We start from the raw sequence: 55,947 nt of genomic DNA, 5'->3' as shown, positions 1-55,947 counted from the left end.
GAGGCCTCCGAAGGCCCCGCCACGGCCAAGCGCGCCTCGCTCGTCACCATCCCCGACACCCCCTACGACAACACCCTGTGGACGGATTCGGACGACGAGGGTCTCGGCGCCCGCGACCGCCACGCCCCCTGACCCGACCCCCGACCGGAGTCCCGAGTTGGCCACAGGTACGGAACCCCCCGACACAGAACCCCATCCGCTCCGCGGCGGCGTACGGTCTCCGGCGCGCGCCGCGATCGACGCCCCGCACCTGCGGACCGACCGCTGGTGGCTGGCGCCGGCGGTGACCGCCGCCGGCCTGCTGGCCTTCGTCGTGTACTCGACGTGGCGGGCCTTCGCGAACGCGGACTACTACGCGGCGCCGTACGTCTCGCCGTTCTACTCCCCGTGCCTGGCGGAGAACTGCAGGACGATGCACGCGGGCCCGAACGCCGACCTCTTCGGCAGCTGGTGGGCCATCTCCCCCGCGATCATCATCCTGATCTTCCCGCTCGGCTTCCGTCTGACCTGCTACTACTACCGCAAGGCCTATTACCGGGGCTTCTGGGCGTCCCCGCCGGCCTGCGCGGTCGCCGAGCCGCACAAGAAGTACACGGGTGAGACCCGCTTCCCGCTGATCCTGCAGAACGTCCACCGGTACTTCTTCTACACGGCGATCCTCGTCGCGGGCGTGCTGACCTACGACACCGTGCTGTCCTTCCGCGACGAGCACTACCGCTGGGGCCACATGGGCCTCGGCACGGTCGTCTTCCTGGTCAACATCGTGCTGATCTGGGCATACACGATCTCCTGCCACTCCTGCCGACACATCGTCGGCGGCAAGCTCAAGCACTTCTCTAAGCACCCCGTGCGCTACCGGATGTGGCAGTTCGTCGGGAGGCTGAACGCCCGCCACACGCTGCTGGCCTGGGCGTCGCTGGTGAGCGTGGCGCTCGCCGACTTCTACGTCTACCTGGTCGCCTCCGGCGCCTTCGACGATCCGCGTTTCTTCTGATGAGTGGGGCCTTCTGATGTCCGTGGTCGACCGGCAGGAGTGGGACGTCGTCGTGGTCGGTGCGGGCGGCGCCGGACTGCGGGCCGCGATCGAGGCACGCGAGCGCGGGGCGCGAACGGCGGTGATCTGCAAGTCGCTGTTCGGCAAGGCGCACACGGTGATGGCCGAGGGCGGCATTGCGGCGGCGATGGCCAACGTCAACGAGCACGACAACTGGCAGGTCCACTTCCGCGACACCATGCGCGGCGGCAAGTTCCTCAACCAGTGGCGGATGGCCGAGCTGCACGCCCAGGAGGCGCCGGAGCGGGTGTGGGAGCTGGAGACCTGGGGCGCGCTGTTCGACCGTACCAAGGACGGCAAGATCTCCCAGCGCAACTTCGGCGGCCACGAGTACCCGCGCCTGGCGCACGTCGGCGACCGTACGGGCCTGGAGCTGATCCGGACGCTGCAGCAGAAGATCGTCGCGCTCCAGCAGGAGGACCACCGGGAGACCGGGGACTACGAGTCCCGGCTGAAGGTCTTCCAGGAGTGCACGGTCACCCGGATCCTCAAGGACGGGGACCGGGTCTCCGGCGTCTTCGCCTATGAGCGTGAGTCCGGCCGCTTCTTCGTCCTCAAGGCCCCCGCCGTGGTGATCGCGACCGGCGGCATCGGCAAGTCGTTCAAGGTGACGTCGAACTCGTGGGAGTACACGGGCGACGGGCACGCGCTCGCCCTGCTCGCGGGGGCGCCGCTGCTGAACATGGAGTTCGTGCAGTTCCATCCGACCGGTATGGTCTGGCCGCCGTCGGTGAAGGGCATCCTCGTCACCGAGTCGGTCCGCGGCGACGGCGGGGTGCTGCGCAACTCCGACGGCAAGCGGTTCATGTTCGACTACATCCCCGACGTCTTCAAGGAGAAGTACGCCGAGACGGAGGAGGAGGCGGACCGCTGGTACGACGACCCGGACAACAACCGGCGCCCGCCGGAGCTGCTCCCGCGTGACGAGGTGGCGCGGGCCATCAACTCCGAGGTCAAGGAGGGCCGCGGTTCCCCGCACGGCGGGGTCTTCCTCGACGTGTCGACGCGGATGCCCGCCGAGGTCATCCGGCGCCGGCTGCCGTCGATGTACCACCAGTTCAAGGAGCTGGCCGACGTCGACATCACGGCGGAGGCGATGGAGGTCGGACCGACCTGCCACTACGTGATGGGCGGCATCGCGGTCGACTCCGACACGGCGGCCGCACGCGGGGTGCCGGGGCTGTACGCGGCCGGGGAGGTCGCGGGCGGCATGCACGGCTCCAACCGACTCGGCGGCAACTCGCTGTCCGACCTGCTGGTGTTCGGGCGCCGGGCGGGCTGGCACGCGGCCGAGTACGCGACGGGGCCGGCCCGGCGCCCCGAGGTGGACGACGCCCAGGTCGACACGGCGGCGGCGGAGGCCCTGCGCCCGTTCTCGGCGGAGGGCGAGGAGCCGGCCGACGGGCCGCCGGAGAACCCGTACACCCTCCACCAGGAACTCCAGCTGACCATGAACGACCTGGTCGGCATCATCCGCCGCGAGGCGGAGATGGAGCAGGCGCTCAGGAAGCTCGCGAAGCTGCGGGTACGGGCGCGCCGGGCCGGGGTCGAGGGCCACCGCCAGTTCAACCCCGGCTGGCACCTCGCCCTGGATCTGCGGAACATGCTGCTGGTCAGCGAGTGCGTGGCGCGGGCCGCGCTGGAGCGCACGGAGTCGCGCGGCGGCCACACCCGAGAGGACTTCCCGGCGATGGACCGCACCTGGCGCCGGATCAACCTGCTGTGCCGGCTGACCGACCCCACGGGCGGCCTGGCGGCGACGGACCCGGTCCGCGGACAGATCACGCTCTCCCGGGAGACCACCGAACCCATCCGCCCCGACCTGCTCGCCCTCTTCGAGAAGGAGGAGCTGGTCAAGTACCTCGCCGAAGAGGAGCTGTACGAGTGAGCAGCTACGAGGCCCGCTTCAAGGTGTGGCGGGGCGATGCCGAGGGCGGCGGCCTGGAGGACTTCAAGGTCGAGGTCAACGACGGCGAGGTGGTGCTGGACATCATCCACCGCCTCCAGGCCACCCAGACGCCGGACCTGGCGGTGCGCTGGAACTGCAAGGCGGGCAAGTGCGGTTCGTGCTCCGCCGAGATCAACGGGCAGCCCCGGCTGATGTGCATGACACGCATGTCGGTCTTCGACCGCGACGAGACGATCACCGTCGCGCCCCTGCGCGCGTTCCCGGTGATCCGCGATCTGGTGACGGACGTCGGCTTCAACTACCAGAAGGCGAGGGAGGTCCCGTCCTTCGTCCCGCCCGCCGGCCTGGGCCCCGGCGAGTACCGCATGTTCCAGGAGGACGTGGACCGGTCGCAGGAGTTCCGCAAGTGCATCGAGTGCTTCCTGTGCCAGGACACCTGCCACGTCGTCCGCGACCACGAGGAGAACAAGACGGCCTTCGCGGGCCCGCGCTTCCTGATGCGCATCGCCGAACTGGACATGCACCCCCTTGACGCGGCCGCCGAGACGGGCCTGGACCGCAAACGCGCGGCCCAGGACGAGCACGGCCTCGGCTACTGCAACATCACCAAGTGCTGCACGGAGGTCTGCCCCGAGGGCATCAAGATCACGGACAACGCGCTGATCCCCTTGAAGGAGCGGGCGGTGGACCGCAAGTACGACCCGCTGGTGTGGCTGGGGTCGAAGATCAGGAGGCGTTCTTCGTAGCGGCGGCGGTTCAGGGGGTACGGCGGCCTGGGCGCTGGGCCGGGAACGGGAGCACCAGTCCCGCCATGAACACGAACCAGCCCGTCCTGATCGCCGCGATGCCGGCCGCCGCGAGCAGGGTCACGGCCGGCACGGCCGCCCCCATCAAGAACCAGTGCATGACGATCACCGTCCGATGAGGTCAAGGGCCCGCACCAGGTTGTATTCCGCGATGGCCCGCATCACACCCGCGTCCGGGAAGTCACCGTCGAGCAGGCGCAGGGGGCCCGCGACCAGGCTGAGATGCATGGCCAGGGTGTAGAGGCGCAGGCGGGACTCGTCCAGGCCGGGGGCGCGGAGGGCGTCGTAGTGGCGGCCGAAGCGCAAGCGCAGAAACACGTGCTCCCACTCCGCGTCGAAGTACATCAGGCCCTCGATGTCGACGATGGCCGGGTCGCCGTCCGGGGTCAGCAGGACGTGGTCCGGGCCGAGTTCGCCGTGGACGAGGGGGTGACGGCTGCGGGAGCGGACCTCGGCGGCCAGGGAACCGACGGCTTCCCGCAGGACCTCGCGTGCCTGCGCGGCGCGCGGATCGCGGGCGGCGACCTCGTCGATGTCGCCGAGGGCCCGGTCGGTGACCAGCTGCTCGCACGAACCGCCGTGTGAGGTGCCGCCGTTGTCGACGAGCGCGACCTTGCCGAAGCCCGGCCCCTGGTGCGCGCCGAGCGCGCCGAGCGTCTCGGCCAGCCGCTCCAAGGCCGCCCGGGCCGTGTCCGGGTCCCGGTGCAGCGCATCTTCCAGACTGCCGCCCGCCACGTCCTCGACGACCGCCGCCTCCGCCGGGAGGTACGTGCGATCCGGGTCGGCGAGCAGGAGATGTGGGGTGCGGATGCCGAGGGCCGACAGCCGGTCGTGGGCCGCCGTGAACAGGCCGAGGCCCGAGGCGTGGGAGAAGGGGTCGCGGGGGTCGGCGTCGGGCTGGCTCCAGTAGTCCTCCCGCGGGGACCAGACGTATGCGATCGCCGTCGTGCCGTCATCGAAGGCGAGCCGGTAGACGCCCTTCTTGCTGCCGCCGGGCAGGCGCGCGACGGCGACGAGGGTGCGCTGCGGGCCGACGGCGGCGCGGGCCAGGGGCGCGAGGTCGGCGCGGGTGAGCGACGCTCGGGTGGGCGTCATGACGAGTGGACCCAGCCTTTCCGGTAAGCGGTCCAGTCATCCTCGGTCGCGGCGAAGTCCACGTACAGGGCAACGCCGAAGCGCGTGCGATCGGCGTCCGTGCGGGACAGGCCGAGGCGGACGCCGCGGACGGCCGCCGGGACCGTCTCGGCAGCGGCGCGGTGGCCGACGCGGTTCTCGTGGAAGAAGGGCAGGCCCATCAGCAGGTCGGTCGTCGGCGGGGTGACCTCCAGGGCGAGCGAGGTCTGCTGGGCGACGTAGCCGCCGTACAGGCTCTGCAGGGGCTGCATGGTGTCGTACGACATGACGGCGATCTGGTCGACGCGGCGGGCGACCTGCCCGAAGTACGCCTGCGACCACCACTTCGGATGCCCGGCGAGCGTGCCCCAGACGGAGTGGAACGCCGGGAGCGGGTCGATCTGGTGCGCGGCGACGGACAGGGGGACGCGGTGGGCGCGGGTGACGCCACGCAGGGCGTCGAGCAGGGCGAGGTAGTTGCGGTCGCCCGAGTGCAGCGGCTCCAGGTCGAAGTGGGCTCCGTCGAACCCGGTCGACAGGATCTCGCGGGTGGAGCGGACCACGGCCGCCCGGGTCGCCGCCCGCTCCAGCCGCAGCCCGTCCGGGCTCTCGGTGGCCAGCTTGTCGCCGAGCCAGGCCTGCACGCGGACGCCGGGCAGCGCCCGGTGCACGGCCGCGATCAGCCAACGCGCGTTCTGGTAGGCCGACTTGGGCAGCGTGCCGTCGTGCTCCAGCGGGCCCGCGTGCACGTACAGGTCCCGTATCCCGGTTCCCCGCAACCGCCGGGCCAGCGCGGCGACATCGGCGTCCCCCTTCCGCCCGTCCACCCAGGCGTGCCCCAGCCAGATCGCGTCCCGGCCCCTGGTGTACGTGCCCGCGGCCGGGTCGCCCGTGTAGTTCACCAGGAGGGCGGTCTCGGCGGCGAGGAGGGGCAGGAGCAGCACCAGGACGAGCCCGAGAGCAACGCGCCGGACCCAACGGAAACGTCGGCCGCGCGGCGGGGTTCCGTCCTTCTTGCCGGAGCCGGCCTGCCCCTCCGGGCCGGCGTCGACCCTCTCCTCCTGCCCAGCGTCGGCCTTCTCCTGCTCGTCGGCGTCGGTCTTCCCCTGCTCGTCGGCGTCGGTCTTCTCCCGCTCGTCGTCGGTCTTCCCCTCCGGTTGCGGCTCCGCGTTCGGTCCTGTCTCCGTGGTGTGTTCCATCCCCGTGTCCCCTCGCGCATCGCCGTGTCCCGCCCGCTCCACCACCGACACCGCCCCGGTCGCGCGCCCACCCGGGCGGTCATACGCTCCCAAATGTGATGTCATCCCTGTTGCGGGCGGCCCGGCCGCGGTGCGCGACCTCGCACAGGTCCGTGCGGGTGGTGCACACCGTGCTGGGCGGCGCGGCCGGGATCATGTGGCTGGTGCTGCCGGGGATGACGATCAACAGCGACGCCACGGTTGCACATGCCCGGGCCGGCCCGGTCACGAGTACGGCCGCACCGCAGCAGGACGAGACGTCGACCACCGACCTCGTCCTGCCGCTCGTCGCGGTCGGCGCGGCCGGCGTGCTCGCCGGGTACGGGTTCGTACGGCGCACCCGGCGGGCGAGGACACGTACGACTCCGGGCGGCGGGCCGGCCGCACCGCCCGCGCCGCCGCCGTCCGACGAACTCGACGGGCGGGCAAGGGAGTTGCTCGTCCTGGCCGATGACTGCGTACGCACCAGCCGCGAAGAACTCGGCTTCGCCGAGGCCCGGTCCGGCGCGGCGGCCGTCGCGCCCTTCGCGCGGGCCGTGCGGGAGGCCGTGGAGGAGCTGGCGGTCGCCTTCCGGATGCGGCAGCGGTACGACGACGGCGTCCCGGGGGACGCGACGGCCCGGCGGCACGCGATCGCCGGGATCGTCGGGCGCTGTGAGGAGGCGGGGCGGCGACTGGACGCGGAGGCCGCCGGGTTCGACCGGCTGCGCGGTCTGGAGCGGGGGGTGGGCAAGGCGCTGGAGGTCGCGGAGGCGCGGTTCCGGGAGCTGACGGGGCGCACGGGGTCGGCGGAGTCGGCGCTCGCCGCGCTCGACAAGCGGTACGGGCCGTCGGCCCTCACGTCCGTCACGGGACACGTCGAACAGGCCAAGGACCGGTTGGTGTTCGCCACCTCCCACCTCAACCAGGCCCACCAGGCGTCCGACGTGGGCAACAGCCGCGCGGCCGCCTCCCGGCTGCGCGCCGCCGAGGGGGCCGTCGCCCAGGCCGCCGTGTTCGTGGGCGCCGTCGACCGGCTCGCGGCGGAGCTGACCCGGGCCGCGAGCCTGGTACCGGCCGCGCTCACCGAGGCCGAGGCCGCGCTTGCGGAGGTGCGGGAGCAGGTCGAGGGTGAGGCGGCTGCATCCGGTGGACTGCCACGCGTGGTCGGCTCCGCGGACGTGCCCGTCGGTGAGATGCGCGCCCGGATCGCCCATGCCGGCCTGGTCCTGGCCGCCGTGCGGGAAGAGTTGACCGCAGGGCCCTACGACCCGCTGGACGCCCTGCGTCGGATCATGCGGGCGACCGCGCCGGTCGGTTGGGGGCGGTCCGGTGTGCTGCCGGCCACCGCGGTGCTCGTCGGGCGCTCCGCCACCGCGGCCACGGCCGACTTCGTCACCACGCACCGGGGCGCGGTGGGCAGCACGGCCCGCACCCGGCTGGCGGAGGCGGAACGGCTCCTCGCGACCGACCCGACGGCCGCCGACACCCTGGCCCGGCAGGCCCGCGACCTCGCCGAGCAGGACGTACGGGTGCACGGGAACCCGTACACCGGTGCCGCCGACCCCGCCATCGGGGTCGCCGGAGCCGTCCTCGGCGGCATCCTGCTCGGTGAGGAGCCCGACGGCGGCCCGCCCGCGAGCTTCGGCGGACCGCTCACCCGGGCCCGGCGGCGCCTCACACCGTCGTAGCCACCGAAGGCCCGCCGTCAGAACAGGCTCAGGAGCGCCTCCGCCGGATCCGTGAGCCCGTTCTCCCCGTCCGGCAGCGGGAGTTCGAACCAGACCGTCTTGCCGCGCGGGGTCCGACGGGAGCCCCAGGCGGCCGACAGCAGCCCGACGAGCTGGAGTCCGCGGCCGCCCTCGTCGGTGTCACGGGCACGGCGGCGGCGCGGCTGGACGAGCCCGGAGTCCCACACCTCGCACACCAGCGTGCGGTCGAGCAGCAGCCGGAGTCTGATCTCGCCCTCGCCGTACCGCAGGGCGTTGGTGACCAGCTCGCTGACGAGGAGTTCCGTTGTGTCGACCAGCGGCTCCAGGTCCCAGCTGAGCAGCTGGGCGCGGGCGTACTCGCGGGCACGGCCGACGCTGCGCGGCTCGCGCGGCAGGGTCCAGTCGCCGACGGACTCGGCGGGCAGACCCTGGACGCGGGCCATCAGCAGCGCGATGTCGTCCTCGCCGTGGTGGGAGTCGAGGGTGTTGAGGACGTGGTCGCAGACGTCCTCCAGCGGGCGGCACGGATCGGTGAGCGCTCCCACGAAGGCCTGGAGGCCCTCGTCCAGCGGGTGGTCACGGGACTCGACCAGGCCGTCCGTGTAGAGCGCGAGGAGGGCGCCCTCCGGGAGTTCGACCTCCACCTCCTCGAACGGCTCCCCGCCGACGCCCAGCGGCATGCCCGGCGGCACGTCCAGCATCAGGGCGGCCTCGCCGGGCTCGACCAGGACGGGCGGCAGATGGCCCGCGTTGGCGAAGGTGCAGCGCCTGGTCACCGAGTCGTAGACGGCGTAGATGCAGGTTGCGAGGTACACCTCCGACAGGTCGGCCTCGCGGGGGCGGCGGGCCGCCCGGGTCGCCTGCTGGACGCCGCCGGGCGCGCCGAGGCCGCGGGCGATCTCGTCCAACTGGGAGAGCACCTCGGCCGGTTCCAGGTCGAGCAGGGCCAGAGTCCGTACCGCCGTGCGGAGTTCGCCCATCGCCACGGCGGCGCGCAAGCCGCGGCCCATGACGTCGCCGACGACCAACGCGGTACGGTGTCCGGGCAGTTCTATGACGTCGAACCAGTCGCCGCCGACCTCGCTGGGCCGGCCGGTGGCCGCGTTGCCGGGCAGGTAGCGGCAGGCGATGTCCAGGCCGGAGGCCTCCGGGTCGCCGGGCGGCAGCAGAGAACGCTGCAGTATCAGCGCTCTCTCGTGCTCGCGCCGGTACAGGCGGGCGTTGTCGATGCAGACGGCGGCGCGGGCGGCGAGCTCGACGGCGAGGTCGCGGTCGCGTTCGCCGAACGGCTCACTGCCCTTGGTGCGGGCGAACTGGGCGAGTCCCACGACCATGTCGTGGGCGACCATCGGGACGGCCAGCGTGGACTGCACGAGTCCGCCGTCCTCGCCGGGAACGGTCTGCGGGCGGGCGGTGCGCAGGGCGTCCGCGCAGGGCGAGTTGAACGGGTAGTGGTGCACGGCGCCGACCGCGACGGGCGCGCCGGTACCGGCGAAGGGCACGTCGGAGACGGCACTGGCGAAGGCGACGCGGCGCAGCTCGGCGCTGCCGTCGGCGAGGCCGGGCGGGGTCTCGTCGCCGACCAGCAGGCCCTGGTAGAGGTCGACCGTGGCGAGGTCGCAGAAGCCGGGGACGACGACGTCGAGGAGTTCGCGGGCGGTGGTCTCCAGGTCGAGGGAGTTGCCTATGCGGGCGCCGGCCTCGTTGAGAAGGGCGAGATTGCGCCGTGCGGCGGCGGCCTCGCGGGCGGCGGCGCGGCGGGCGGTGATGTCGGTTCCCAGCCAGGCGATGCCGATGGGGCGGCCGCTTCCGCTGTGCACGCGGTAGAGGTTGACGGACCAGTGGCGGCGCTCGTCCGAGCCCGGAACGAAGCCCGTGACGTGCATGTCCGTGATGGACTCGCCGCTCTCGAGGACCCGGCGCAGGGTGGCGGCGACCCGTTCGGCCTCACCCCGCAGCAGGTAGTCGTGCACGCCCTTGCCGCGGTGGTCGTCCGGCGTACCGCCGAAGACGGAGGCAAACCGCTGGTTGGCGCGGCGAACCCGCAGGTCGGTGTCGATGAGCAGGAAGCCGAACGGAGATTGACCGAAAATCGCCTGCGAGGCGGCGAGGTCGGTCTCGATGCTGCGCAGGGTGCGGACGTCGACGACGATGCAGACCGCGGCCTTGTCGCCCTCCGCGGTCCGCGTCGGCATCACATAGATCTCGGCGAGCCCCCGCTCGCCGCGCTCGCCGTCCTCCTTGTCCGGCGTCCGGAAGGGGACCACGCCGGTCCACTCCCGCCCGTCGAGGATTTCGGCCATCTTCCGCTGGCCCCGCTCGCGCAGGTCGGGGTCGACGAAGGCCTCGATGGGGTCCATGCCGACGGCGCGCTCGGCGGGGATGCCGAAGAGCTGCTCGGCGCGCAGGCTCCACTGGTCGACGTGGCCGTCGGGGCCGATGGAGAAGGAGGCGACCTTGATGTAGTCGTACATGGAGCCGGGAGGACTGCTCTGCCACATCGCGTCCGCGGGCGACGCCCCGTCGGCAGCGGAACCACCCGCGGCCTCAGCCCTCACGCCGTCCGACGGGTCCTCGGACTCCATGGCCTTCGCTGGTATCTCGCTCACGCGAACCGTCCCCTCCAGCTCACCGCGTCCGGCACCGGTCACCGGCGACGGCTGCCCGCAGTATCCAGCACTACGGCGCCGCGCAACACGGTGTTCACGATCACAGGACCATCCCGATGCTTTTCGGTCCGGCCTGCGACAACACAACAGTCTTCTAACCAGGCAACACCCCGTCGAATCACGCCCGCAGACAACCGCAACGGCGTGAACCAGCCGCTCGACAGGGCCTTCGAGCGTGTACAGCCCCGTTCAACCCGGTACCGCCAGTTCGAACCAGACGGTCTTTCCGGCGTCTCCCGGGCGGCTGCCCCAGCGACGGGAGGAGGAGGCCACGAGTTGCAGGCCGCGGCCGCTCTCGTCGTCGGGGCGGACGGAGCGTTCGCGGGGCGGGTCCGGGAGCGGGTCGGAGACCTCGACCAGCAGCACGTCCGGCAGGCCGGCGGGGCGCACCAGCCGGACGCCGATCGGACCCGTGGCGTGCCGCAGGGAGTTGGTGACCAGTTCGCTCACCAGCAGGGCCGCGGTGTCGCCGACGCTGTCGAGGTCCCAGGTGCGCAGCTGGCCGCGGACGGCGGCGCGAGCGGTACGCACGGCGCCCGGGTCCGCGGGAAAGGTCCACTCGGCGCAGTCGCCTTCGGTGTCGATCACGCCGATCACTTCCCAGGCCAGCAAGCCCACCCATGTCCGTTTTCGTGGGATTAATGGGCACATACCCGATATCCGGGGGCCCGTACCGCTCACGACGGCGCACTGTGGCACGAACGGCGTACGGGGCGCTCGGCCCTGGGTCTCACGCGCCCTGGACGCCCTGCGAGTCGGCCCCCTCGATGCGGGCGAGTGCCGTGCGGACCGCGGGCACGTCCTGATCCAGCCAGGGCACGTCCCAGACCTCGGGGGGGCTGAGCCAGCGCAGTTCGTCGTGGTCCTGGAGGGGTTCGGGGCCGGCTGAGCCGGGGCGCAGGCGTGCGGTCCACACCTGGAGTTCGTACGGGGGCTTCAGTGGCCAGCTGCCCGGGACGCGCTCGACGGCCTCGGCCTCGACGCCGAGTTCCTCGCGCAACTCCCGCACGAGGGCGGCCTCCGGCCGCTCGCCGGGCTCGACCTTGCCGCCGGGCAGCTCCCAACGTCCGGCCAGTTCCGGGGGCGCGCTGCGGCGCGCGGCGAGCAGGCGGCCGCCGTCGAGCAGGGCCGCACCCACCACCACGATCCGTTCGGTCATGCGCCGGAGCCTACGGGAGCGCGGCGAGGCCGGGCGAAGGGGTCAGTCGGCGGCACCGTCGCCGTTGCCGTTCTGCCCGATGCGCTCGACCCAGTACAGCTGCTTGTGGCCGCGACTGTCGAGGCTGTCCGCGATCTTCTGCGCCTCGGCGCGGGTGGCGTACCTGCCCACGCCGTAGCGATTGCCGTTGTCGTCCTGCCGGACGACGAGCCAGGGAAGAGTGATCGTGCCGTCGTTCATCGCGCCCCTCCGCATCCCGCTCCCGGCCCCCGCCGTGCCCCACCCGCTAAGGAAACCGCAATCCGCATATGCCCGAGCCTACGCCTAACCTTCACGGAGCGAATACGGCTTTTCACAAAGAGGTACGCAACCAGTCAGTAACCGGCCAGTACGGGGCTCCGGGTCCGGGTCCCGGCCGGGTCAGCGGGCATGGGCTCAGACCCAGGCCCCGGGGGCGCACGGAGACGAACGCGCCGTCGGTGGGCATGTGGTGCGTCCGGTCAGGGGCAGACAGCGGGCGCGGAGGCCACCTGCGAAAACGGCCAGAATCCAGCGCCCGCGAGGGGCGGTGTCCGGGACGGGTGCCCGGAGCGACCGCCGCGACCGCCCCAGGGGGCGCGCACTACCCCATCCGCCGCGCTACGCGCCCTGTCACTTCACCGGCAGGTGGTACGCCACCCGGTAGCGGTCGGCCGGGATCACGACGTCCGCCGTCTCGACGGGGCGGCCGGAGGCGTAGAAGGTGCGCTGGACGACCAGCACGACGTGCCCGGGGACGCCGCCCAGGGCACGGAGTTCCTCGGCGAGGCCGGGGCGGGCGCCGACCTCCTCGGTGACGTTGTCGACGATGACGTCGATGGCGCGCATGCGCTCGACGACGCCCATGCCGCCGAGCGGGCCCTCCTCAGGGAGCATGACCGGCGTCCGGCCGGTGACGGCGAGCGGCTCCCAGGAGGTGGAGAGCATCATCGCCTCGCCGGCGTCCCGGAAGACGTACTTGGTGCACATCACGCGGTCGCCGGGCTGGATGCCGAGCCGCTCGGCGATGGCACCGCTCGCCTCGGTCTGCGCGCTGCTGGACTCCCAGGTGCCGCGCGCCTCGGCATCCGCCTGCTCCTGCCGGAAGGGCGTGGCGCCGCCGACCGGGCGGAAGCCGGAGCGGGCGATCGGGCGCGGCGCGGGCCGCTCGCGCACGTAGGTCCCCGAGCCGGAGCGGCCCTCGACCAGGCCCTCGGCCATCAGCACCTTGCGCGCCTCGAGGGCGACCGTGTCCGAGACGCCGTACTCCTCGCGGATTCGGGCCTGGGAGGGCAGACGGGTGTGCGGTGGCAGCAGACCGTCGACGATCTTCTTGCGGAGATCACCCGCGACGCGCAGGTACGCCGGCTGCTCACCGAAAGTCACTGGCCGCTCCCATCAGGTTGTACAGACAGCAACAGCCTGGCAACCGTGGGTTGTACCACGCAAGCAAAGGCCAGAGAATCACTCGATGTGATGACTTGAGCCCCCCGAGGGCTTTACCCAGGCACTTTCTCCCCGCTATGGCCGCCGTCACACCTCTGTGCCGACGTGTCTCCCCCGCGGCTGCCGCGGCTGCCGCTGCCGCCGGACCCCCGAAGGGGGGCGTGGCCAGGCCCAGAGCCTTGCATGCGGTGACGGACCTGGGGGTGAGGGCGCGGACACTAGTACCGTGCTCCTGACTGTGGAACCGACGTACGACTGGCGCGCAGTAGGCGCAGTACTGGTGGGGGGCGGAATGCACGTGGCGGGGGCGCTGGTCCGGGCGGTGAACGGGCTGACCGCGCGATGGGCGGGGGCGGCGGAGGCGGGGGCGGCGGAGGGCGGCGGCACCGTCTTCTCGGCGGCCGGCGTATGGCCGCTGCTGGCGTTCCTGGCCGACGGCGCGACGGGCGCGGCGCGGGCGGAGCTCGCGGAGGCCGTGGGGATGCCGGCCGACCAGGCGGCCGCCGCCGCACGGGAGTTGCTCACCGCGATGGGCACCGTGCGCGGACTGGACTCGGCCCTCGGGCTGTGGACGAAGCGCACCCTGGAGCTCCGGGAGGAGTGGCGTGCCGGACTGCCGGCCGAGGCGCACGGCGTGCTCGACGACGACCCCGAGGTCACCCGGCAGGCGCTGGACGCCTGGGCGGCGCGGCGCACGGGCGGGCTGATCCGGCGCATGCCGGTCGCGTTGACGCCGGACGCCCAGATGGTCCTGGCGAGCGCGCTCACCCTGCGCACCGACTGGCTGCGCCCCTTCGACGAACGGATGCTGCACCCCGGCGCCGGTCCGTGGCAGGGGCGTACCCTGCCCGGACTGCACCGCAGGAGCGTCCGGCTGGACCGGATCGGCGTGGCGGACACGCCCTCGGGGTTCGTCACGCGGCTCGCGGTGCCCGGCGACAACGGCATCGACGTCCACCTGCTGCTCGGCGAGGAGCGGATGACACCGGGGCAGGTGCTGGGCGCCGGCGTCGGCATCCTGGACCGCGGATACCGGGTTGTGCCCGGTGCTCAACTCCCTTACGGGGACGCAGGGCCCGGCCTGCGCGTCGAGCAGGAGCCCTGCACCACTCCGCAGTCGCCGCTGCTCGACGTCACGACCGTGGCGTACGACGTGACGGCACACCACGACCTGCTCGCGCTGCACCGGCTGTTCGGGCTGAGCACGGCCAAGGACACCACGCGCGCGCACTTCCCCGGCATCAGCGGCTTCCCCTTGGCCGTCGGGTCGGCCCGGCAGTCCGTCGTCGCGCGGTTCGGCGCCGTCGGCTTCCGTGCCGCGGCAGTGACGGCCGTCGTCCCCGTTGCCGGGAGCGTTCCCCAGTACCGCCATACGACCACCGTCGTCCGGGCGACGTTCGACCGGCCCTTCGGCTTCCTCGCCGTTCACCGGGAGACCCGTCTCGCCCTCGTGGGCGGCTGGGTCACCGACCCGGAGCCGTGCGGGACGACCGCGAGGACCAGGACCGGTCCTCAGTGACCGTCAGGTGCCGTGCGTGGACGTCATCAACGCGCCGCACCCCAGCGATGACGCAACGTCAGCAAACGTCCCCTTTAACCTGCGCACATGACACCTCTGCCGGACCGTTACTGCCCCACCGACGGCATCCGCATCCCCAGCGACTCGCTCGCCTGGTGCTGTCCGTCCTGCCACGGCCCCCTCGACCTCGACTTCGCCCCTACCCCGGCACCCCTGAAGTCCCTCTCCGGCCGTGTGAACTCCCTGTGGCGGTTTGTCGAGACGCTGCCGCTGTCGGCGCCCTCGGTGTCCCTCGGCGAGGGCCGCACCCCGCTCGTCCCCCTCACGGACGTGGTCTCGGCGAAGCTGGACTTCCTGATGCCGACGCTGTCGTTCAAGGACCGGGGCGCGGTGCTGCTGGCCGAGCTGGCGCTGCGCGCCGAGCCGCGCCGGGTGGTCGCGGACAGCAGCGGCAACGCGGGCACGGCGATCGCCGCGTACTGCGCCCGGGCGCGGCTGCCCTGCACGGTGTACCTCCCCGTGGGCACCTCCGCGAAGAAGCTGGAGCAGATCGAGGCGCACGGCGCCCGGCTGGAGGTGGTCGACGGCGACCGTGAGGCGGCGGGCGCGGCCGCCCGGGAGGCAGCCGACGATCCGGACACCTTCTACGCCTCGCACGTCTACAACCCGTACTTCCTGCACGGCACCAAGACGTACGTCCACGAGCTGTGGGAGGACCTCGGGGGGCGGCTGCCGGAGGTCCTCGTCATGCCCGTGGGCAACGGCACGCTGCTGCTGGGCGCGGCGCTGGCGATCGCCGAACTGTACGCGGCGGGCCTGCTGGACCGGCGCCCGGCGCTGTGGGCGGTCCAGGCGGCGGCGGTCGCCCCGCTGGCCCGAGCGTGGGAGGAGGGCGCGGAGGCGCTGACCGAGGCGGTGCCCGTGGCCCCGACATACGCCGAGGGCATCGCCATTCCCCGTCCGCCCAGGGCCCGCCAGATCCTGCGCGCGGTACGGGACTCGGGGGGCACCTTCCTGACCGTCACCGAGGACCAGATCCGGCACGCACAGCTGGACCTGGCGTCCCGCGGGCTCTATGTGGAGTCGACGGGCGTGGTCTGCTGGGCGGCGGTGCGGGAGGGGGCGCTCGGGGGAAAGTCGGCGGTGGTGCCGTTGTGCGGGGCGGGGCTGAAGTCGGGGCTGGCGCGGCCGTAGCCGCGACGCCTCAGGGGAGTCCGCAGCGCCTCGGGGGGCGCCGTCGTGTCCCGTTCGATCCACCGCCGTACCTTCCTGACCACAGCCGCCGCCCTGGCCGTCGCCGCCACGGTCCCCGCCGCGCAGGCGGCCACGGCACCCCGCATCACCACCGCGTTCGCCCTCCCCGGCGACCGCGTCTACCCCGAGGGCATCGCCCTCGACCCGCGCACCGGCGACGCCTACGTCGGCTCGTACACCACTGGTGCCGTCTACCGGGCCGCACCGGGCCGCCGTACGGCCGAGGTGTTCCTCCCCGCGGGCGCCGACGGCCGGCTGACCGCCAACGGGCTGAAGGCCGACCGGGCCGGTCGGCTCTGGGTCATCGACTCGACCGTCGGCGTCGACGTCTACGACGTGCGCGGCCGGGCGCTGCTCGCCCGTTTCCGGGTGCCGGGCGACGCGCCCCGCTTCGTCAACGACCTGGCGATCGCCCCCGACGGCACCGCCTACCTCACCGACAGCACCCGCGGCGTCGTCTACGCCGTCACACCCGCCGACCTGGCCCGCGCCCGCGGCGGCACCGCGTCGCTGCGGGCGCGCTACGACCTGAGCGGGGTACGGGACACGCAGGTACCGGATGCCTACACCCTCAACGGCATCGTCGCCGACCCTGCCGGGCGGTACCTGCTCGTCGTCGACATGACCGGCGGCGGCCTGTACCGGATCGACCTCGCGAGCGGGACCGTGCGTCAAGTGGCCCTGCACGGCGGCGACCTGAAGCACGGCGACGGTCTGGAACTGGCGCACGGCACGGTGTGGGCCGCGCACAACACCGTCAACACCGTCAGCCGCTGGCGCCTCGACGCGGGCGCTGCCTCGGCCCGGCTGGAGCGGCAGGTCACCGACGCCGCGCTGCAGATCCCGACCACGCTCGGCCGCCGCCACGGCCGTCTGCTGGTCGTACGCTCGCAGTTCGACAAGGGCGGCCCGATGGGTCCGGGGACACCCGAGACGCCGTTCACGGTGGCGTGGGTGGCCGGGATCTGAGCGTCAGACGTCGAAGGCGGTGGCGCGGGTGCGCTTCTCCCAGGCGGCGATGTCGCCGCGGACCTGGTCGAGGTGGTCGAGTACGGCGGTGACCGCGTCGTCGCCCAGGGGCAGCCGCAGCGGGGTGTCCTCCGCGTCCAGGGCGGCGAGGATGAGCGCCGCCGCCTTCGCGGGGTCGCCTGGCTGGGTGCCGTCGCCTCCGGAGACGTACCCGCGCGTCCGGCTGACCTTGGCGTACAGGCCGCTGTCCGCGCTGACGCCGGCCCTGCTCGTGTCGAGCAGCGCGGTCCGGAACGCGCCCGGCTCGACGATCAGCACCTTGATGCCGTACTCGGCGACCTCGTCGGCCAGCGCCTCGGACAAGCCCTCCAGGGCGAACTTCGTCCCGCTGTACGCCGAGAAGCCCGCGAACGACATCTGCCCGCCCATGCTGCTCATCTGCACGATCGCGCCGGAACGCCGCTCGCGCATGTGCGGCAGCACCGCGCGCGTGAGCGCGACGGGCCCGAAGACGTGCAGCTCGAACAGGTCGCGCAGCTCCTGCTCGGTGGTCTCCTCGAAGGCACCGACGTGCGTGCGGCCCGCGTTGTTGACCAGGACGTCGATCTGCCCGTGCCGGGCCACCACGTCCCGTACCGCCGCCTCGGCGGCGGCCGTGTCGGTGACGTCCAGGCGCAACGCCTCCATCTGGTCGGGCCGGGCGGCCACGAGGTCGTCCAGCACCTCGGTCCGCCGGACCGCGCCCACGACGACGTCGCCGGCCGCGAGGGCCGCCTCGGCGATCGCCCGCCCGAAACCGCTGCCGGCGCCGGTCACCAACCACACCTTGTTCATGACCCCTCCTGGGTTCGTCGCTACGGCACCAGGCTCCGGCCGGGACCGGTGGCACGTCCAAGACCCGTCGTGATAACCGATGGTCATGACGACTGACGTTCATGTGCGGGACCTGCGCTACTTCGTCACGGTGGCCGAGGAGCTGCACTTCACGCGCGCGGCCGAGAAGCTGTACGTCTCGCAGCCGGCGCTGAGCAAGCAGATCCGGGCGCTGGAGCGGCAGGTGGGCGTCGAGCTGTTCCGGCGGGAGCCTCAGGGGGTCGTGCTCACCGAGGCCGGCGCGGCGCTGCTGCCGCACGCCCGGCGGGTGCTGGCCGTCTGGGCGGAGGGGGCGGCCGCCGTGGAGGAGGCGCGGACGGCGCAGCGCAGCACGCTGGTGGTGGGCATGAGCACCAGCCCGGGCCGCGGCGGTCTGCTGCCCGCGATCCGCTCCCGCTTCACGGTCACGCAGCCCCAGGCGTCCCTACGGCTGCACCAGGTGAGCTGGGAGGACCCGACCGCGGGCCTGGCGGACGGTGACGTGGACGTCGCCTTCGTCTGGCTGCCACTGCCCGACGCCGACCGCTACGCATGGACGGTGGTCGCCGAGGAGCCGCGACTGGTCGCCCTGCCCGAAACCCATCCCCTCGCCGCCCGCGCGGAGGTCGACTTCGCGGACCTGGCCGACGAGCCGTTCCTGGCGCTGCCGCCCGCCGCCGGTCCGCTGCGCGACTACTGGCTCGCCCTGGAGGCCCGCGGCGGCACTCCGCCGCGCGTCGGCGCCGAGGTGGCGAGCACCGAGGAGACGTACGAGGCACTGGTCGCGGGACTGGGCGTCTGCCTGGTCGCGGCGGGCAACGCCCCGCTGATCACCCTGGGCGGGGTGACCACCCGCCCGGTGCGCGGCGTCGGCCCCAGCCGCTATGCGCTGGCCTGGCGCCGGGAGGACGGAGGCCGGCCGCTGGTGCGGGCGTACGCGGAGGCCTGCCGACGGGCGACGGGCCACACGTGAGCCCATGGCCCATGCGCGTGAGCGCATGGGCCATGGGCGTGAGCGCATGGGCCATGGGCGTGAGCGGCGCGGAAGTCCATGAGCGGCGCGGAAGTCCATGAGCGGCGGGACGGACCGGCGCTGGACCGTGAGCGGCGCTGGACCGCGAGCGGCGCGGAAGTCCGTGAGCGGCGCGGAAGTCCATGAGCGGCGGGACGGACCGGCGCTAGACCGTGACCGGCGCTGGACCGCGAGCGGCGCGGAAGTCCATGAGCGGCGGGACGGACCGGCGCTAGACCGTGACCGGCTCCGTGGGGAGCCCGGTCTCCGGCTCCTCGACCAGCAGTTCGCGCGTGCAGTCACGGATCAGGCTGTGGAAGGAGAAACGGGCCGGTGTGTCCTCCCGGATGAGGTTGTTCTCGATCAGCACGTCGAAGTGGCGCTCCACGTCTCCGACCGGCAGCCCGGTGACGGCGGCAGCGTGGTCGACGTCGTACCACGGGGACGGGTGGCGGCTGATGAGCCGGCTGAACCGCCGCTGGGACTCGTTCAGATGCTGGTAGGACGTGCGCAGCATGGACATCAGGTCGCGTTCGGCGGTCTGCAGGCAACGCGCCCGCTGCGGGGTGCTCACCAGGCGGTCGGCGAGGTCCGCGACCGTCCAGGCGGGACGGCCGCGCAGCCGGGTGGCGGCGATACGGATGGCCAGCGGCAGCCGGCCACACAGCTCGACGGCCCTGGCGACCTGCGCGGGTTCGCGGGCGGCGCGCCGCTCTCCCACGATCCGGGTGAACAGCGTCACGGCGTCCTCGTGCGGCAGCACGTCGAGGCACAGTGGCAGCGCGCCGTCCAGTGCGGTGAGCTTGCGTCGGCTGGTCACCAGCACCAGCGCGCCGCCGGTGCCGGGCAGCAGGGGCGTGACCTGGGCGGTGTCGGCCGCGTCGTCCAGGACCACCAGGCAGCGCTCGCCCGCCAGCCGCGACCGCCACAGGGCGCTGCGCTCCTCCAGGCTGCCCGGGATCGCCTCCCGGGGCACGCCGCTCGCCTGGAGCAGGGTGGCGAGCGCCTGTTCGGGGGGCAGTGGCGGCCGGTGCGCGCTGTAGCCGTACAGGCCGATGAAGTACTGCCCGTCGGGGTAGTGGGCCGTGACGCGGTGGGCGACGTGCACGGCGAGGGTCGTCTTGCCCACCCCGCCCATGCCGTCGACCGCGATCATCAGGGGTGAGGCGCCGTGCTCCTGCCCGGCCACGTCCAGCAGGGAGCCCAGCTCGGCGCACCGGCCGGTGAAGTCGGTGAGGTCGTGGGGCAGGTAGTTCCCGTTGCCGGACGCGGGCGCGGCGGAGGGGCGTACGGGGCCCGCGTCCCGCCGCGTGTCCTCGCGGCTCACCGCGAGGTCGGACGTACCGAGACCGTGAGCCCTCGGGGAGTCGGCGAGGATCTCCGCGTGCAGGGACCGCAGGTGCTGACTCGGCTCCAGGCCGAGTTCCTCCGCCAGAAACCGCCGACCCTCGTCGTAGACCGCGAGGGCGTCGGCCTGCCGGCCGCTGCGGAACAGGGCGAGCATCAGGCTGCCGCGCAGGGAGTCGCGCAGCGGGTACTCCGCGAGGAGCGCGTGCAACTCGCCCACGAGCGAGCTGGTTTCACCGATTCTCAGCCGCAGGGCCATGAGGTCCTCGAGGGCGGTCAGCCGCTGCTCGTTGAGCTTCACCGCGGCCGAGGTGACCGACGGGCAGTGGATGCCGGCGAAGGCGTCGCCGCGCCAGAGGTCCACCGCGGACTGCAGCGTGCGGATGGACTCGGCGAACCGGCCTTCCCGCTCGGCCGCCTTGGCGGCGCGGACCCGTGTGACGAAGCGGTGGGCGTCAACGGCGTCGTCGGGAACCATGAGCCGGTATCCGGCGTCCATGGTGACCAGGCTGATCCCGTCGTCGGCGGACAGGATGCGGCGCAGGTCGCGGATCGCGTTGTGGACCTGCGGACGTGCCGACGGCGGCGGGTGCTCCCACAACTCGTCCACCAGCACATCCATCGGAACGACCCGGTTGGCGTGGAGGAGCAGCAACGCCAGGAGTTTCTGCTGGCGCATGCCCCGGACGCGGATCGGCTCACCCGCCTCGCGCGTCTCCAGAGAACCCAGGACCAGGAATTCCATTTCTTCTGTCCCCCGATGTGCTCAACTCGGTTCAGCACTGGTTCCGCGGGATGGTCACTTTCCCCAGGTGACGTCGTCCAGTGTCGCGACGGCGGTGGTGGTGGTGCCCTGCTCGGCCCGAACGACTCCCGGAATGTGCTCCACGTGGTCCTTGACGTTCGCCGCCAGCGCCATTCCGGCCACAGCAAGAAGCGCGGAAGCAACGATTCTGGAGCATCGGGTAGCCGGCACGGATTTTCTCCTTCTGTGGCGAGGTGATTCCCGGGAAGAATTCCCGGGGGTTTGTCGGCTGCTTTCGTTTCCGCCGATGCCTCTACTGTGGTCGACCGCCGGACCGGAGGGAACAGAGAGCGGCTGGACGGAACATGCCGTGTCCTAAGCCGTCCACCGTGACCTGCGGCAACGCGTGGGTCAGGTGTCCCACCAGGGGCCGGGCACCAGGACGGCCTCGGCGGTCAGCACGTGGAATCCGTGCAGGTCGGGATGGTGGGCCACGGCCCGTTCCGCCAGCCGTGCGGCACTGTCCTCGGCCGTGGCGAGGCTGGCGGCGAGCAGGAAAAAGCCCAGCGTCACGGCCCCGGAAGGACCCGGATGGACGGCGACATGCTCGAGGCCGTCCCCTTTTTCCGCGCACGATGTGATGATCGTGGCGAGGTCGGGCCGCTCGTCCGTACCGCCGGAGCCTTGCAGGCGCACGTGGATGAGATACATGCTCGCAATTCTTCGCCGCCTGAATTCAACAGGGGAGCAGCCCGGGGTGGACGGTTTATGCCATGGCATGAAGCGTCACTCGCCGGACCGGCGCCGCAGCGCCTAGATTGGCCCGGATGTGACGGCGCCCGGACCGGCCGCGCAGCCGGGATACGGCGGGCGGGCCCGCCCGCCAGCGCCCGGCCGGTGCGCGCGTACGCAGGCGGATCCCGTCACCGGCCCGCCCCGGACGTACCACCCGTGGCGCCCGCGCTCCCCTACAGGTTGAAGGTTGGCCGATTGGCCGGAACCGGCCTCTCCGTCATCTCTGGAGCATCAGGAGTTCAACATCAGTAAGCTCAGGGGCACTAAGTTTCGAACTCGCTGAGTTTGATGCTGGCCAGGGGGATCGCATCATGTTGGAGGTTCTGGGACTCGATGCTGAGGCCGAAGCCATTTACCGGGGGATGCTGACAAATCCCCAGGACGGTGTGGCGGCACTCGCGGCCCGGCTCGGCCTGACGGAGGAGCAGGTTCGCAGGGGCCTGGACCGACTGAGTGAGCTGGCGCTGATCCAGCCCTCAGGGAGAGAGGGGATAGGTTTCCGGGCGATCGGCCCGGAGATCGCGATGGAGGTGCTGCTGGCCCGTCAGCAGGCGGAGTTGGCGGCCCAGCAGATGCGGGTGGAGGCGTCCCGCGCCGCGGCCGCCCAGCTGATCGCGGAGTGCTCGGCGCTGCGCCCGCGCGCCGTCGACCACGCCTCCGAGCAGCTGATCGGCCCGGAGGCGATCCGCGAGCGGCTGGCGGAGCTCGCCCGGTCCGCGCAGACCGAGGTGACCACCTTCGCACCGGGCGGCGCGCACTCGGCCGAGGACCTCGCAGCCAGCCGCAAGCCCAACGCCGACCTGCTCGGCCGCGGGGTGCGGATGCGAACCATCTACCTTGACAGCGTGCGCAACCATCCGCCCACCCTGGAGCACGTCAGCTGGCTGCACCAGCACGGCGGGCAGGTCCGCACCGTGCCCGACCTGCCGATCCGCATGGTCATTTTCGACCGGAGCCAGGCGGTGCTGCCCATCGACACCAGCGACGCCCGGGCCGGCGGGGTGGTGCTGCGCGGCGCCGGGACGGTCGCGGCGCTGTGCGCCCTGTTCGAGAGCGTGTGGAACACGGCGATCCCGCTGGGCAGCACGCCGAAGTGCGGGGCGAAGGACATGCCGCCGCAGGAGCGCGCGGTGCTGAGGATGCTCGCCCAGGGCTACACCGACGAGGCCATCGCCAAGCGCCTCGGCGTCTCGCCCCGCACGGCCCGCCGAATCGCCGCCAACCTGATGGAGCGCCTGGACGCCCGCAGCCGCTTCGAGGCCGGAGTCCATGCCGTCCAGGACGGCTGGCTCCCTTCCTCGCGGTGACGTCGGGCGTCCCTGCACCGGCTCCTCCCCCGTTACGCCTTCTCCCCGGTCCGGCGGGCTTCGCGGCGGTCCGCCGCGAGCAGCGCCAGGGCGGGGAGCAGCGTGACGGCGTAGACGCCGAGCAGCCAGGCGAAGGAGTGGGCGAAGGCGCCCGGCACCAGGCCGTGGCGCTGTCGCGCCGCCGCATCCAGCACCACCGTCACCACAGCGAGGGCGACGGCGCCGCCGATGCGCTGGATGAGGTTGAGCTGGGAGGAGGCGTCCGGGATGGACTGCGGCCGGATCGACTCGAACGCCCTGGTCATGGCGGGCACGATGGTCAGGCCCGTGCCCAGGCCCCGCACGGCGAGGCTGGCGCACAGCAGCGGGTACGGTGTGTGCGCCGACAGCCCGGTCAGCGGCACGGTCGCGAGCATGGTCAGCGAGATGCCGACGACGACGGTGCCGCCTCCGCCCAGCCGCTTCATCAGGACGCGGCACAGCCAGGCGGCGGAGACCACGCCGATGCCGCCCGTGGACATCAGCAGACCGGTCGTCACGGCGCTCTCGCCGCGTGCGGACTCGAAGTACAGCGGGATGAGCATCATCGGCGAGTAGAGCACGAAGCCCAGGCAGAAGATGTTGACCGCGGCTGTGCGGTAGACGCGGTGGGCGAACAGCCGCAGGTCCAGCAGCGGGAACCGGGCGCGCAGCTGGCGCACCACGAACACGGCGCCGCTGAGCACCGCGAGGGCCAGCGGCAGCAGCAGGGACGTCCGCGCGTGCAGTCCGACGCCGGAGAACGCGTGGATGGCCAGGACGGTGCTCACCGTGCAGGCGGCCGAGGACAGCAGTCCCACCACGTCCAGCGGCTTGGCGTCCTTGCCGACCGGGGTGTCCTTGCGCACCCAGCGCAGCGTGACGGCCAACAGGGCCGCGCACAGCGGGACGTTGACCGCGTACACCGCGGACCATCCCCCGGCCTCGACCAAAAGGCCGCCGATCGTCGGGCCCAGCAGCGGGCTGATCAGCATCACGCTGCCGTTCAACGCCTGTACGCGGCCCAGGTGTTCGCGCGGTACGCCGCTGGTGAGCAGGATCGTCGACACCGGCGTGAGCACACCGGCGGCGGCCCCGGACACACCGCGCGCGGCGATCAGCTCCGGGAGGGTCTGGCTGAACGCGCAGGCCGCCGAGCCCAGTGCGAACAGCGTGGTCGCCCCGGCGAAGACGCGCTTGACGCCGAACCGGGTGGCCAGCCAGCCGGTGGCCGGCATCAGGGCGGCCAGGGCGATCAGGTACGTGGTCACCACCCACTGCACCTGGTTGATGGCGCCGAACCGGGCCGTGGTGTCCTCCAGGGACACGTTCACGATGGTCGTGTCGAGCAGCGCGAGGAACCCGCCGGTGATGGCCGCGGCGATCGTCACGGCGGTCGGGCCGGCAGCCGTCCTGGCGGAGGCCGGGGGAGCGGACGAGGACTTGGACGGGGCCTGCTTGGACGGGGCCTCCTCGGACCCGGCCTCCTCGGACCAAGCCTCCTCGGACCCGGCCTCCTCGGACCGAGCCTCCTCGGACCGGGCCTCCTCGCGCGGGGCCGGAGCGGTGGCCGCTTCCGGGCGCTCCGCGTCGCCGGCCGGGGCCTCGGGGCTCTCCGGAGGACCGGACGTGTCTTCGTTGGTGGGGTTGGTCAGCGACATGTGGGCGCATCCTTAGGAAGTCAACAGGTGGAGAAGCCGGTTCAGTCCGCCGCCGTGAGCGCGTGCTCGATCCCGTCGAGGACCGCCTCGCCCGCCTCACGGGCGCCGGGGCGGTTGCGGCAGGAGAGGGTCAGCTCGGTGTCGTCGCCGATCTGACAGGCGCTCAGGAACATCTCGGCGTAGGGCACGAGCATCGGCAGCGTGGAGAACGCGGTGGGCCGGAAGGCGTCGGTGCGCAGCTCGTCGGTGTCGATCCGGCCGTGGTCGGAGACGATCGCCGTGCAGGGGAAGCGGGTGCCGTCCAGCTCCTGCGCCTCGCGCAGGGTGTTGGCGAAGGGGTTGTGGCGCAGGAAGTCCCGGTCGAGCGAGGCCACTTCGCGCTTGCTCAGCAGGGCGCGGACGATCCGGCCGTGCAGCCGTTTCCAGCTGTCCTCGCGCCGGAAGTCCAGCACCAGCTGGGAGGTCAGGTTGGCGGTGGAACGCACCGCGCGGTCGTGGCGGCGCAGGTCCACCGGGACGATCAGGCGGCCGGTGTCGGTGGCCAGGTGCCGGGAGAGGGCGGCGGCCACGCGGGCGGTGACCGCCGACGGGCAGGCCGGCACCCTGCGGCGAATCCACAGCGGGGTGCCGTCGGCCGGACCGTCGCCGAGGATCGCGGGGAAGCCCGCGAGGCGAGCGGGCGGCTCGGCGGGGGGCACCTGGCCGGCGGCGGTGCGGAAGTGCGTGTCGTCGACCACCGAGGTGGCGCCGAGCGGCTCCTCACCGCGCAGCACCCGGAACACGTCGGCGATCCACTGCCGCAGGCCCCGGCCGTCGGTGACGATGTGGCTCGCCCGCACCACCAGCCGGGTCACCGCTCCCCCGCTGATGCCGACCTCGCAGACCGGGCCGGTCACAACGTCGAGGTCGCGGTGGAAGAAGGGTGCGTCGAAGCCGGTCCCCTCCGGCAGTTCGACGACCGGTGGGAGGGGGCCGTCGGCGCGCCAGGCCGCGGCCCGCCGCCGCACCGCCAGGCCCGGGTTGGCGAGCGTGGCGACCCGTACGGCCTCCCGGAGGGCCTCGGGATCGATACGGCCCTCGCCCTCGACGACCATCTGGATCAGCTGCGGGGTGCCGGTCGCCGCGGCGTTCAGGTAGCCGCGCTCGATCTGCGAGATGCGGCGGGTGTACGGCCGTACTGCCGTTGCTGTGGCTGTCATGCCGCCTCCAGGGTCAGGGCGTCGGTACGGGTGGCCCGCGCGGCGTGGCCGGGCCGCCACCACCAGCGCACGGGGGCGGCCGCGTCGGCGGCGAGGGCGAGGTGCAGGTCCCGGCCGAGGCAGGCCGAGCGGACCTGGTACGCCGGGACGTTGGTGCGGCGCCAGCCCGGCTGCCAGGCGGGCAGCCGGACTCCGGCGAAGGTCTCCTTCGTCACGTGCGAGGCCTTGATGAGCGCCTCGCACTCGGCGAAGTCCCGGATGGTGGCGGGCCCCGGCCGGCCGAGGAGCTCGCCGAGCCACCGCATGGCGTGCGGCCGGTCCCGCTCGTCCTGGAGGTCCACACCGATGTGCGGACCGGTCGACAGGGCCACGGCGCTGTAGGCGTCGCAGTGCGCCACCGAGACGGTCAGGCCGTGGGCCGGGACGCTCCAGCGTTTGTGCACGTCCCGGACCATGTCCCGCCCGGTGACGTCGAGGCCGTACACGGCCCTGACCGCCTCGATGATCAGCGAGCGGCCGGAGTGGCTCAGCCGGTGGCCCATGCGGTCGCGGGGAAGGCGGGGGTGGTGGGTGACGAGGCAGTCGATCACCGTCCCGCCACCCGTACGGCCCCGGACCACCGGATCCATCAGGAGACCCATCGGACCGCCCATCACGACCCCGCGTCGAACACGGCCGCCGCGTACGAGCCGCCGTAGGCGAAGCTGGACAGCAGCAGCCGTCCCTGCGGGTTTTCGCCGCCCAGCGCCGCGACCAGGCCCAGGGCCCCCGCGCTGCCGTACGTCTCGCCCAGCAGGGCCTTCGGTGTGAGGACCGGGTGGTCGGCGAGGCCAGCCAGGCGCAGGGCCCGGGACTGGGCCAGGTCGACCAGGCTGTAGCCGGACGCGGCCGACACCACGGTGTCGATCCCGTCGGGGGTGACCTCGGCCTCGGCCATCGCGGCGCGCAGCGCCCGCGCCCAGGCCTCGCCGTCGCGGCCGAGGCGGCCGATGCCCACCGACTCGCCGGAGGCGCCGTAGCCGCGGACCCGGGCCAGGACGTCCGCGCCGCGGGCGGCGGCAGACTCCCTGCTCTCCAGCAGGATCGCGGCGGCCCCTTCGCTGAGCACCATCCCGGTACGGCCGCCCGGGACCACCCGCGCGGAGCGCGCGTAGCCGGGGAGGCCGGCCTGGGTGGCCAGCGCCTGCTCGGGGAACTCGTCGGCGATCACGACCATGATCCGGTCGGCGGCGCCGCGGGCGATGACGCGGGCCGCGAGCTGCAGCGCCAGGACCGAACTGGTGCCGCCGTTGGCGATGGTGGCGGTGTAGCCGCGGTAGCGGTGCAGCATGGCCACGTGGCCGGCGGCCGCGTTGACGACGGTGTTGGCGAACAGGGCGGGGTTGGCTCCGTTGATGCCCTGCTGGAGGACGCCCTTGTGGAACTGGAGCACGGAGGTGACGGGCCCGTAGCCGGTGGCGAAGACGATCCCGGTGCCCTCGGCCTCGGCGCGGGAGGGCTTGCCGTGCCGGGCGTACAGGTCGGCGACCGCGGCGGCGGCGAGCAGGCTCAGCGGGTCCATCCGCCGGGCGCGGCTGGGGTTGAGCCCGCGGGAGGCGGACTTGACGTCCACCCGGCCGACCGGGACCTCGCCGACGCCCTCGACGTGCTCGACGCCGGTGAAGCAGGGGCGGTCCTCCGTCAGGGCGGCGACGAGGTCGGCGGTGTTGCCGGCCGCGCCCGCCAGGCCCGCGACGCCGGTGACGACGACGTCGTGGACCGACTCGGTGCGCCGCGGGGCCGACCCGGGCCGGCCCGGCCGGTTGAGGACCACGGAGGCGTTGTTGCCGCCGAAGGCGAAGGAGTTCGACAGCACCACCTCGGGGTCGGCCGCGCGCCCGGTGTCCGGGACGATGTCGAGCCCGAACGGCTGGTCCACGCCCCGGGTGTTGATGGTCGGCGGCAGCGTCCCGCGGTCGATCGCCAGGGTGCTGACGACCGCCTCCACGGCACCGGCGGCGCCGAGGGTGTGCCCGATGATCGACTTGGTGGAGCTGGCCGGCGGGACCGACGAGCCGAACAGCAGCTTGACCGCCTTGGGTTCGGAGGCGTCGTTGGCGGGCGTGCCGGTGCCGTGCAGGTTGAGGTAGTCGACGTCGTCCGGGCCGAGGCCGGCGGTCTCCAGGGCCTGCGCCATGGCGGCGCAGGCGCCCTTGCCGCTGGGGTCCGGGGCGGTCTGGTGGTAGCCGTCGCAGGACAGGCCGTACCCGCCGAGCTCGGCCAGGACCCGTGCGCCCCGGGAGGCCGCGCGGTCCGCGGACTCCAAGACCATGAACCCGGCCCCCTCGCCCAGGGTCAGCCCGCTGGAGGCCGACATCGGCGAGCAGGGCTCCGGGTCCAGGGCGCCCAGGGCGCTGAACCCGTACGCCGACAGGGAGGCGAGGGGGTCGACGCCGCCGCAGATGACGTAGTCGACGTCCTCCTTCCACAGCAGCTCCGCCGCGTAGCCGAGGGCCACCGCGCTGGCCGCGCAGGCGTTGGAGAGGACCACTCGCGGGCCGCGCAGGTCGAACTCGGCCGCGATGTAGTCGCCGACGCAGGGCAGTTGGGAGGCGGCCGCCGCTTCCGCGTCCAGCTTGCCGTCGTGCACCAGGTCCCGGTGGACGCCCTCCAGCGTCGGCATGGCGCCGAGGCTGGAGCCCACCACGACCGCGACCCGGTCCCGGTCGACCGTGTCCAGGTCGAGACCGCTGCCCCGCAGCGCCTCGCGGATGGCGGTGGCGGCCAGGCCGTAGCAGCGGTCGAGGTCGGCCGGCTGCGGGCCGGTAACCATGCCGGCCCAGTCGGTCAGCAGCTCGGAGGTGTCGAAGAGCGTGTTCGTCCGGATGCCGGAGGTTCCGGCGGTGATGGACGACCAGCACTTCTCGACGTCGTCCCCGGCCCCGGTGATCAGCCCCAGGCCGGTGAGGGCGATTCTCGGCGTGGTCATCAGGAGATCCTCGTGGTGAGCGAGCGGGCGATGACGCGGGGCAGGGTGACGGTGCGCAGCGGGCGGTCGGCGCCCTGCTCGTCCTGGGCGGCGAGCTCCAGGCCGGGGACCCAGAAGGGGGCGTCCAGCAGGGCGAGGACGAGCTCCTCCTCCGGGTTGGCGGAGGGGGCCTGCCACAGGACGGTGCCGACGGCCTCACCGGCGGCGGTCACCTTGGCGCCGGCGGCGAACCGGCTCTCCGCCGGGGCGGCCAGGGCGGTGAGCTTGGCCGTCTCCGCGGTCGGCTGGACCAGGTCGTCCGAACCGTGGAACTCGCCGATGCGGTTCCAGTCGATCATCCAGGACAGGTCGGCCTGGTTCACCGTCAGCCCGGCGAAGCCGGCCGCGTAGACGGCCATGCCGGCCTCGGCCTGCACCCGGGCCAGCCCCTCGGGGCCGACCGCCGCGCCGCCCTCCTCCACGACGGCGGCGAGGACGGCCTCGTGGGCGGCCTCGGGGGCGTTGGACAGGAGCAGGTAGCCGTACTCGCCGGTGGTGCCGACTCTCGCCAGGTGGGCCAGGGCGGTCGGCTCGTCGGGCAGCGCGGACTCGGTGACGGCGTGCAGGGTCAGGCCGGAGATGTCGAAGTCGACGAACTTCGCCGCGACGGACCAGGCGGTGGGTCCCTCGAAGGCGGTGGCGCCCCAGCCCTCGGGCTCGACCTCGATCGTGACGTCCTCGGGGACGTCGAGCTGCTCCAGGTAGCCGCGCAGTTCCTCGGCGGTGACCTGGGTGCGCGGCAGCAGCCAGGCGTCGTCGCCGATCTCGAAGTGCAGCAGGATCGCGAAGGGGGTGCCGTCGGCGTTCAGCGCGAGGGCCTCGCGCACGGTGTCCGGCTCCACGAACTCGCCGGACTTGGCGAGGAACTGGTCCAGCAGGGAGATCCGCTCGTCGCCGGAGATCCGCACCAGGGGGGCGGTGATCCGGTAGGCGCCGACGGTGGTGCGCACGGTGGTGTAGTCGTCCGTCTCGGTGCGGAGCGGGGCGGTGGTCATGACGGTGTGGTTCCTTTCGCTGGGTGTGAGTCCGTCTTCGGTGCGAAGTGCGGTGGTCGTACGAAGTGCGGTGTTCACAGGCCGGGTTCGCTGCTCACGGCCAGGTGCCAGGCGTTCTTCCGCCGCGCCGGGGAGGCGCAGCCGACGAGCAGTCCGGAAGGGGTCGTACGCAGGACGATCTCCGCCTCGGCGGATCCGGGGTGGGCGGGCCGGCAGTGCAGCCAGCTGCCGTCGGACAGCCGGACCGCGGCCGCCGCGGCCCACACCTGCCGGAAGTCCGGGGAGTTCAGCTCCCACCGGGTGCCTGCTGACTCGATCACCACGGTGGTCTCGCGCGGGGTGTTCGGGGTGAGCCAGAGAACGACCTCCTCCTCGGTGTCGGGGGCCTGGATGTCGACGCGCACCGGACGGGCGGTGTCCTCGGATGCGGTGAGCTCCCAGCCGATCCCCTCCTGCGGGCCGTACAGGCCGAGCGGGTGCTTCTCCTCCCAGGCGGCGGTGGACCTGACGCCCCAGCCCAGTCCGCTCGCGCGGCTGAACCGGCTGTGTTCGGCGGTCACCCACATCCCCGCACTCCAGCGGGGGTTGTTGCCGAACGCCCGGGTGCGCGGGAAGGGGCTGCGCAGGACCTTGACCGCGCCCTCCCGCCAGGCGGTGACACCGGCCGCGGAGGCGTCCAGCTGGAGCCGGCGCGGACCCTCGACCGGCCGTGGGGCCGTGGTGGCGCGCTCGGCGGGCGCGTCCTGCGGGCGGAGCACGGTGCGCAGCCGGGCCACCCCGTCCGGGCCGGGCGTGAGACCGCGCTCCAGCAGAACGCTGTGGATGATCCGGACCGGTTCCTGGACCGGTACCTGGACGCGCCATGCGGCGCCGTTCCAGGTCAGTTCGCTGCCGAGGGGGGCGACCTGCGCGGCCGCGACGACCTCGGAGGCGTCGCGGACGCCGATGCCGAGCCCGATCGGGTGGGCCTGCTCACTGCCCTGGGCGAAGGTGCCCTGGCGCAGCCCGACGGTCTGGAAGATCCGGCCGGGCGGGCGGGTGAAGGCGAAGTCCTGGCTCAGCACGCCCTCGGTGAGGGTGACCGTGCCGACGACCTCGTCGTCGCCGCACCGCTCGGTGATCCGCACCCCGTGCTCGACGGGGACGAGGTCCAGCTCGCGCGGCTCGCCCTCGCGCCAGCCCGCCGGGCGGTCCGCCCGGCAGCTGGGCCAGGTGGAGACGAACACCGGCCCGTGGTGGCCGTCGGCCAGCACGCGCACGGTCCCGTCGTCGCCGTCCACCTCCACCGCCAGTCCGCCGGAGGCGAACCGGTACGGCTCGACTCCTCGGGGGGCCCGGACACGGTAGGGCGGTTCCTCGATGCGCAGCGCGCGATGGGCGCCGTCCGGGCCGGTGATCGACGCCTCGCGGACGAGGCCCCGGTCGACGTCGACGGTCGCCGTGAGCTGGAACTCGCCCAGCGCCAGGGTGTACGTGACCGTGCGGACGCCGTCCACCAGGAGGACGTCGGACCGCAGTTCGTCGTCCCGGGCCTCGGTGACCGTGCCGAAGCTGTTCAGTCCGCCCAGGGCCGACCTGACCTCGGCCCCGAGGTCCGCGAAGACGCTCCGCAGGATCAGCGGGATGTAGTTGTGCAGTTCGACGTTGCCGTCCTCGCCGGGCACGGTCTGCCCGACGGAGACGCATCCGACGCGCCGGTAGAGCCGGAACGCCACGGTGTTGGCCGGGTTGACGGTCAGCCGCAGGACGAGGCAGCCGGTCCGTATCATCCATTCGACCGCCTCCGTGAACAGCCGTCCGGTGATGACGCCGTTGCGGTAGGCCGGGGCGACGAAGAACATGTCGGCGATGAGCTCACCGGCCCGGGCGGAGCGCCGGCCGGTGTTGTGGAACAGGCCGAAGGTGCCCACCACACGCCCGCCGTCGACCGCCACGAGGAACGTGGCCGTGTCGCGTTCGGCCAGCTCACGCTCCAACTCCTCGCCGGTGATGCCGCCGGCCACCGGGTTGGGGTTGTCGCGGTGGCGGTTGTAGAGCTCTGCGATGTCATGCGCGTCGCCCTGCTGGTACAGGCGGATCGTGATGGACATTCCACACCTCCTTCTCTTGGGCTTCTGCTGGTCGGGCCGGGGTCACGGGGGCGTGTGCGCTAGGCCTTGCGTCCCGTGGTGACGATCAGGGAGCCGACGGCCGCCAGTTCGCTGCCGACGCTGGCCCGGACCGACACCTGCCTGAGGCCGCCCAGGCGCTGGCCGAGCTTGGCCTCGAGGGTCAGCTGGTCGCCGGGGACCACCAGCCGGGAGAACTTCATCGAGCTGATGGAGCCGAGGTAGCCGACGCTGGCGGACGGGTCGCCGTCGGTCTGCGGCTCGGGCGCCTCGACCAGTTCGGCGACGTACACGACGGCCACGAGCTGGGCCATCGCCTCGACGATCATCACGCCGGGCATGATCGAGTGGTCGGGGTAGTGTCCGGCGAAGAACGGCTCGTTCACCGAGACACTCTTGACCCCGCGGCCGGACACACCGGGTACGACGTCGTAGGCGCGGTCGATCATCAGCATCGGCCAGCGGTGCGGCAGCATGCGCTTGATGTCGTCCGAGGAGTAGCTGTACGTCTTCTTGGAGCTCTTGGCGGGTGCCTCGGAGGTGACCGCCATGCTCACACCTCGCGGGCTTCGATGAAGTCGACCAGGGCGTTGATGGAGCCGAACGCCTCGAAGTCGTCGTCGCTGATCAGCACGTCGTACTCGTTGTTGACCATGACGACGATCTCCAGGGTGTCCAGCGAGTCCATCTCCAGACCGCGGCCGAAGAGCGGCTGGTTGTCGGAGACGACGGCCGGCTCCACGTCCAGGCCGAGCCGGTCGATGATCATCGACTTGACCTTCATGTTCTTCTCCAGGCGCGCCTCGGCCTGGCTGCGGATGTCCTCGAAGGTGGCGACGGACATGGGTGTTCCTTTCGATGAAAGATGATGGCTAGTCAGATCAGGTGGGAGACTGACTAGTTGGGGATCATTCCGCCGTCGACGGTGAGCACCTTGCCGGTGATGTAGGAGGCCGCCGGGCTGGCCAGGAAGGCCGCCGCCTGGGCCACCTCGGCCGGGGTCCCCATGCGCCCCATGGGGATCGCCTGCAGGGCCTCCTTCATCTGCGCGGGCGGCACCTTCTTGACCATGTCGGTGTCGATGAACCCGGGCGCCACCACGTTGACGCGGATGCCGCGCGGGGCCACCTCGTACGACAGGGTCTTGGCCAGGGAGATCACCCCGCCCTTGCTGGCGGCGTAGTTGGCCTGGCCGGCCCGGCCCGCGATGCCGCTGGTGGAGGCGATGAAAACGATCGCGCCGCCACTGGCGTACATCTGCTTGGTCGCCTCACGGGCGGTGAAGAAGGTGCCGGTCAGGTTGGTGCCGATGACCTCCTGCCACTTGGCGCCGCTCATGGCGGCCAGATGGCCGTCGGCGGTCACCCCGGAGTTGAGGACGGCGACGTCCAGGGAGCGCCACGTCGTCTTCAGTTCCTTGAACATGGCGGCCACTTGGGCCTCGTCGGAGATGTCCGCCTGGAGCGGCAGTGCCTGCCGGCCCAGGGCGCGGACCTGCTCGGCGACCTCCTCGGCCTTGGCGGCGTTGGAGCGGTAGTTGAGCGCGACGTCGCAGCCGTGCTCGGCGAGCGCGATGGCGATCGCCGCGCCGATGCCGCGCGAGGCGCCGGTGACCAGGGCCTTGGTGCCCTCGGCGAACAGGGTTCCCGGCGTGCTCATGCCGCGCTCCCCAGCATCGCCGCGGTCACGCGGTGGCTGCCCGGGTCGAAGCCCTCGGCCTCGGTGCCGAGCCCGGCGGCGGTGGCGGCCTTGAGCACCGCCTGCGCGACCGCCAGGTCCAGGACGCCCAGGCCGAAGGGTGAGAAGACGACGGTGCCGGTGGTGGCCGGCGGCTCGGTGCAGCCCAGCACGGAGGCGATCTCGGCGTGCACGAACTCCCGGTGGCCGACCTGCTGTTCGGCCTTGTGCAAGGAGGTCTGCTCGCGGACGGCGTGCTCGATGTCGTCGACCACGTTGTACGCGTCGAGGATCGAGCCGGTGCTCAGGTCACGCAGCGACAGGTGCAGGATGACCTGGCCGGACGGCCGGTTCGGGTACTCGGCCAGGTCGAGCCAGTACGTCGAGTCGGTGGTCGCGATGCTCACGGTCTCGGCGCCGAGCGCGTCGGCGACGTCGCCGGTGCGGAAGGTGATCCGCGGGTACTCGGACTCCAGTTCGGCGGCGAAGACCTCGGCGCGGCCCGGAACGACGTCCTGGAGCACCACGGTGTCCAGTTCGGGGTGGGTCAGTGCGAGGAAGGCGAGGACGCGCTGGTTGATCGTGCCGCAGCCGATGAGGCCGGCGGTGCGCACCCGGCGGTCGCCGTGCAGCGCCCCGGCGGCGAGGGCGGCGCTCGCGGCGGTGCGGGAGGCGGAGATCTGGCTGCCTTCCAGCAGGGCCACCGGGTAGCCGGTCCCGAGGTCGTTGAGGATCTGCACCGAGGACGCCCGCTGCAGGCCCTTCTCGACGTTCGCCGGGAAGGACGAGATCCACTTCAGGCCCATCACCGGCTCCGGGCCGCCCAGGTAGGCCGGCAGGGAGATGATGCGGGAGCCGGTGGGCTGCGGCGGGCGCAGGAAGCTGGAGAACGGCACCTGCGAGTGGCCCTGGCCGTGCAGCACGTAGGCGGTGCGCACCGCGTCGAGGACGGTGGGTTCGAGACCCGTCAGGGCGGCTTTGACGTCGTCCCGTCCGAGGATCTTCACGGCTCACTCCTTTCTTGGTCGAGGTCCTGGTCGAGGTCCTGGTCGAGGTCTTGGAAGGGCGGGATTTCCTGGAAGTTGGTCTCGACCCAGGCGTCGGAGTAGATGGTGTCGAGGTACCGGTCGCCGCCGTCGGGAAGCACCGCGACGCAGGTCGCGCCCGCCTCCAGCCAGGAAGCGGCCCCCTGGAGCGCGGCGATGACGGCGCCGGACGAGCCGCCGGCGAGGATGGACTCCTGGGCGAGCAGCTGGCGGCAGCCGCGCACGCAGTCGAAGTCGGTGACCTTCACGACCCGGTCGGCGAGCCCCGGCCGCAGCAGCGGCGGGACGACGGCCGCCCCGTGCCCGGGGATCGTGCGCCGGTGCCCGCGTTCCCACGGCTCCGGCGGGCCGAAGATGACGCTGCCCACCGCGTCCACCGCAACCACCCGGGTGGCCAGGTCGTTGTCCCGGATGTACTCGGCGCAGCCGCGCAGCGTGCCGGTGGTGCCGGCCGCGACGAACAGGTAGTCGGGGCCGCCGGGCAGCGCCTCGCAGATCTCGCGCATCGTGTGGTGGTGCGCACGGGCGTTGTACTCGTTGGCGTACTGGTTGGGCCAGTAGGCGTCCGGCACGCTCTCCAGCAGGGAGCGGACCCGCTCGAGCCGGGCCGGCAGGTACTCGCCGGTGGCCGGGTCGCGGTCGACGACCTCAACCTTCGCGCCGTACGCCCGCATGATGGCGGCGTTCTGCGCGGTGGTCCGGGGGTCGACCACGCAGATGAGGTTGAGCCGGTAGAAGTTGCACAGCTGGGCGAGGGCGATGCCGAGGTTGCCCGAGGAGGACTCCACGACGGTGGACACCCCGGGGACGAGCTTGCCGGCCTTGATGGCGTGTTCGATCATGGACTTGGCGGCGCGGTCCTTGATGCTGCCGCCCGGGTTGAAGCGCTCGCACTTGGCGTACACCTGGAACCGTGCGGGCGGGAACAGCCGGTCGAGGGCGACGAGCGGGGTTCCGCCGATCGTCGCGACGATGTCGGGGTCCCGGGAGCGGGTGGCGCCGTGCGCCAGCGCCGCCCTGTTGGAGGCGAGGACGGTCATTCCGGCACCTTTCTGCTGATCTGGAGCCGCAGTTCGCTGACGTAGCGCTCGCCGTCGGCGTCGGTCAGCCACGAGTCGTCCGGGGCCGGCAGCGGCTCGCTGAGGGTCACGACGGCGTCGGGGTCGAGGCGGCGCGCGGTGCGGACGAGGTTGGCGAAGGAGAGCACGAGAGTCGGGCTGGTGAAGTCGACGAGGGACGGCTTGGTCTCCTCGGGGAACTTGACGAAGAGCAGGTCGGGCAGGGCGTGTGCGGCCACCCAGCGGCGCACGGCGAGGTAATCGCGCTCCCGGTCGGCCTTCTCCGGCAGGGCGGTCCCGGCTACGGGCAGCCGCCAGGTCTCCCGGAACAGGACCAGGTCGTCGAGGGTCACGCGCGGGGCGTGCGCCCGGTCGAGCCCGATCTTGAAGGCGTCCGCGGCGATGATCGAGATCGGCACTGCGAGCAGCTCGGCGATGCTCCACGTGCGCCCGTCGGGGGTGGTCGCGGTGACCGTGCCGTCCGTCTCGGTGAGCGTGATGGCGGCCGCCGGGTCGACCCGGGTCCGGTCGTCGTACGGCGCCCGGGTGAACCCGATCAGCCGGTCTCCGGCGCCGATCGGCGCGGGGACCATACGGCCGCTGTTGCGCTTCCACTCGACCGGCAGCAGCGGCACCAGACGCGGGGCGCCGATCGCCGCGTTGACCTTGTCCCGCAGGGAGCCGGAGTCGGTGGTCCAGTCGAGGAACGGCAGGTCCAACGTGGCGAGGCAGGCGTGCAGTTCACCGAGGACGACGGTGTGGTCGCCGGCGTTGACCGCGTCCGCGGACGGGGCCACCACCTGCAGGTCGGGGCTGTGCAGGGCCAGGTGGGGCGAGCGCACCGGGCCGGTGGCGAAGACGGCGCGGGCCCGCTCCTCGATGTCCGCCACCGACAGCCGCACGCGGGCGGGCAGGTCGACGGCCGGGTCCACGTCCAGTGCCTCGCGCCACTTCTGCGCCAGTTCGCGGGTCGCGGTGTGCACCGGGGTCGCGTTGTTCCCCCAGAACAGTCCGAGTACCTGCGTCCAGACGTCGGCGAGGGTCACCGCCCTGCGGCGGGCCGCGGCCGTACGGACGAACCCGGCGACCTCCGCCTCCACGAGCTCGGCGAGCCGGTTGCCGAACCAGTCCGCCGCGTCCGCGACCAGGGCCAGCGGGCGGGCGATGCCGTCGAGGAAGTCGCGCCCCAGGCGGATTCGGCAGTCCCGGAGGGCGTCCTGGTAGCACAGCGTGCGGCCGGCGTACGCCTTGCCCTCCTCGCGGGACGCCGCCTGTCCGGTCGTACGGACGAAGAAGTCGTCGAGCCGGTCGAGCGCCTCGACGAGCTCCTCGGCGCTGTCCGCGCGGTCGATGCCGTCCCGCAGCCGGTCCAGTTCGGCGAGGACCGCGTCGAACCTGACGAACAGTTCCGGGTCGCCGACTTCGGCCACCCGCCGGCGCAGGATCGCCTCGGCCCGTACGTCGACGGGGATGTTGGCGTCCCAGGTCAGCACCCGCTGCTTGAGCAGCCGGGTCAGGGTGCGCTCCACGCGCTCGCGGGCCGTCGCGGCGTCCCACCGCTGTCCGGCGACGAGCGCGTCGGCGATGGTCTCGCCGTTGCGCTCGCCGTCGGCGTACCGCAGCACCTGCACGTCGTCCTCGCGCAGCCTGACCGTGCGGCCGCCCGGCATGACCAGCCGGTCGCCGTCGAGGTGCACGTCGGGCCGCAGCATCGGCGGGAACCACCAGCGGGCGCCGGGCTGTGCGGCCATCCAGTCGGCCAGGGCGGCCACCGTCCAGCGCTCGAAGAAGGTCCGGCTCTCGGTGGTGAGCGACGGGCCGTGCTCCAACTCCAGGGCGCGCCGGGTCTGTCCGACGGAGATCCACGCGGCCGGGCCGAAGAAGCCGATGGTCTCGGCCTTGGCGCAGTACCGCAGCCAGTACATGGCCAGGGTGCGTTCGCGCTGCCGGCGCTTGGACTCCTTGCCCTTGCCGGCCGCGAGCGAGTCGAGGATCCGGTAGACCGTCCGGTTCTGCCAGGCGATCGCCCGGCGCACCCGGTCGTCGAGGGCGAGGCGGGCCAGCTGCTCGGCCTCGGCGGCGCTGTCGGCCTTGTAGGCGGCGGCGAACTCGTCGGGGCCGGCGGCGCCCTGCTCGACGAGCGCCGCCGCCCGGGCCGCCCGTGGCCCGCCGAGCCGGTCCAGCCCGGAGACCGGGAAGCCCGCGCTGCGCAGCAGGCCGACGCCCCACATACGCCAGTCGGAGTCGCCCAGCCGGTACGACGGGGCGAAGGCCGACCAGTCGAGGGCGCGGGTCCCTTCGGGCACCGTGATCGCCGTGGTCATCGCGCCGCTCCTTCCAGGGACGGCACCGGCGTCGAAAGGGCTGCGGCCAGGCGGGAGATGCCCTCGCCGATCCGCTTCTTCGGCACGTGGCTGAAGCACAGCCGCAGTCCGTCGGCGTGCTCGCCGTCGATGCCGAAGTGACTGCCGGGCACGAAGGAGACGCCGTGTTCGGCGGCGGCCTCGGCGAAGCGGGAGGTGTCCACGCCGTCGCGGTGGCGCAGCCAGATGTAGAAGCCCCCGTTGGGGCGCTCCCACTGCCAGGGCCCGTCGGTGCCGAGCTCCGCCTCGAGCGCGTCGGCCATGAGCCCGCAGCGCTCCCGGTAGCTGCGCCGGTAGCCGTCGATCAGGTCGGTCCAGCCGGCCCGGGTGTGGAACGCGGCGAGCGCGGCCTGGGCCAGGGCGGACGGCGACAGGGACATGACCTCGGTGGTACGGCGCAGGGTCTGCGCCAGCTGCTCCGGCGCGGCGATCCAGCCGCAGCGCAGGCCCGGGGCGAAGACCTTGGAGAAGGTGCCGAGGTAGACCACGCGGTCCGGGTCGAGCGCGTGCAGGGCGGTGGTGGTCTCGCCGTCGAAGGAGAGCAGGCCGTAGGGGTTGTCCTCGACGACCAGGAGGTCCAGCTCCCGGGCGACGGTGAGCAGTTCGTGCCTGCGGGCGACGGACAGGGTGGCGCCGGTCGGGTTCTGGAAGGTGGGGTTGCAGTACAGCAGCCGTACGGTGCGGCCGGCCGCGCGCAGCCGCAGCACCGTCTCCCGCAGCCCGGCCGGGTCCAGGCCCTCGGCGTCCTCCGGAACGGGGTGGAGGGTCAGGCCCGCGGTGCGGAAGGCCGCGGCGGCGCCGGGGTAGGCGGGGGTCTGGCACAGGACGGTCTCGCCGGGGACGCCGATCCCGAGGCCCACGGCCATCAGACCCATCTGGGATCCGCCGGTGGGGACCAGGTGTTCGGCCGTCGCGGTGGTGCCCTCACGGGCCATCAGGTCGGTGATCGCCGGCACGAGGGCCTTGGCGACGTGCGGGGTCGTGTACTGGAGGGCGAGCTTTCCGCCGAGCCGTACGAGCCGGGAGAGCTGCTTGGAGATCGTCTCCAGGGGGAGGACGTCCAGGTCGGGCAGGCCGCCCGCGAAGGATATGAGGTCCCCGCCCCGTTCGAACAGCCGCGGCATCTCCACCGCGGGTCGGGTGTCGGTCCACATGGCGATCAGCTCCCGGATCTGGCGGGCAGGGAGGCGGCCAACTGGTCCTGCACGCAGCGCCACAGGCCGGCGGAGGAGGTGAGCGCGGGGTCACCGAGCACGTCGGGGTCGATCTCGATCCCGTACTGCTCCTCGACGGCCATCACCAGGGCGACGGTGTGGAGGGAGTCCACACCGAGGTCCACGAGCGGGGTCTCCGGGTCGGTGACCGTGACGGAGCAGATCCGCTCGACGAGCTCGTTGAACTGCGACTGGGTCGGCTGGTCAGACTGCGACTGGTTCATGGCTGGTCCTCGTCTGTGCGAAGGGAGGCGTCGTGGTGTCGTGCGCGCGGGCCGGCGGATCGACCAGGCGCTGCGCGGCCGCGCGGTCCGGCTTGCCGTTCGCGGTCAGGGGAACGGCGTCGATGAGGGTGATCCGGTCGGGCATGCGGGCCCGGTCGAGCCGCAGCGCCAGGTGGGTGCGGATCTCCTCCGGGGTGAGGGTGCTCTGCACCACCAGGTGCAGCGGGCTGTCCTCGGACTCGGGCCGCAGCGCGACCGCCGCGGTCACGCCGGAAATCCGTTCGGCGGCGTCCTCGATCTCGGTCAGGCCGAGGCGGATACCGCGCCGCTTGATCATGTCGTCGTCGCGGCCGACGAAGTAGAGCCGGCCGTCCTCGTCGAGGTAGCCCTGGTCGCCGGTGTGCAGTTCGAGCGTGCCGTCGGCGCGGCGGACGTAGCGCTGCTGCTGCTCCAGCGGGACGCCCCAGTAGCCGGCCATCACGGTGGCGCCCCAGACGACGATCTCGCCGACCTCGCGGGGGCCCAGGGTGTGTCCGTCGCCGTCGACGATCCGGACGTGGTCACCGGGGATGGGCCGGCCGACCGAGTCGGGGTGGGTGGCGTACTCGGCGGGGTCGAGGATGGAAATGCGCTTGCACTCGGTCATGCCGTACATCGAGGCGAAGACCGACCCGGGGAACGCGTCCAGCAGCTCGGACATCACGGCCCGGCCCGGCCGGGCGCCGGTGTTGGTGAACAGGCGGACCTTCGTGGGCCGTTGGAGCTTGCGCTGCAGCAGGGTGAGGATCTGTGCGAGGGAGGGCACCAGCGGGACGACCGTCACGCCGTGCCGCTCGATGACCCGCAACAGGCTGACGTCCCCTGCGCGTTCGGCGAGGACGAGCGTGCCGCCGGTCAGTGCGCACAGCAGGGCCTGGTAGAGGCCGTAGTCGAAGGAGAGGGGCAGCCGGCACAGCACCACGTCGTCGGCGCGGTAGCCGAGGCAGGCGTTGATGGCCTCGACCGAGGCGAGCATCTGCCGGTGCGGGCAGACCACGCCCTTCGGGCGCCCGGTGGTGCCGGAGGTGTAGATCAGCATCGCGACGCCGTCGTCGGGGATGTCGGCCGCGAAGTCGTCGGCGGGGGCCTGCTGGACCTCCTGCCAGGCCTGCGCCACCTCGGCGGTGCGCCGGGCCTGCTGTCCCGCGCCGGGCGAGCAGATCGCCAGGGCGGCGGAGCAGTCGCCGACGATGTGGCCGAGCTGGATGTCGGTCAGGTCGGGGTGGACGGGGACGAAGACGGCGCCGATGCGGAGGGTGGCGTAGAACAGGGCGAGGAAGGCGCGGTCGTTGCCGCCGGCGTAGACGACCCGCTCTCCGGCGGTGACGCCCTGGCCGCGCAGCCAGCCGACGGCGCGGTCGACGGCCTCGCCGAGCTCGCCGTAGCCGAGGGGGCCTTCGGAGTCGATGACGGCCGGGTGGTCGCCACGGTCGGCGCGGCGGCGCTCGAAGAGGTCAGACACCAGCACGAGCGGGCTCCCCCTTCCGGACGGCCGCGCCGGCCGCCGCTTCGAGCCGGGCGCGGACCTTGTCGAGGTCCCGGGCGGAGTTGACCGGGAGGACGGCCAGTTCGGGGTGCTGGCGCCTGAGGATGTTGGCGAGGGTCTTGGCCGGCGGCAGGGACACCGTCAGCCCGGGTTCCAGCCGGGCCAGGCTCCGCAGGCACAGGTCCCAGCGCACCGGCCGCACCACCTGGTCGACGAGCCGCCGGCGGATCACCTCGGACGTGGCGAGCACCTCGCCGTCGGCGTTGGAGAGCAGAATCCCGCGGGGTCGCTCGAAGGGGGTCGCGGCGGCCGCGGCGGCGAAGGTCTGCCGCGCCGACTCCATGTACGGGGTGTGGAAGGCGCCCGCGACCGGCAGCGGTTTCACGGTCGCCCCGCCGGGCGGCGCGGCGGCCAGCTTCTGAAGGTCCTCGGTCAATCCCGCGGCCACGATCTGGCCGGGGCCGTTGAACGTGGCCGCGGTCAGGCCGAGTTCGGCGATCCGGGCGAGCACCTCCGCCTCGTCGCCGCCGACCACGGCCGCCATCGACGTGGGCGCTTCGGCGCAGGCGGCGGCCATCGCGCGGCCACGGACCGCCGCCAGCCGTACGGCGTCCGCGGGCGTGAGGACCCCGGCGTAGACGGCCGCGGTGAGCTCGCCGACGGAGTGGCCGGCCACAACCGCGGACTGCTCGGCCGCCGCCGGGGCCAGCGCCTCGTGCGCCAGCAGGCCCTGGGCGACCAGCAGGGGCTGGGTGTTCTCGGTCCGGGCGATCTCCGCGGCCGAGGCCCGGGTCCCCAGGTGGACCAGGTCCACGTCCGCGGCCTCGGACCAGGCCCGCACGCGCTCGGCGCACACCGGGTCGCGCAGCCAGCCGGCCAGCATGCCGGGGGTCTGGGACCCCTGGCCCGGCGCCATGATTGCGAACATTTGCTCTATCCCCCTTTCGTGTTGAGTACCCATCGCGCGGCGCTCGGCCGGGAGGCGGTCGGTACGGGCGGTGAAACGGACGGTGGTACGGCGGTGAAACGGGCCGTGGCAGAAGAGGCAGTGCGCCACGGCGGTGAAACGGGCCGTGGCAGAAGAGGCAGTGCGCCACGGCGGTGAAACGGGCCGTGGCAGAAGAGGCAGTGCGCCACGGCGGGTTCGGCCTACGGCCCGCTTGGGCTACTGGCGGCCCGTGCTCTTGGCGAAGCGGCGGATCGCCATGAAGGAGAAGCCGGCGAACCAGGCGACGAGGTTGAACACGGCGCCCGCCAGGCTGCTGTGCTCGCCGCTGAAGGTGTAGCCGTCGGTGAGGGTGTAGCGGGCGAGCGTCGACACGCCGTACATCGGCGTGTACCGCGAGATCTCCAGCATGGTCCCGCTGAGCGGGATGAACAGGTTGCCGAGGAAGGCCAGCGCAGTCATGGTCAGACCCGGCATGTGCATCACGACCTCGGGCTTCATGGCGAGTCCCATGGCGATACCGAGCGCGGCGAACACGGCGGCCCCGAGCCAGGCGACGAGCAGGGACGTCACCCAGACCTTGGTGTCGGCGTGCGCCCCGGTGACGGCGCCGAGAACCCCGACGATGGCGACGGGCACGGCGGCCATGACCACCGAGCACAGCACCTTGACGAGCAGATACCCGGGCGGGGCGAGCGGGCTGAGCGCGATCGTGCGCATCCAGCCCGCGGACTTCTCCACCGAGATGGTGGCGGCGGAACTGGTGGCGGCCATCGCGGCGCCGTACACGGCCAGGCCGATCATCATCCAGGCGGCGAAGTTGCCGTGCGGCACCGACCCGTGGGCGGGAGCGGTGCGGAACAGGGCGAGGTAGAGGACCGCCGGGAGGAGGAGGGTGAAGATGGTGGTCTGACGGTTGAACCGCCGGCGCAGCTCGTAACGGACGAAGGTGGGGTTGACGCCGCTGAAGGGCGAGGTGCGCGGACGGGCGGGGGCGGTCGGCGCGGTCAGGGTGGTCATCGCGGGCTCTCCTGAGCGGTGCGGCCGTGGTGCGTGATGGCCATGAAGGCCTCTTCGAGGCTGCGCGGGGTGACCTCGATCTCGGTGGCGGACGTCTGGTTGACCAGCAGGCGCAGCAGGGCGTCGGAGTCGGTGGTGTCGAAGTAGTGGCGCTCGCCGCGGGCCACACAGGAGCGGACGACGGGGGACTCCGCCACCTCCTGCGCGTCACGCGGGCTGATCAGGGCCGAGACGGTGCATCCGCTGATGGCCGCACGGATGGACGAGGCCGAGCCGTCGGCGACGACCCTCCCCCGGTCGATCATCACGACGCGGTCGGCGAACTGGTCGGCCTCTTCCATGTAGTGGGTGGCGAACATGACCGTCATGCCGCGCTCGGCGTCCTCGCGGACGGTGGCCCAGAACTCCCGGCGGGCCGCCACGTCCATGCCGGCGGTCGGCTCGTCCAGCACCAGGAAGTCGGGGTTCGACAGCAGCGCGACAGCGAACCGCAGCCGCTGCTGCTCACCGCCCGAGCACTCCGCGACCCGCCGGTGGCGCAGCGCGGTGATGCCGGCCCGGGTCATGACGTGCTCGACGTCGGCGTCGGGGTGCAGCGAGCCGAGCATGCGCACCGTGGCCTCGACGGTCAGGTCGGGCAGGAGTCCCCCGGACTGCAGAACCGCGGCGACCCGCCCGGCGCGCACCGCGTGCTGCGGCGCCTCGCCGAACAGCTCCACGTGACCGGAGTCGGGCCGGGTCAGTCCCAGCAGCATGTCGATGGTGGTCGTCTTGCCGGCGCCGTTCGGCCCCAGGAACGCCACGATCTCGCCGCGCCGGATCCGCAGATCCAGCCCGTTCACGGCGGTGAACTCCTCACCCTTGGCGTTGGTGAAGCGCTTGACGACCGTGCTGAGCACGGCGGCATCCGGGGACGTCACCTCCCTCGCTGCCGGACGGGGTTGGGTTTCGATCATCTTCAGAGTCCTCACCATTTCCGTGGCCGTGTTCATGGCGAGAACCAATCTCTCGTGACCGCCTATCGCCCCGAACCGAAGCGGCTACGGCCTCGCTATCGGGGGGCTATCGGACGCGAGATGCCTACAGGTTTGCCACTCCGGACGGCGGCAGGAGAGGCGGGGCGCGCGGGGAGACCACGGCTCGGCGGACCCCGCGAGCACGACCGCCCAGCACCCGTGACTGACCGAAAAACTTCACCACCCGCCCGTGCCCGAGCACCGGTATGCCCAAGGTCTGCGGATCACACCGAGTCCGTGCGGCACCGCGGAGGGCTGTTTCCCGGGGCCGGCCGACGGCACCATCCATGTGATCACGGCCTGCAGCCCGTACGGCCGCCTCCTTCCCTCCGACGAGAACCGCCGCGCCCACGGCCTGCTGCTCGACGAGGTCCACCGACGCGGGTTGTTCCCGTGGCAGGCGGCAGGAGGCTCGGCCTGCGGCACGCACGTCGAGGAAGGCGTCGCCGTCGTCGGCAGGAGCGACACCGTGGCGCATGACCTGGGCCGTCGTTTTCCACCAGGACGCCGTCTTCGCCTGGACCCGCGACGCCTGGCGGTTGCTGTCCTGCGCCGGCGACGAGACAGTCGTGTCCGGATGGACGGCGTCTGCGCACCACGCCGGGATCTCGAAGTCGTCGTACGAGTGACGGACCCGGGACCCGAACTCCCGTACGCAGAGAGGAGAAAACCGATGGGCATGCACCTCATGCGGACGCCGGCCGACTGCCCGCACTGCATGCAGATCTCTCGCCGAGCCTCCGAGGCCCGAACGGGTCAGGCTCGACGGTTTCCCGGCGGAGGTGACGTACGAGACCGACCCCCTGCGCGGAGCCCGCTGGCACGTGTGGGACAAGACGTCCCCGCTCCCCCGCATGGCCCGCGTGTACGTGGACGGCGCATGCTGACCTTCCGGTGTCCACGCCGCCCACTCGGCGCCGGCGGTCCGACCCCCGGCCGTCGCGCCGACCGGCAAGGAGCGACCACCGGCGGCGACCAGTCGACCGACGCTCTGGACCCGGGCACCGTCGCCACCAGGACGGAGCCCGAATGCCTGGTGCTGGTCAGTGAGTTCGGCGCCGCTCAGGTCGCTCACGGCGCCGACTCCTCCTACGCCGCCGCCCGTAGACTGTGCGACCTGCCTCGCAGGTCCAAGTCGGCGCCCTTAGACTGTGCGACCTGCCTCGCAGGTCCTGACACCAGTGCCGCCGGACGGCGAACGCCGCTAAACGTTGAACCGGAACTCCACCACGTCCCCGTCCTGCATGACGTAGTCCTTGCCCTCCATGCGGGCCTTGCCGAGGGCGCGGGCCTCGGCGACCGAGCCGGCCTCGACGAGGTCGTCGAAGGAGATGACCTCCGCCTTGATGAAGCCCTTCTGGAAGTCGGTGTGGATGACACCGGCGGCCTCGGGGGCGGTGGCGCCCTTCTTGATGGTCCAGGCGCGGGTCTCCTTGGGACCGGCCGTCAGGTAGGTCTGCAGGCCGAGGGTGTTGAAGCCGACGCGGGCCAGGGTCGCGAGGCCCGGCTCGTCCTGGCCGACGGACTGGAGGAGCTCCAGGGCCTCGTCCTCGTCCAGCTCGGCGAGGTCGGCCTCCAGCTTGGCGTTGAGGAAGATCGCCTCGGCGGGGGCGACCAGGGCGCGCTGCTCGTTCTTGAAGTCCTCGTCGACCAGCTCGTCCTCGTCGACGTTGAAGACGTAGAGGAAGGGCTTGGTGGTGAGCAGGTGCAGGTCGTGCAGCAGTTCGGCGCGCTCGCTGCCCTGGACGATGCCGTGCGCGAAGAGCGTGTCGCCCTTCTCCAGGATCTCCTTGGCCTCCTCGACGGCCTTCACCTTCGGAGCCACGTCCTTCTTGATCCGCGACTCCTTCTGCAGGCGCGGCAGGACCTTCTCGATGGTCTGCAGGTCGGCGAGGATCAGCTCGGTGTTGATCGTCTCGATGTCGTCCTTGGGCGAGACCTTGCCGTCGACGTGCACGACGTTCTCGTCCTTGAAGGCGCGGATGACCTGGCAGATGGCGTCCGACTCACGGATGTTGGCGAGGAACTTGTTGCCCAGGCCCTCGCCCTCGCTGGCGCCGCGCACGATGCCGGCGATGTCGACGAAGTCGACGGTGGCCGGGAGGATCCGCTCCGACTTGAAGATCGAGGCGAGCTGGGCGAGCCGGCCGTCCGGGACGCCCACGACACCGATGTTCGGCTCGATCGTGGCGAACGGGTAGTTGGCCGCGAGCACGTCGTTCTTGGTCAGGGCGTTGAACAGGGTCGACTTGCCGACGTTCGGCAGACCGACGATTCCGATCGTGAGCGACACGTTTGCGACTTCCCGTACGTGAGGATGAGGACTGAGGGGACTGGGCTGCGGGCCCGGGTCCTACTTCGTGATGCGCGGGCCGATCCACCAGTCTACGGCGTGCCGGGTAACGCCCCCGCGACGGATCGAACGCTGGCCAAGCTCTGCGCCACGGCGTGTCAGACGGCCTATTCGGCACATAAACAGACCTAGGTTGGTCGAGTGGAGCATCACAGGACGCGACCCCAGCACCACGGACCGCGACGCGGCAGGCCGCCCCTGCCTTCACAAGGGGAACGGGGGCAGAAGGAACGGGCGGTCGGCGGCCGTTCCGGGCGGCCCGCACCGCGGCGTCCGCCGGCGGTACGGCGGCCCGCTCCGGCTTCGGCCGCGGGCCCGGCCTTACGACACCTGCGACACCTGCGGCGGATGCGGCGGATCCCCAATCCGCGGCTGACCGGGCTGGGCGGCGGGCTGTTCTGCGGGACGGTGATGTTCACGCTGGGCTGTCTGGACCAGTTGGTCCTCGGGGGGTCGCCGACGGCGTACGGCGTGCTGTTTCTGCTGGTGTGCGTGCTGACGGCGGTGTGGGTGCGCAAGGGGGACCTGCTGACCTCGCCCGTCGTGGTTCCGATCGCGTTCGCCCTGGGGCTGCTGCCGGTGGCCGACCGGGGCGGGGGACTCGCGGGCAGGCTCATGGGGCTGGTGACCGCGCTCGCCACGCAGGCGGGCTGGTTGTACGGGGGGACGCTGCTCGCCGGAGTGACCGCCATGGCGCGGAGGATCCTCCTCGTGCGTCACCGCCGACGGGCTTAGGCCCAAGCCCTCCCCCGGCCCCGCCCGGCGCTACTCCTCCTTCGCCGCCCGCATCGCCGCCCGCATCGCCGCCCCCACGATCCCGGCGTTGTTCTGCAGCTGCGCCGGGACGATCTCCGCCTTGATGCCCTCGATGAGGGGCAGGAACTTCTGCGACTTGCGGCTCACCCCGCCGCCGATGATGAACAGCTCCGGGGAGAAGAGCATCTCGACGTGGGCGAGGTACTTCTGGACGCGGCGGGCCCACTGCTCCCAGGTCAGCTGGTGGTCGTCCTTGGCCTTGCTGGAGGCCCGCTTCTCCGCCTCGTGGCCGTCCAGCTCCAGGTGGCCCAGCTCGGTGTTGGGGACGAGGACGCCGTCAACGAACAGCGCGCTGCCGATGCCGGTGCCGAAGGTCAGCAGGATGACCGTGCCGCGGCGATCCCGGCCCGCGCCGAAGTTCACCTCGGCGATGCCCGCCGCGTCCGCGTCGTTGACCACCGTCACCGGCAGGCCGCCCAGACGCTCGCTGAACAACGCGCGCGCGTCGGTGTCGATCCAGCTCTTGTCGACGTTGGCCGCCGTGCGGATCGTGGCGCCGTCGGTGACCACGCCCGGGAACGTCAGCCCGACCGGCCCCGTCCAGCCGAAGTGGTCGACGACCTGCTTGACGCCGTCGGCCACCCCGTCCGGTGTCGCCGGGTGCGGGGTGAGCACCTTGAAGCGCTCCTGGGTCGGGTCGCCCCTGTCCAGGTCCACAGGGGCACCCTTGATCCCGGACCCGCCGATGTCCACACCGAAGATCTGCATGGCCTCCACGTTACGACGGACGACTGACAGTCACGTCCCGGACGTGGGCGATCACGGGCAGACGACGGTCACACCGGGGCCTGGGCGCCGTCACGCCTCGGCCGTGCCGGCCCCGCCGCGCTCCGCGACCAGGGCGGCCGCCTCCTCGCGCAGGTCCCGGCGGAGCTCCTTCGGCAGTGAGAAGGTGATGGACTCCTCGGCCGCCTTGACGATCTCGACGTCCTCGAAGCCGCGCTGCGCGAGCCACTCGAGGACCTGCTCGACCAGGACCTCCGGCACCGACGCGCCCGAGGTCACGCCGACCGTGGAGACGCCCTCCAGCCAGGCCTCGTCGATCTCGTCGGCGAAGTCCACGAGGTACGCCTGGCGCGCGCCCGCGAGCTTGGCCACCTCCACCAGCCGCTTGGAGTTGGAGGAGTTGCGGGAGCCGACCACGATCACCAGGTCCGCCTGGGCGCCCATCTGCTTCACGGCGAGCTGGCGGTTCTGCGTGGCGTAGCAGATGTCGTCGCTGGGCGGGGAGATCAGCTGCGGGAACTTCTCCTTCAGGGCGTCGACCGTCTCCATGGTCTCGTCGACCGAGAGCGTGGTCTGCGACAGCCAGACGACCTTGGAGGGGTCGCGCACCTCGACGTTGGCGACGTCTCCGGGGCCGTCGACGAGCTGGATGTGCTCGGGGGCCTCGCCGGTGGTGCCGATGACCTCCTCGTGACCCTCGTGCCCGATCAGGAGGATGTCGTAGTCCTCGTTGGCGAACCGGACGGCCTCCTTGTGGACCTTGGTCACCAGAGGGCAGGTCGCGTCGATGGTGGCGAGCCGGCCGCGCTCGGCCTCGTCGTGGACGACGGGGGCCACGCCGTGCGCCGAGAACATCACGATGTTGCCGGGCGGCACCTCCTCCGTCCGCTCGACGAAGATGGCGCCCTTCTTCTCCAGGGTCTGCACGACGTACTTGTTGTGGACGATCTCGTGCCGGACATAGATCGGAGCCCCGTACTGCTCCAGGGCTTTCTCGACGGCGATCACGGCGCGGTCCACACCCGCGCAGTAGCCCCGGGGGGCGGCGAGCAGGACACGGCGGCCAGGCGAAGCAGTCATGGCACCCATCGTAAGGCCGCGTTCGGCGGGTCAAAGATCGCGTGCCCGTCCCGGTCCCGGTGACACTGACGGTGAGCCGGGCGGGGGCGCAGGACACGACGCGCGGAGGCACTGATGCCCGACACGGCGCCGGCGCGCTCGCCACTGACATGGCTGAGCCGCTCCTGACATGGCTGAGCTGCTACGGCGTTGTCGGCGGCGACGGCTACCCTCGCGGACATGGCTGTCTCCACGTCCCCCGAAGCTCCCCTGCCCGTCGGTGAGGTCTCGCGGCTGATCGGGGGATGGATCGACCGGCTCGGTGCCGTGTGGGTCGAGGGGCAGATCACGCAGTTGTCGCGGCGGCCGGGCGCAGGGGTCGTGTTCCTGACGCTGCGCGATCCGTCGTACGACATCTCCGTCAGCGTGACCTGCTACCGGCAGGTGTTCGACACGATCGCCGACGTCGTCAGCGAGGGCGCCCGCGTCGTCGTGTACGCGAAGCCGGAGTGGTACGCCCCGCGCGGGCAGCTGTCGCTGCGCGCCGCCGAGATAAGGCCGGTCGGTGTCGGGGAGCTGCTGGCCCGGCTGGAGCAACTGAAGAAGGCGCTCGCGGCCGAGGGGCTCTTCGCGCCCGAGCGGAAGAAGGCCCTGCCCTTCCTCCCCCAGCTCATCGGCCTGGTCTGCGGCCGTGCTTCCGCCGCGGAGCGGGACGTGCTGGAGAACGCCCGGCACCGCTGGCCCGCCGTCCGCTTCGCGGTGCGCAACGTCGCCGTCCAGGGCGTGCACGCCGTCCCGCAGGTCGTGCAGGCCGTCAAGGAGCTCGACGAAATCGTCGACGTGGACGTGATCATCGTGGCCCGCGGCGGCGGCAGCGTGGAGGACCTGCTGCCGTTCTCCGACGAGCAGCTCGTCCGCGCGGTCGCCGCCTGCCGTACGCCCGTCGTGTCCGCCATCGGGCACGAGCCGGACACCCCGCTGCTCGACTACGTCGCCGATCTGCGCGCCTCCACCCCGACCGACGCCGCCAAGAAGGTCGTACCGGACGTCGGCGAGGAGTACGAGCGGGTACGGCAGCTGCGCGACCGGGCGCGCCGGTGCATGGGAGCGTTCATCGAGCGGGAGGAGCGCGGTCTCGCCCACGCGCTCGCCCGGCCGGCGATAGAGGATCCGCACCGCATGATCGACGAGCGGGCGGACCAGGTCGCGTCCCTGTTGGACCGTGGGCGGCGCACGCTGCGGCACCTGCTGGACCGCGCCGACTCGGAGCTGACGCACACGCACGCGCGCGTGGTGGCCCTCTCCCCCGCCGCGACGCTCAGACGCGGATACGCCGTGCTGCAGAAGGCCGACGGCCACGTGGTCCGTGACCCGGACGAGGTGACGCCGGACGAGGCGCTGCGCGCGCGGGTCGCCGAGGGCGAGTTCTCGGTACGGGTCGACCGGGACGACCGGACCGACGCATAGGGTGGGTGCATGACCAGCAACGTGAGCGAGACGGCCGGGGTGGGCGAGGCGGCGCTCGGCTACGAGCAGGCGCGGGACGAGCTGATCGAGGTGGTCCGGCGCCTGGAGGCGGGCGGCACGACCCTGGAGGAGTCCCTCGCGCTGTGGGAGCGGGGCGAGGAACTGGCCAAGGTGTGCCGCCAGTGGCTGGAGGGGGCGCGGGCCCGGCTGGACGCCGCGCTGGCCGAGGAGGCGGAGGAGGACGAGGAGGGCGCCGCCGAGTAGGCGCGCGCCTGCGCGCGGGGCGCGGCTCAGGACGTCTTCAGCGCCTGCCTCAGGACGTCTTCAGCGCCTGCGCCATCGTCGTCAGCCGGGCGAACGACGCCGTGCCCGTCACGACCGTCGTCGAGCCCTTGGTGCCCTCCAGTACGAGGGCGTCGTAGCGGCCGCCGGTGTACCGGGTCCACGTGCGGCCGCCGATCTTCTCGGTGACCTTCGTCGCATGTGCGCCCTGGCTGGCCTCGTCGATGAAGTCCGCGCGCTTCTGAGCGGACTGCTCGACCGCCACGTACTCACCGTCGGGGTCCTGGAAGCCCAGGTGCCAGGCGTCGTACTTGTCGCCCTGGAAGCGGACCGAGGTGGCCTTCCAGCTCTGGGGCAGGCCTTCGGGCGCAGCCACCGGGTACGACGCCGCGCGGCGCGCCGTGAGCAGCTCGACGCGGTAGTCCACCCGCTTGAGGTCGGGAGCGTGGTCGTCATGCGGGACGAAGAGGTAGATGACCGCCGCCGCGATCCCGATCAGGCCCAGGGAAAGGATCATGTCCCGGACCGTCTTCTGCTTGCCGTTCGAACCTGCCACGCCCCCTATCGTCGCAGGTGTCCTGCGCGCTCATCCGTGGGGCCCCCTGCTCATTTTGTCTACTCGGCGATAGAGTCAGGGCCAACACCCTCATCCGGCCGTCGTCGTATCAGAAAGGTGCGCTCCGATGACCGAGCATCATCAATTGCCGTCCGAGCTCGATGTCCCCTCCGAGGCTCCCGACCGCAACCTCGCCCTGGAACTCGTCCGGGTGACCGAAGCCGCCGCGATGGCCGCGGGCCGCTGGGTCGGGCGCGGTGACAAGAACGGCGCCGACGGTGCCGCGGTGCGCGCCATGCGGACCCTCGTCTCGACCGTCTCGATGAACGGCGTCGTCGTCATCGGCGAGGGCGAGAAGGACGAGGCCCCGATGCTCTTCAACGGAGAGCGCGTCGGCGACGGCACCGGGCCCGAGTGCGACATCGCCGTCGACCCGATCGACGGCACCACGCTCACCGCCAAGGGCATGCCGAACGCGATCGCGGTGCTGGCCGCCGCCGAGCGCGGCTCGATGTTCGACCCGTCCGCCGTGTTCTACATGGACAAGCTGGTCACGGGTCCCGACGCGGCCGACTTCGTCGACATCGACGCGCCCGTGTCGGTGAACATCCGGCGCGTCGCCAAGGCCAAGCGCTCCACGCCCGAGGACGTCACGGTCGTCATCCTGGACCGGCCGCGACACGAGGGCATCATCAAGGAGATCCGGGAGACCGGCGCCCGCATCAAGCTGATCTCCGACGGCGATGTCGCCGGCTCCATCCTGGCGCTGCGCGACGGCACCGGCATCGACCTGCTGCTCGGCATCGGCGGCACGCCCGAGGGCATCATCTCGGCCTGCGCCGTGAAGTGTCTGGGCGGCACGATCCAGGGCAAGTTGTGGCCGAAGGACGACGAGGAGCGGCAGCGGGCGATCGACGCCGGGCACGACCTCGACCGCGTGCTGACCACGGACGACCTGGTCTCCGGGGAGAACGTCTTCTTCGTCGCCACCGGCATCACCGACGGCGAGCTGCTGCGCGGGGTGCGCTACCGCTCGGAGACCGCCACGACCGACTCGATCGTCATGCGGTCGAAGTCCGGCACGGTCCGCCGGATCGACTCCGAGCACCGGCTGAGCAAGCTGCGCGCCTACAGCGCGATCGACTTCGACCGCGCCAAGTAGCCGCGGCCGGCGATTCGGCAAGCCGGGCCATCGACCCGGACAGCCGGGCCATCGACCCGGGCAGCCGGGCCGTCGACCCGGACCGGCCTTCGACGGCGTTACGGCGATGGGGCGCTCCCTGTGCGGAGGGGGCGCCCCATCGCGTACGACGACCGGTTCCGGCCGGCTGCCGCTGTGCGGCCCGTCCGACCGGTTCTAGCCGGCTGCCGCTATGCGGCCCGTCGTGCGGGCCGCCTTCAGCTCCAGGTCGCGGCGGCGGCGCCGGGCCAGGACGACACGGCGCTCGGCGGCGGTCAGGCCGCCCCAGACGCCGTACGGCTCGGGTTGCAGCAGCGCGTGCTCGCGGCACTCGACCATCACCGGGCAGCGCGCACAGACGCGCTTGGCCGCCTCCTCGCGGGAGAGCCGGGCGGCGGTGGGCTCTTTTGAGGGTGCGAAGAACAGGCCGGCCTCGTCACGCCGGCACACCGCCTCGGTGTGCCACGGTGCGTCTTGGTCCCTGTCTCGCACTGGCACCCGCTGGGCCGGCACGGCAGCTACCTGCAGGGACGAATGCGGCGGTTGCAGCACGGTCTACTCCTGACGACGGCTTCGCGAGCGAGAGACGATGCAGCAAGGCCTACCCGCTGTGCGCGCGCCTATGCACTCAGTTCCGAACCGCTGGATTCCGGGGCTTCGTGGGCGAGGTGACCGGACCGGGCGAGGGCGGACCGCTTCGCTCCGGAAGCGCTCGAATTCACAACCGTCAATGTCACAAGTGTTTGCGCAAACGCTTGTCGACCTTGCGCTGAACTCGATCGAGAATGTCAGCGACGAGCTTGCCCCGCTTGGGCCGCGCCTCGACGTTGCCCAGGACGGCCCAGCCGTCGACGTAGACGACGGGCGCATCGGGTTCGGCCGAGTCCAGCGTGTCCACCTCGAAGTTGCCGAGGACGCCGCCGCCGGTGCCGCGCAGCGACACGTTCTCCGGGACGCGGACCTGGACGTCGCCGAAGACCGAGATCGCCTTGATCACGACCTGCTGGTACTCGAAGATCGCCTCGCTGAGGTCGATCTCGACGCTGCCGAAGATCGCGTACGCGTGCAGGCGGCGGCCCGCGCGCCAGCGGCCCTTGCGCATGGCGGCACTGAAGACGGCCACCACGTTGGCGTCGGCCTCCGGCGGTATCGCGCCGGCCGTCGGGCGGTTCGGGGCGGGAGTGTAGGCCGGGGCCGTGCGGCCCTGATGGGCGGCGGGCAGGTCACGGATGAAGACCTCCAGCTCGCCGACCGTCTTGGCGTTCAGCACCCCCTCGACGCGCTCGGCGTGCTCGTCGGCGGTCAGACGGCCCTCGGCCAGGGCGTCGCGCAGGATGTCGGCGATGCGGTCACGGTCGGCGTCCGAGGCGCGCAGCTCGGCGACGCGCGGTTCGGTCTGCTTCTGAAGGTCCACGGCAGCAGCGTACCCAAACGCGATAGATCGCGACTACCCCCCGTCCCCGACCTGTGGAAAACCGTTACGTCCACCCTTGGGCACCGGCACTGAGCCTTACCTCACAGGCTCGCCGTCAGCGGCAGGTTCTACGCTGGTGAGCGCCCGCCAACGGAGGCGGGCCGCCGTCTGTCGAGTGAGGAATGGGCTGAGATGCCTGAGTTCGCGTACACGGATCTGCTCCCCATGGGTGAGGACACCACCCCGTACCGGCTGGTGACGTCCGAGGGTGTCTCCACCGTCGAGGGACCCGACGGGCGTACGTTCCTCAAGGTGGAGCCGGAGGCGCTGCGCAAGCTGGCCGAGGAGGCCATCCACGACATCCAGCACTACCTGCGCCCCGCGCACCTGGCGCAGCTGCGCCGCATCAGCGACGACCCGGAGGCGAGCGCGAACGACAAGTTCGTCGCCCTGGACCTGCTGAAGAACGCGAACATCGCCGCGGCGGGCGTCCTGCCTATGTGCCAGGACACGGGCACGGCGATCGTCATGGGCAAGCGCGGCCAGAACGTGCTCACGGAGGGCGAGGACGAAAAGGCCCTCTCGCGCGGCATCTACGACGCGTACACGAAGCTGAACCTGCGCTACTCGCAGATGGCCCCGCTGACGATGTGGGAGGAGAAGAACACCGGCTCCAACCTCCCGGCGCAGATCGAGCTGTACGCGACGGACGGCGGCGCGTACAAGTTCCTGTTCATGGCCAAGGGCGGCGGCAGCGCCAACAAGTCCTTCCTCTACCAGGAGACGAAGGCCGTCCTGAACGAGGCCTCCATGATGAAGTTCCTGGAGGAGAAGATCCGGTCGCTCGGTACCGCCGCGTGCCCGCCGTACCACCTGGCGATCGTGGTCGGCGGTACGTCGGCCGAGTACGCGCTGAAGACGGCGAAGTACGCCTCCGCCCACTACCTGGACAACATGCCCACCGAGGGCTCGCCGCTCGGCCACGGCTTCCGGGACAAGGAACTGGAGGAGAAGGTCTTCGAGCTGACGCAGAAGATCGGCATCGGGGCGCAGTTCGGCGGCAAGTACTTCTGTCACGACGTACGGGTGGTGCGGCTGCCGAGGCACGGGGCGTCCTGCCCAGTGGCGATCGCCGTGTCCTGCTCGGCCGACCGCCAGGCGTTGGCGAAGATCACGCCGGAGGGCGTCTTCCTGGAGCAGCTGGAGACGGACCCGGCCCGCTTCCTGCCGGAGACGACGGACGCCCAGCTGGACGAGGGCGACGTGGTGAAGATCGACCTGAACCAGCCGATGGAGTCGATCCTCGCCGAGCTGACGAAGTACCCGGTCAAGACCCGCCTGTCGCTGACCGGCCCGCTGGTCGTGGCCCGCGACATCGCCCACGCCAAGATCAAGGAGCGGCTGGACCGCGGCGAGGAGATGCCGCAGTACCTGAAGGACCACCCCGTGTACTACGCGGGCCCCGCCAAGACGCCCGAGGGCTACGCGTCGGGCTCCTTCGGCCCGACCACGGCCGGCCGCATGGACTCCTACGTCGAACAGTTCCAGGCGGCGGGCGGTTCGAAGGTGATGCTGGCCAAGGGCAACCGGAGCAAGCAGGTCACGGACGCGTGCGCGACGCACGGCGGCTTCTACCTGGGCTCCATCGGCGGTCCGGCGGCCCGCCTCGCCCAGGACTGCATCAAGAAGGTCGAGGTCGTCGAGTACGAGGAGCTCGGCATGGAGGCCGTCTGGAAGATCGAGGTCGAGGACTTCCCGGCGTTCATCGTGGTCGACGACAAGGGCAACGACTTCTTCACTTCGCAGGAACCCTCTCAGCCGACCTTCACGACGATCCCCGTGCGTGGTCCTGGCCTCGGCTGACACAGCCCCAGCACGCCCCAGAGAGCCCCTGGCCGTTGGTCGGGGGCTCTTTGTCGCGTCCCTGCCTCCCGCCCATCCGCAGAGGGCGCGTGGGCTCCCTGGGGGCGCGCCGCCGGGGGCGCGCCGCACCCTGCTAAGACGTCGTCTCATTTGGTGAGTCTGCGGTAGCAGATGAGGGTGCAGGTGATGGCGGTGAAGGCCAGGAAGTGTTCGGCCTTGCGTTCGTAGCGGCGGTGCAGGCGGCGGCAGCC

The 55,947-nt window shown here is 72.1% G+C and carries 52 protein-coding genes and 2 pseudogenes (1 of these 54 only partly in view); 17 read left to right on the top strand and 37 right to left on the bottom strand.

The features are described from left to right. The 4 genes in view from ABZV31_RS29515 to ABZV31_RS29500 are tightly spaced (at most 25 nt apart) and all read left to right on the top strand, a layout consistent with a single transcriptional unit that may run on beyond the window. A protein-coding gene (locus ABZV31_RS29515) for a hypothetical protein (RefSeq protein WP_355899773.1) crosses the window boundary here: on the top strand, positions 1-132 show its end. The gene continues 156 nt to the left of window position 1, outside the view; 132 of the gene's 288 nt are visible here — the last part of the coding sequence; its start codon lies beyond the left edge, outside the window; its stop codon occupies positions 130-132. Positions 133-157: 25 nt separating this feature from the next. Then, positions 158-994 (top strand): hypothetical protein, encoded by an 837-nt coding sequence (locus ABZV31_RS29510; protein WP_355899771.1) that lies wholly within the window; start codon positions 158-160, stop codon positions 992-994. 16 nt (positions 995-1,010) lie between these two features. Continuing rightward, positions 1,011-2,942 carry a fumarate reductase/succinate dehydrogenase flavoprotein subunit gene (locus ABZV31_RS29505; protein ID WP_355899769.1) on the top strand — a complete coding sequence of 644 codons (1,932 nt, stop codon included), beginning with the start codon at positions 1,011-1,013 and terminating at the stop codon, positions 2,940-2,942. Further along, complete coding sequence (locus tag ABZV31_RS29500; protein WP_355899767.1) at positions 2,939-3,709, top strand: succinate dehydrogenase/fumarate reductase iron-sulfur subunit; 771 nt, start codon at positions 2,939-2,941, stop codon at positions 3,707-3,709. The genes ABZV31_RS29505 and ABZV31_RS29500 overlap by 4 nt, the downstream gene beginning before the upstream one ends. A 10-nt stretch (positions 3,710-3,719) precedes the next feature. On the opposite strand, the gene ABZV31_RS29495 is transcribed toward ABZV31_RS29500, so the two are convergent. The 3 genes from ABZV31_RS29495 to ABZV31_RS29485 are packed head-to-tail and all read right to left on the bottom strand — an operon-like array spanning position 3,720 to position 6,081. Continuing rightward, positions 3,720-3,869, bottom strand: a complete 150-nt coding sequence (locus ABZV31_RS29495; RefSeq protein WP_355899765.1) for a hypothetical protein — start codon at positions 3,867-3,869, stop codon at positions 3,720-3,722. A gap of 5 nt (positions 3,870-3,874) precedes the next feature. Beyond that, positions 3,875-4,864, bottom strand: coding sequence for an aminoglycoside phosphotransferase family protein (locus ABZV31_RS29490; RefSeq protein ID WP_355899763.1), 990 nt, complete (start codon positions 4,862-4,864; stop codon positions 3,875-3,877). Then, positions 4,861-6,081, bottom strand: a complete 1,221-nt coding sequence (locus tag ABZV31_RS29485) for a glycosyl hydrolase family 18 protein (protein ID WP_355899762.1) — start codon at positions 6,079-6,081, stop codon at positions 4,861-4,863. Before ABZV31_RS29485 ends, ABZV31_RS29490 begins: the two co-directional genes overlap by 4 nt. Before the next feature lie 98 nt (positions 6,082-6,179). Here ABZV31_RS29485 and ABZV31_RS29480 point away from each other — a divergent pair, with 98 nt between their 5' ends. Continuing rightward, on the top strand, positions 6,180-7,790 hold the full coding sequence (locus ABZV31_RS29480; RefSeq protein ID WP_355899825.1) for a hypothetical protein: 1,611 nt from the start codon (positions 6,180-6,182) through the stop codon (positions 7,788-7,790). Positions 7,791-7,807: 17 nt separating this feature from the next. On the opposite strand, the gene ABZV31_RS29475 is transcribed toward ABZV31_RS29480, so the two are convergent. The 5 genes from ABZV31_RS29475 to ABZV31_RS29455 form a co-directional block, all read right to left on the bottom strand. Continuing rightward, entirely contained in the window at positions 7,808-10,420 is a 2,613-nt protein-coding gene (locus tag ABZV31_RS29475; RefSeq protein ID WP_355899760.1) for a SpoIIE family protein phosphatase, read from the bottom strand. A 249-nt stretch (positions 10,421-10,669) separates the two neighbouring features. Further along, complete coding sequence (locus ABZV31_RS29470; RefSeq protein ID WP_355899758.1) at positions 10,670-11,098, bottom strand: ATP-binding protein; 429 nt, start codon at positions 11,096-11,098, stop codon at positions 10,670-10,672. Positions 11,099-11,210: 112 nt separating this feature from the next. Then, positions 11,211-11,639, bottom strand: a complete 429-nt coding sequence (locus ABZV31_RS29465; RefSeq protein WP_355899756.1) for a (deoxy)nucleoside triphosphate pyrophosphohydrolase — start codon at positions 11,637-11,639, stop codon at positions 11,211-11,213. Positions 11,640-11,681: 42 nt separating this feature from the next. After that, positions 11,682-11,879, bottom strand: a complete 198-nt coding sequence (locus tag ABZV31_RS29460) for an SPOR domain-containing protein (protein ID WP_355899754.1) — start codon at positions 11,877-11,879, stop codon at positions 11,682-11,684. Between the two features lie 411 nt (positions 11,880-12,290). Beyond that, positions 12,291-13,043 (bottom strand): GntR family transcriptional regulator, encoded by a 753-nt coding sequence (locus ABZV31_RS29455; protein ID WP_355899752.1) that lies wholly within the window; start codon positions 13,041-13,043, stop codon positions 12,291-12,293. Positions 13,044-13,395: 352 nt separating this feature from the next. Between ABZV31_RS29455 and ABZV31_RS29450 the strand changes: the two genes are divergently transcribed. From ABZV31_RS29450 to ABZV31_RS29440, 3 genes are all read left to right on the top strand, one after another. Next, the gene (locus ABZV31_RS29450; RefSeq protein ID WP_355899824.1) at positions 13,396-14,622 is read left to right on the top strand and encodes a serpin family protein; all 1,227 of its coding nucleotides are present in this window, start codon (positions 13,396-13,398) and stop codon (positions 14,620-14,622) included. A gap of 87 nt (positions 14,623-14,709) precedes the next feature. Next, a complete protein-coding gene (locus tag ABZV31_RS29445) occupies positions 14,710-15,816 on the top strand; it encodes a pyridoxal-phosphate dependent enzyme (RefSeq protein ID WP_355899751.1) in 1,107 nt (368 codons plus the stop codon). A 45-nt stretch (positions 15,817-15,861) separates the two neighbouring features. Continuing rightward, positions 15,862-16,845, top strand: coding sequence for an SMP-30/gluconolactonase/LRE family protein (locus ABZV31_RS29440; RefSeq protein ID WP_355899749.1), 984 nt, complete (start codon positions 15,862-15,864; stop codon positions 16,843-16,845). A 3-nt stretch (positions 16,846-16,848) separates the two neighbouring features. Here the strand turns inward: ABZV31_RS29440 and ABZV31_RS29435 are convergent, their stop codons facing one another. Further along, positions 16,849-17,679, bottom strand: coding sequence for an oxidoreductase (locus tag ABZV31_RS29435; RefSeq protein WP_355899747.1), 831 nt, complete (start codon positions 17,677-17,679; stop codon positions 16,849-16,851). A 79-nt stretch (positions 17,680-17,758) separates the two neighbouring features. On the opposite strand from ABZV31_RS29435, the gene ABZV31_RS29430 reads away from it, so the two are divergent. After that, positions 17,759-18,670, top strand: a complete 912-nt coding sequence (locus tag ABZV31_RS29430) for a LysR family transcriptional regulator (RefSeq protein WP_355899745.1) — start codon at positions 17,759-17,761, stop codon at positions 18,668-18,670. A 271-nt stretch (positions 18,671-18,941) separates the two neighbouring features. On the opposite strand, the gene ABZV31_RS29425 is transcribed toward ABZV31_RS29430, so the two are convergent. The 3 genes from ABZV31_RS29425 to ABZV31_RS29415 form a co-directional block, all read right to left on the bottom strand. Continuing rightward, entirely contained in the window at positions 18,942-20,801 is a 1,860-nt protein-coding gene (locus ABZV31_RS29425; protein ID WP_355899743.1) for a BTAD domain-containing putative transcriptional regulator, read from the bottom strand. A 54-nt stretch (positions 20,802-20,855) separates the two neighbouring features. Then, positions 20,856-21,032 carry a hypothetical protein gene (locus tag ABZV31_RS29420; protein WP_355899741.1) on the bottom strand — a complete coding sequence of 59 codons (177 nt, stop codon included), beginning with the start codon at positions 21,030-21,032 and terminating at the stop codon, positions 20,856-20,858. A 180-nt stretch (positions 21,033-21,212) separates the two neighbouring features. Further along, complete coding sequence (locus ABZV31_RS29415) at positions 21,213-21,512, bottom strand: hypothetical protein (RefSeq protein WP_355899739.1); 300 nt, start codon at positions 21,510-21,512, stop codon at positions 21,213-21,215. Positions 21,513-21,907: 395 nt separating this feature from the next. On the opposite strand from ABZV31_RS29415, the gene ABZV31_RS29410 reads away from it, so the two are divergent. After that, positions 21,908-22,903 (top strand): LuxR C-terminal-related transcriptional regulator, encoded by a 996-nt coding sequence (locus tag ABZV31_RS29410; RefSeq protein WP_355899737.1) that lies wholly within the window; start codon positions 21,908-21,910, stop codon positions 22,901-22,903. Between the two features lie 32 nt (positions 22,904-22,935). Here the strand turns inward: ABZV31_RS29410 and ABZV31_RS29405 are convergent, their stop codons facing one another. From ABZV31_RS29405 to ABZV31_RS29320, 18 genes are all read right to left on the bottom strand, one after another. Continuing rightward, positions 22,936-24,582, bottom strand: a complete 1,647-nt coding sequence (locus ABZV31_RS29405; protein ID WP_355899735.1) for a DHA2 family efflux MFS transporter permease subunit — start codon at positions 24,580-24,582, stop codon at positions 22,936-22,938. A 41-nt stretch (positions 24,583-24,623) separates the two neighbouring features. Beyond that, entirely contained in the window at positions 24,624-25,781 is a 1,158-nt protein-coding gene (locus ABZV31_RS29400) for a hypothetical protein (protein WP_355899733.1), read from the bottom strand. Further along, positions 25,778-26,422, bottom strand: coding sequence for a hypothetical protein (locus ABZV31_RS29395; protein ID WP_355899732.1), 645 nt, complete (start codon positions 26,420-26,422; stop codon positions 25,778-25,780). Before ABZV31_RS29395 ends, ABZV31_RS29400 begins: the two co-directional genes overlap by 4 nt. An 11-nt stretch (positions 26,423-26,433) precedes the next feature. After that, complete coding sequence (locus ABZV31_RS29390) at positions 26,434-28,749, bottom strand: beta-ketoacyl-[acyl-carrier-protein] synthase family protein (RefSeq protein WP_355899730.1); 2,316 nt, start codon at positions 28,747-28,749, stop codon at positions 26,434-26,436. Further along, entirely contained in the window at positions 28,749-29,783 is a 1,035-nt protein-coding gene (locus tag ABZV31_RS29385) for an aminomethyl transferase family protein (RefSeq protein ID WP_355899729.1), read from the bottom strand. The genes ABZV31_RS29390 and ABZV31_RS29385 overlap by 1 nt, the downstream gene beginning before the upstream one ends. A gap of 74 nt (positions 29,784-29,857) precedes the next feature. Beyond that, positions 29,858-31,873: a GNAT family N-acetyltransferase gene (locus ABZV31_RS29380; protein WP_355899727.1), complete on the bottom strand. Its 2,016-nt coding sequence runs from the start codon at positions 31,871-31,873 to the stop codon at positions 29,858-29,860. A 59-nt stretch (positions 31,874-31,932) separates the two neighbouring features. Beyond that, positions 31,933-32,442: a 3-hydroxyacyl-ACP dehydratase FabZ gene (gene fabZ, locus ABZV31_RS29375; protein WP_355899726.1), complete on the bottom strand. Its 510-nt coding sequence runs from the start codon at positions 32,440-32,442 to the stop codon at positions 31,933-31,935. Positions 32,443-32,444: 2 nt separating this feature from the next. Then, on the bottom strand, positions 32,445-32,735 hold the full coding sequence (locus tag ABZV31_RS29370) for a phosphopantetheine-binding protein (RefSeq protein ID WP_355899725.1): 291 nt from the start codon (positions 32,733-32,735) through the stop codon (positions 32,445-32,447). A 53-nt stretch (positions 32,736-32,788) separates the two neighbouring features. Next, positions 32,789-33,550, bottom strand: coding sequence for a 3-oxoacyl-ACP reductase FabG (fabG, locus tag ABZV31_RS29365; protein WP_355899723.1), 762 nt, complete (start codon positions 33,548-33,550; stop codon positions 32,789-32,791). After that, positions 33,547-34,575: a 2,3-diaminopropionate biosynthesis protein SbnB gene (gene sbnB / locus ABZV31_RS29360; RefSeq protein WP_355899721.1), complete on the bottom strand. Its 1,029-nt coding sequence runs from the start codon at positions 34,573-34,575 to the stop codon at positions 33,547-33,549. Before sbnB ends, fabG begins: the two co-directional genes overlap by 4 nt. Further along, positions 34,572-35,654 (bottom strand): 2,3-diaminopropionate biosynthesis protein SbnA, encoded by a 1,083-nt coding sequence (sbnA, locus tag ABZV31_RS29355; RefSeq protein ID WP_355899720.1) that lies wholly within the window; start codon positions 35,652-35,654, stop codon positions 34,572-34,574. The genes sbnB and sbnA overlap by 4 nt, the downstream gene beginning before the upstream one ends. Then, positions 35,651-37,996, bottom strand: a complete 2,346-nt coding sequence (locus ABZV31_RS29350; protein ID WP_355899718.1) for a lantibiotic dehydratase — start codon at positions 37,994-37,996, stop codon at positions 35,651-35,653. The genes sbnA and ABZV31_RS29350 overlap by 4 nt, the downstream gene beginning before the upstream one ends. Then, positions 37,993-39,189: a PLP-dependent aminotransferase family protein gene (locus ABZV31_RS29345; RefSeq protein ID WP_355899716.1), complete on the bottom strand. Its 1,197-nt coding sequence runs from the start codon at positions 39,187-39,189 to the stop codon at positions 37,993-37,995. The genes ABZV31_RS29350 and ABZV31_RS29345 overlap by 4 nt, the downstream gene beginning before the upstream one ends. Before the next feature lie 5 nt (positions 39,190-39,194). Continuing rightward, positions 39,195-39,473: an acyl carrier protein gene (locus ABZV31_RS29340; RefSeq protein WP_355899714.1), complete on the bottom strand. Its 279-nt coding sequence runs from the start codon at positions 39,471-39,473 to the stop codon at positions 39,195-39,197. After that, complete coding sequence (locus ABZV31_RS29335) at positions 39,454-40,980, bottom strand: class I adenylate-forming enzyme family protein (protein WP_355899712.1); 1,527 nt, start codon at positions 40,978-40,980, stop codon at positions 39,454-39,456. Before ABZV31_RS29335 ends, ABZV31_RS29340 begins: the two co-directional genes overlap by 20 nt. Further along, entirely contained in the window at positions 40,967-41,926 is a 960-nt protein-coding gene (locus ABZV31_RS29330) for an ACP S-malonyltransferase (RefSeq protein ID WP_355899710.1), read from the bottom strand. Before ABZV31_RS29330 ends, ABZV31_RS29335 begins: the two co-directional genes overlap by 14 nt. 237 nt (positions 41,927-42,163) lie before the next feature. Continuing rightward, entirely contained in the window at positions 42,164-42,964 is an 801-nt protein-coding gene (locus ABZV31_RS29325) for an ABC transporter permease (protein WP_355899708.1), read from the bottom strand. After that, complete coding sequence (locus tag ABZV31_RS29320; protein ID WP_355899706.1) at positions 42,961-43,920, bottom strand: ABC transporter ATP-binding protein; 960 nt, start codon at positions 43,918-43,920, stop codon at positions 42,961-42,963. The genes ABZV31_RS29325 and ABZV31_RS29320 overlap by 4 nt, the downstream gene beginning before the upstream one ends. A gap of 250 nt (positions 43,921-44,170) precedes the next feature. Here ABZV31_RS29320 and ABZV31_RS29315 point away from each other — a divergent pair. Together ABZV31_RS29315 and ABZV31_RS29310 are read left to right on the top strand one after the other, a co-directional pair. Further along, positions 44,171-44,416 (top strand): annotated as a pseudogene (locus ABZV31_RS29315) (DUF3293 domain-containing protein); the annotation flags it as partial. 40 nt (positions 44,417-44,456) lie between these two features. Next, entirely contained in the window at positions 44,457-44,609 is a 153-nt protein-coding gene (locus ABZV31_RS29310; RefSeq protein ID WP_355899704.1) for a hypothetical protein, read from the top strand. A 575-nt stretch (positions 44,610-45,184) separates the two neighbouring features. On the opposite strand, the gene ychF is transcribed toward ABZV31_RS29310, so the two are convergent. Next, positions 45,185-46,273, bottom strand: coding sequence for a redox-regulated ATPase YchF (gene ychF / locus ABZV31_RS29305; RefSeq protein WP_355899702.1), 1,089 nt, complete (start codon positions 46,271-46,273; stop codon positions 45,185-45,187). Between the two features lie 201 nt (positions 46,274-46,474). Here ychF and ABZV31_RS29300 point away from each other — a divergent pair, with 201 nt between their 5' ends. Then, positions 46,475-47,068: a DUF6542 domain-containing protein gene (locus ABZV31_RS29300; RefSeq protein WP_355899700.1), complete on the top strand. Its 594-nt coding sequence runs from the start codon at positions 46,475-46,477 to the stop codon at positions 47,066-47,068. Positions 47,069-47,098: 30 nt separating this feature from the next. Here the strand turns inward: ABZV31_RS29300 and ppgK are convergent, their stop codons facing one another. Then, positions 47,099-47,857 carry a polyphosphate--glucose phosphotransferase gene (gene ppgK, locus ABZV31_RS29295; RefSeq protein WP_355899698.1) on the bottom strand — a complete coding sequence of 253 codons (759 nt, stop codon included), beginning with the start codon at positions 47,855-47,857 and terminating at the stop codon, positions 47,099-47,101. 90 nt (positions 47,858-47,947) lie between these two features. Continuing rightward, positions 47,948-48,964, bottom strand: coding sequence for a 4-hydroxy-3-methylbut-2-enyl diphosphate reductase (locus ABZV31_RS29290; RefSeq protein ID WP_355899696.1), 1,017 nt, complete (start codon positions 48,962-48,964; stop codon positions 47,948-47,950). 210 nt (positions 48,965-49,174) lie between these two features. On the opposite strand from ABZV31_RS29290, the gene xseA reads away from it, so the two are divergent. Both xseA and ABZV31_RS29280 read left to right on the top strand, forming a co-directional pair. Then, positions 49,175-50,401 carry an exodeoxyribonuclease VII large subunit gene (xseA, locus tag ABZV31_RS29285; protein WP_355899695.1) on the top strand — a complete coding sequence of 409 codons (1,227 nt, stop codon included), beginning with the start codon at positions 49,175-49,177 and terminating at the stop codon, positions 50,399-50,401. Positions 50,402-50,410: 9 nt separating this feature from the next. Next, positions 50,411-50,665, top strand: coding sequence for an exodeoxyribonuclease VII small subunit (locus ABZV31_RS29280; RefSeq protein WP_355899694.1), 255 nt, complete (start codon positions 50,411-50,413; stop codon positions 50,663-50,665). A gap of 49 nt (positions 50,666-50,714) precedes the next feature. Here the strand turns inward: ABZV31_RS29280 and ABZV31_RS29275 are convergent, their stop codons facing one another. Next, complete coding sequence (locus tag ABZV31_RS29275) at positions 50,715-51,239, bottom strand: DUF4245 domain-containing protein (RefSeq protein ID WP_355899692.1); 525 nt, start codon at positions 51,237-51,239, stop codon at positions 50,715-50,717. 127 nt (positions 51,240-51,366) lie between these two features. Here ABZV31_RS29275 and glpX point away from each other — a divergent pair, with 127 nt between their 5' ends. Next, complete coding sequence (glpX, locus tag ABZV31_RS29270) at positions 51,367-52,401, top strand: class II fructose-bisphosphatase (RefSeq protein WP_355899690.1); 1,035 nt, start codon at positions 51,367-51,369, stop codon at positions 52,399-52,401. 195 nt (positions 52,402-52,596) lie between these two features. On the opposite strand, the gene ABZV31_RS29265 is transcribed toward glpX, so the two are convergent. Both ABZV31_RS29265 and ABZV31_RS29260 read right to left on the bottom strand, forming a co-directional pair. Then, complete coding sequence (locus tag ABZV31_RS29265) at positions 52,597-52,971, bottom strand: WhiB family transcriptional regulator (protein WP_355899688.1); 375 nt, start codon at positions 52,969-52,971, stop codon at positions 52,597-52,599. 181 nt (positions 52,972-53,152) lie between these two features. After that, the gene (locus tag ABZV31_RS29260; protein WP_355899686.1) at positions 53,153-53,833 is read right to left on the bottom strand and encodes a DUF1707 domain-containing protein; all 681 of its coding nucleotides are present in this window, start codon (positions 53,831-53,833) and stop codon (positions 53,153-53,155) included. A gap of 192 nt (positions 53,834-54,025) precedes the next feature. Between ABZV31_RS29260 and ABZV31_RS29255 the strand changes: the two genes are divergently transcribed. Continuing rightward, positions 54,026-55,696: a fumarate hydratase gene (locus ABZV31_RS29255; RefSeq protein ID WP_355899685.1), complete on the top strand. Its 1,671-nt coding sequence runs from the start codon at positions 54,026-54,028 to the stop codon at positions 55,694-55,696. A gap of 146 nt (positions 55,697-55,842) precedes the next feature. Here the strand turns inward: ABZV31_RS29255 and ABZV31_RS29250 are convergent. Then, positions 55,843-55,947: pseudogene (locus ABZV31_RS29250) on the bottom strand (IS5/IS1182 family transposase); the annotation flags it as partial.

It is taken from the genome of Streptomyces sp. NPDC005202, assembly GCF_040608235.1.
Classification (GTDB): Bacteria; Actinomycetota; Actinomycetes; order Streptomycetales; family Streptomycetaceae; genus Streptomyces.
Note: the sequence above shows the minus strand (reverse complement) of the source record. Positions and strands in the feature narration are given on the sequence as shown.

Bases quoted from the DNA above. Each gene is read 5' to 3' on its own strand.
- ABZV31_RS29380 (WP_355899727.1), bottom strand. From the start codon at position 31,873: ATGTCCATCACGATCCGCCTGTACCAGCAGGGCGACGCGCATGACATC.
- ABZV31_RS29480 (WP_355899825.1), top strand. From the start codon at position 6,180: ATGTCATCCCTGTTGCGGGCGGCCCGGCCGCGGTGCGCGACCTCGCAC.
- ABZV31_RS29390 (WP_355899730.1), bottom strand. From the start codon at position 28,749: ATGACCACGCCGAGAATCGCCCTCACCGGCCTGGGGCTGATCACCGGG.
- ABZV31_RS29405 (WP_355899735.1), bottom strand. From the start codon at position 24,582: ATGTCGCTGACCAACCCCACCAACGAAGACACGTCCGGTCCTCCGGAG.
- ABZV31_RS29410 (WP_355899737.1), top strand. From the start codon at position 21,908: ATGTTGGAGGTTCTGGGACTCGATGCTGAGGCCGAAGCCATTTACCGG.
- ABZV31_RS29280 (WP_355899694.1), top strand. From the start codon at position 50,411: ATGACCAGCAACGTGAGCGAGACGGCCGGGGTGGGCGAGGCGGCGCTC.
- ABZV31_RS29325 (WP_355899708.1), bottom strand. From the start codon at position 42,964: ATGACCACCCTGACCGCGCCGACCGCCCCCGCCCGTCCGCGCACCTCG.
- ABZV31_RS29385 (WP_355899729.1), bottom strand. From the start codon at position 29,783: ATGACCACCGCCCCGCTCCGCACCGAGACGGACGACTACACCACCGTG.
- ABZV31_RS29345 (WP_355899716.1), bottom strand. From the start codon at position 39,189: ATGTGGACCGACACCCGACCCGCGGTGGAGATGCCGCGGCTGTTCGAA.
- ABZV31_RS29320 (WP_355899706.1), bottom strand. From the start codon at position 43,920: ATGATCGAAACCCAACCCCGTCCGGCAGCGAGGGAGGTGACGTCCCCG.
- ABZV31_RS29290 (WP_355899696.1), bottom strand. From the start codon at position 48,964: ATGGGTGCCATGACTGCTTCGCCTGGCCGCCGTGTCCTGCTCGCCGCC.
- ABZV31_RS29350 (WP_355899718.1), bottom strand. From the start codon at position 37,996: ATGACCACGGCGATCACGGTGCCCGAAGGGACCCGCGCCCTCGACTGG.
- fabG (WP_355899723.1), bottom strand. From the start codon at position 33,550: ATGAGCACGCCGGGAACCCTGTTCGCCGAGGGCACCAAGGCCCTGGTC.
- ABZV31_RS29485 (WP_355899762.1), bottom strand. From the start codon at position 6,081: ATGGAACACACCACGGAGACAGGACCGAACGCGGAGCCGCAACCGGAG.
- xseA (WP_355899695.1), top strand. From the start codon at position 49,175: ATGGCTGTCTCCACGTCCCCCGAAGCTCCCCTGCCCGTCGGTGAGGTC.
- ABZV31_RS29445 (WP_355899751.1), top strand. From the start codon at position 14,710: ATGACACCTCTGCCGGACCGTTACTGCCCCACCGACGGCATCCGCATC.
- ABZV31_RS29435 (WP_355899747.1), bottom strand. From the start codon at position 17,679: ATGAACAAGGTGTGGTTGGTGACCGGCGCCGGCAGCGGTTTCGGGCGG.
- ABZV31_RS29505 (WP_355899769.1), top strand. From the start codon at position 1,011: ATGTCCGTGGTCGACCGGCAGGAGTGGGACGTCGTCGTGGTCGGTGCG.
- ppgK (WP_355899698.1), bottom strand. From the start codon at position 47,857: ATGCAGATCTTCGGTGTGGACATCGGCGGGTCCGGGATCAAGGGTGCC.
- ABZV31_RS29490 (WP_355899763.1), bottom strand. From the start codon at position 4,864: ATGACGCCCACCCGAGCGTCGCTCACCCGCGCCGACCTCGCGCCCCTG.
- ABZV31_RS29495 (WP_355899765.1), bottom strand. From the start codon at position 3,869: ATGCACTGGTTCTTGATGGGGGCGGCCGTGCCGGCCGTGACCCTGCTC.
- ABZV31_RS29465 (WP_355899756.1), bottom strand. From the start codon at position 11,639: ATGACCGAACGGATCGTGGTGGTGGGTGCGGCCCTGCTCGACGGCGGC.
- ABZV31_RS29310 (WP_355899704.1), top strand. From the start codon at position 44,457: ATGACCTGGGCCGTCGTTTTCCACCAGGACGCCGTCTTCGCCTGGACC.
- glpX (WP_355899690.1), top strand. From the start codon at position 51,367: ATGACCGAGCATCATCAATTGCCGTCCGAGCTCGATGTCCCCTCCGAG.
- ABZV31_RS29330 (WP_355899710.1), bottom strand. From the start codon at position 41,926: ATGTTCGCAATCATGGCGCCGGGCCAGGGGTCCCAGACCCCCGGCATG.
- ABZV31_RS29255 (WP_355899685.1), top strand. From the start codon at position 54,026: ATGCCTGAGTTCGCGTACACGGATCTGCTCCCCATGGGTGAGGACACC.
- sbnA (WP_355899720.1), bottom strand. From the start codon at position 35,654: ATGACCGTCCTCGCCTCCAACAGGGCGGCGCTGGCGCACGGCGCCACC.
- ABZV31_RS29395 (WP_355899732.1), bottom strand. From the start codon at position 26,422: ATGGGTCTCCTGATGGATCCGGTGGTCCGGGGCCGTACGGGTGGCGGG.
- ABZV31_RS29415 (WP_355899739.1), bottom strand. From the start codon at position 21,512: ATGTATCTCATCCACGTGCGCCTGCAAGGCTCCGGCGGTACGGACGAG.
- ABZV31_RS29400 (WP_355899733.1), bottom strand. From the start codon at position 25,781: ATGACAGCCACAGCAACGGCAGTACGGCCGTACACCCGCCGCATCTCG.
- fabZ (WP_355899726.1), bottom strand. From the start codon at position 32,442: ATGGCGGTCACCTCCGAGGCACCCGCCAAGAGCTCCAAGAAGACGTAC.
- ABZV31_RS29370 (WP_355899725.1), bottom strand. From the start codon at position 32,735: ATGTCCGTCGCCACCTTCGAGGACATCCGCAGCCAGGCCGAGGCGCGC.
- ABZV31_RS29425 (WP_355899743.1), bottom strand. From the start codon at position 20,801: ATGGAATTCCTGGTCCTGGGTTCTCTGGAGACGCGCGAGGCGGGTGAG.
- ABZV31_RS29460 (WP_355899754.1), bottom strand. From the start codon at position 11,879: ATGAACGACGGCACGATCACTCTTCCCTGGCTCGTCGTCCGGCAGGAC.
- ABZV31_RS29340 (WP_355899714.1), bottom strand. From the start codon at position 39,473: ATGAACCAGTCGCAGTCTGACCAGCCGACCCAGTCGCAGTTCAACGAG.
- ABZV31_RS29430 (WP_355899745.1), top strand. From the start codon at position 17,759: ATGGTCATGACGACTGACGTTCATGTGCGGGACCTGCGCTACTTCGTC.
- ABZV31_RS29450 (WP_355899824.1), top strand. From the start codon at position 13,396: ATGCACGTGGCGGGGGCGCTGGTCCGGGCGGTGAACGGGCTGACCGCG.